This window comes from Rhizorhabdus argentea (genome assembly GCF_037861105.1).
In the GTDB taxonomy this organism is placed as follows: Bacteria; Pseudomonadota; Alphaproteobacteria; order Sphingomonadales; family Sphingomonadaceae; genus Rhizorhabdus; species Rhizorhabdus argentea.
Genome location: NZ_JBANFK010000027.1, coordinates 1 through 47,036 on the forward strand (window position 1 = coordinate 1; position 47,036 = coordinate 47,036).

At 61.5% G+C, this 47,036-nt stretch carries 41 protein-coding genes and 1 tRNA gene; 24 read left to right on the forward strand and 18 right to left on the reverse strand.

Features of this window, described 5'->3' with window-relative positions; all coding sequences use genetic code 11:
* Positions 1 to 562 precede the first annotated feature (562 nt).
* Together AAC645_RS17965 and AAC645_RS17970 are read left to right on the forward strand one after the other, a co-directional pair.
* Entirely contained in the window at positions 563 to 823 is a 261-nt protein-coding gene (locus AAC645_RS17965; protein WP_340317957.1) for a hypothetical protein, read from the forward strand.
* A 17-nt stretch (positions 824 to 840) separates the two neighbouring features.
* Positions 841 to 2,154 (forward strand): L,D-transpeptidase scaffold domain-containing protein, encoded by a 1,314-nt coding sequence (locus tag AAC645_RS17970; protein ID WP_340317958.1) that lies wholly within the window; start codon positions 841 to 843, stop codon positions 2,152 to 2,154.
* Between the two features lie 38 nt (positions 2,155 to 2,192).
* Here AAC645_RS17970 and mutL read toward each other — a convergent pair whose 3' ends face one another.
* Positions 2,193 to 3,962, reverse strand: coding sequence for a DNA mismatch repair endonuclease MutL (gene mutL / locus AAC645_RS17975; RefSeq protein WP_340317959.1), 1,770 nt, complete (start codon positions 3,960 to 3,962; stop codon positions 2,193 to 2,195).
* Between the two features lie 127 nt (positions 3,963 to 4,089).
* Between mutL and AAC645_RS17980 the strand changes: the two genes are divergently transcribed.
* The 7 genes from AAC645_RS17980 to AAC645_RS18010 all read left to right on the forward strand — a co-directional run bounded on the left by AAC645_RS17980 (position 4,090) and on the right by AAC645_RS18010 (position 11,217).
* Complete coding sequence (locus AAC645_RS17980) at positions 4,090 to 5,130, forward strand: rod shape-determining protein (protein WP_340317960.1); 1,041 nt, start codon at positions 4,090 to 4,092, stop codon at positions 5,128 to 5,130.
* Positions 5,131 to 5,146: 16 nt separating this feature from the next.
* Positions 5,147 to 6,022, forward strand: a complete 876-nt coding sequence (gene mreC / locus AAC645_RS17985; protein WP_340317961.1) for a rod shape-determining protein MreC — start codon at positions 5,147 to 5,149, stop codon at positions 6,020 to 6,022.
* The gene (locus AAC645_RS17990) at positions 6,019 to 6,531 is read left to right on the forward strand and encodes a rod shape-determining protein MreD (protein WP_340317962.1); all 513 of its coding nucleotides are present in this window, start codon (positions 6,019 to 6,021) and stop codon (positions 6,529 to 6,531) included. The genes mreC and AAC645_RS17990 overlap by 4 nt, the downstream gene beginning before the upstream one ends.
* Positions 6,528 to 8,537, forward strand: a complete 2,010-nt coding sequence (gene mrdA, locus AAC645_RS17995; RefSeq protein ID WP_340317963.1) for a penicillin-binding protein 2 — start codon at positions 6,528 to 6,530, stop codon at positions 8,535 to 8,537. The genes AAC645_RS17990 and mrdA overlap by 4 nt, the downstream gene beginning before the upstream one ends.
* Positions 8,534 to 9,634 carry a rod shape-determining protein RodA gene (rodA, locus tag AAC645_RS18000; protein WP_340317964.1) on the forward strand — a complete coding sequence of 367 codons (1,101 nt, stop codon included), beginning with the start codon at positions 8,534 to 8,536 and terminating at the stop codon, positions 9,632 to 9,634. The genes mrdA and rodA overlap by 4 nt, the downstream gene beginning before the upstream one ends.
* Before the next feature lie 122 nt (positions 9,635 to 9,756).
* Positions 9,757 to 9,832, forward strand: a tRNA-Lys gene (locus tag AAC645_RS18005).
* A gap of 470 nt (positions 9,833 to 10,302) precedes the next feature.
* Positions 10,303 to 11,217, forward strand: coding sequence for a TIGR03620 family F420-dependent LLM class oxidoreductase (locus AAC645_RS18010; RefSeq protein ID WP_340317965.1), 915 nt, complete (start codon positions 10,303 to 10,305; stop codon positions 11,215 to 11,217).
* Positions 11,218 to 11,486: 269 nt separating this feature from the next.
* Here AAC645_RS18010 and AAC645_RS18015 read toward each other — a convergent pair whose 3' ends face one another.
* The 11 genes from AAC645_RS18015 to AAC645_RS18065 form a co-directional block, all read right to left on the reverse strand.
* Positions 11,487 to 12,806 carry an MFS transporter gene (locus AAC645_RS18015; RefSeq protein WP_340317966.1) on the reverse strand — a complete coding sequence of 440 codons (1,320 nt, stop codon included), beginning with the start codon at positions 12,804 to 12,806 and terminating at the stop codon, positions 11,487 to 11,489.
* A gap of 118 nt (positions 12,807 to 12,924) precedes the next feature.
* Positions 12,925 to 15,240, reverse strand: coding sequence for a TonB-dependent receptor (locus AAC645_RS18020; protein ID WP_340317967.1), 2,316 nt, complete (start codon positions 15,238 to 15,240; stop codon positions 12,925 to 12,927).
* A gap of 142 nt (positions 15,241 to 15,382) precedes the next feature.
* Positions 15,383 to 16,258: a kinase gene (locus AAC645_RS18025; RefSeq protein ID WP_422785856.1), complete on the reverse strand. Its 876-nt coding sequence runs from the start codon at positions 16,256 to 16,258 to the stop codon at positions 15,383 to 15,385.
* Positions 16,248 to 17,243, reverse strand: a complete 996-nt coding sequence (locus AAC645_RS18030; protein ID WP_340317968.1) for a 2-hydroxyacid dehydrogenase — start codon at positions 17,241 to 17,243, stop codon at positions 16,248 to 16,250. The genes AAC645_RS18025 and AAC645_RS18030 overlap by 11 nt, the downstream gene beginning before the upstream one ends.
* Before the next feature lie 8 nt (positions 17,244 to 17,251).
* Positions 17,252 to 18,109, reverse strand: a complete 858-nt coding sequence (locus tag AAC645_RS18035; RefSeq protein ID WP_340317969.1) for a TauD/TfdA dioxygenase family protein — start codon at positions 18,107 to 18,109, stop codon at positions 17,252 to 17,254.
* A gap of 64 nt (positions 18,110 to 18,173) precedes the next feature.
* On the reverse strand, positions 18,174 to 18,974 hold the full coding sequence (locus tag AAC645_RS18040) for an HpcH/HpaI aldolase family protein (protein ID WP_340317970.1): 801 nt from the start codon (positions 18,972 to 18,974) through the stop codon (positions 18,174 to 18,176).
* Positions 18,975 to 19,057: 83 nt separating this feature from the next.
* Positions 19,058 to 19,975, reverse strand: coding sequence for a LysR family transcriptional regulator (locus tag AAC645_RS18045; RefSeq protein ID WP_340317971.1), 918 nt, complete (start codon positions 19,973 to 19,975; stop codon positions 19,058 to 19,060).
* A 111-nt stretch (positions 19,976 to 20,086) separates the two neighbouring features.
* Entirely contained in the window at positions 20,087 to 21,148 is a 1,062-nt protein-coding gene (locus tag AAC645_RS18050) for an LLM class flavin-dependent oxidoreductase (protein WP_340317972.1), read from the reverse strand.
* A 120-nt stretch (positions 21,149 to 21,268) separates the two neighbouring features.
* Positions 21,269 to 21,808, reverse strand: a complete 540-nt coding sequence (locus tag AAC645_RS18055) for a nuclear transport factor 2 family protein (protein ID WP_340317973.1) — start codon at positions 21,806 to 21,808, stop codon at positions 21,269 to 21,271.
* A gap of 177 nt (positions 21,809 to 21,985) precedes the next feature.
* Positions 21,986 to 22,948, reverse strand: a complete 963-nt coding sequence (locus AAC645_RS18060) for an NAD-dependent epimerase/dehydratase family protein (RefSeq protein WP_340317974.1) — start codon at positions 22,946 to 22,948, stop codon at positions 21,986 to 21,988.
* Positions 22,949 to 23,089: 141 nt separating this feature from the next.
* Positions 23,090 to 24,484, reverse strand: coding sequence for an aromatic ring-hydroxylating oxygenase subunit alpha (locus AAC645_RS18065; RefSeq protein ID WP_340317975.1), 1,395 nt, complete (start codon positions 24,482 to 24,484; stop codon positions 23,090 to 23,092).
* 281 nt (positions 24,485 to 24,765) lie between these two features.
* Here AAC645_RS18065 and AAC645_RS18070 point away from each other — a divergent pair, with 281 nt between their 5' ends.
* From AAC645_RS18070 to AAC645_RS18090, 5 genes are all read left to right on the forward strand, one after another.
* Complete coding sequence (locus AAC645_RS18070) at positions 24,766 to 25,794, forward strand: thiamine pyrophosphate-dependent dehydrogenase E1 component subunit alpha (protein ID WP_340317976.1); 1,029 nt, start codon at positions 24,766 to 24,768, stop codon at positions 25,792 to 25,794.
* On the forward strand, positions 25,791 to 26,771 hold the full coding sequence (locus AAC645_RS18075) for an alpha-ketoacid dehydrogenase subunit beta (protein ID WP_340317977.1): 981 nt from the start codon (positions 25,791 to 25,793) through the stop codon (positions 26,769 to 26,771). The genes AAC645_RS18070 and AAC645_RS18075 overlap by 4 nt, the downstream gene beginning before the upstream one ends.
* 15 nt (positions 26,772 to 26,786) lie before the next feature.
* Entirely contained in the window at positions 26,787 to 27,011 is a 225-nt protein-coding gene (locus tag AAC645_RS18080; RefSeq protein ID WP_340317978.1) for a lipoyl domain-containing protein, read from the forward strand.
* An 11-nt stretch (positions 27,012 to 27,022) separates the two neighbouring features.
* The gene (locus AAC645_RS18085) at positions 27,023 to 27,760 is read left to right on the forward strand and encodes an SDR family NAD(P)-dependent oxidoreductase (RefSeq protein WP_340317979.1); all 738 of its coding nucleotides are present in this window, start codon (positions 27,023 to 27,025) and stop codon (positions 27,758 to 27,760) included.
* Between the two features lie 167 nt (positions 27,761 to 27,927).
* On the forward strand, positions 27,928 to 28,254 hold the full coding sequence (locus AAC645_RS18090; protein WP_340317980.1) for a Rieske (2Fe-2S) protein: 327 nt from the start codon (positions 27,928 to 27,930) through the stop codon (positions 28,252 to 28,254).
* On the opposite strand, the gene AAC645_RS18095 is transcribed toward AAC645_RS18090, so the two are convergent.
* The 3 genes from AAC645_RS18095 to AAC645_RS18105 are packed head-to-tail and all read right to left on the reverse strand — an operon-like array spanning position 28,241 to position 31,429.
* Positions 28,241 to 29,035 carry an enoyl-CoA hydratase/isomerase family protein gene (locus AAC645_RS18095; RefSeq protein WP_340317981.1) on the reverse strand — a complete coding sequence of 265 codons (795 nt, stop codon included), beginning with the start codon at positions 29,033 to 29,035 and terminating at the stop codon, positions 28,241 to 28,243. The genes AAC645_RS18090 and AAC645_RS18095 overlap by 14 nt on opposite strands.
* On the reverse strand, positions 29,022 to 30,170 hold the full coding sequence (locus AAC645_RS18100; RefSeq protein ID WP_340317982.1) for an acyl-CoA dehydrogenase family protein: 1,149 nt from the start codon (positions 30,168 to 30,170) through the stop codon (positions 29,022 to 29,024). Before AAC645_RS18100 ends, AAC645_RS18095 begins: the two co-directional genes overlap by 14 nt.
* A complete protein-coding gene (locus tag AAC645_RS18105) occupies positions 30,167 to 31,429 on the reverse strand; it encodes an acyl-CoA dehydrogenase family protein (RefSeq protein WP_340317983.1) in 1,263 nt (420 codons plus the stop codon). The genes AAC645_RS18100 and AAC645_RS18105 overlap by 4 nt, the downstream gene beginning before the upstream one ends.
* A 121-nt stretch (positions 31,430 to 31,550) precedes the next feature.
* Between AAC645_RS18105 and AAC645_RS18110 the strand changes: the two genes are divergently transcribed.
* The 5 genes from AAC645_RS18110 (at position 31,551) to AAC645_RS18130 (ending at position 36,400) form a co-directional block, all read left to right on the forward strand.
* Positions 31,551 to 32,345 (forward strand): acetoacetate decarboxylase family protein, encoded by a 795-nt coding sequence (locus AAC645_RS18110; protein WP_340317984.1) that lies wholly within the window; start codon positions 31,551 to 31,553, stop codon positions 32,343 to 32,345.
* Between the two features lie 89 nt (positions 32,346 to 32,434).
* On the forward strand, positions 32,435 to 34,063 hold the full coding sequence (locus tag AAC645_RS18115; RefSeq protein ID WP_340317985.1) for a methylmalonyl-CoA mutase family protein: 1,629 nt from the start codon (positions 32,435 to 32,437) through the stop codon (positions 34,061 to 34,063).
* A 1-nt stretch (position 34,064) separates the two neighbouring features.
* A complete protein-coding gene (locus AAC645_RS18120; RefSeq protein ID WP_340317986.1) occupies positions 34,065 to 34,529 on the forward strand; it encodes a cobalamin B12-binding domain-containing protein in 465 nt (154 codons plus the stop codon).
* Complete coding sequence (locus AAC645_RS18125; protein WP_340317987.1) at positions 34,522 to 36,168, forward strand: AMP-binding protein; 1,647 nt, start codon at positions 34,522 to 34,524, stop codon at positions 36,166 to 36,168. Before AAC645_RS18120 ends, AAC645_RS18125 begins: the two co-directional genes overlap by 8 nt.
* A 94-nt stretch (positions 36,169 to 36,262) precedes the next feature.
* Positions 36,263 to 36,400 (forward strand): hypothetical protein, encoded by a 138-nt coding sequence (locus AAC645_RS18130; protein WP_340317988.1) that lies wholly within the window; start codon positions 36,263 to 36,265, stop codon positions 36,398 to 36,400.
* 57 nt (positions 36,401 to 36,457) lie between these two features.
* Here the strand turns inward: AAC645_RS18130 and AAC645_RS18135 are convergent, their stop codons facing one another.
* From AAC645_RS18135 to AAC645_RS18145, 3 genes are all read right to left on the reverse strand, one after another.
* Entirely contained in the window at positions 36,458 to 36,790 is a 333-nt protein-coding gene (locus AAC645_RS18135) for a DUF4286 family protein (protein WP_340317989.1), read from the reverse strand.
* 72 nt (positions 36,791 to 36,862) lie between these two features.
* Positions 36,863 to 37,798, reverse strand: coding sequence for a TauD/TfdA dioxygenase family protein (locus tag AAC645_RS18140; RefSeq protein ID WP_340317990.1), 936 nt, complete (start codon positions 37,796 to 37,798; stop codon positions 36,863 to 36,865).
* A 183-nt stretch (positions 37,799 to 37,981) separates the two neighbouring features.
* Positions 37,982 to 38,665: a TetR/AcrR family transcriptional regulator gene (locus tag AAC645_RS18145; RefSeq protein WP_340317991.1), complete on the reverse strand. Its 684-nt coding sequence runs from the start codon at positions 38,663 to 38,665 to the stop codon at positions 37,982 to 37,984.
* 706 nt (positions 38,666 to 39,371) lie between these two features.
* Here AAC645_RS18145 and AAC645_RS18150 point away from each other — a divergent pair.
* The 5 genes from AAC645_RS18150 to AAC645_RS18170 all read left to right on the forward strand — a co-directional run bounded on the left by AAC645_RS18150 (position 39,372) and on the right by AAC645_RS18170 (position 46,750).
* Entirely contained in the window at positions 39,372 to 40,790 is a 1,419-nt protein-coding gene (locus tag AAC645_RS18150) for an FAD-dependent oxidoreductase (protein WP_340317992.1), read from the forward strand.
* A 13-nt stretch (positions 40,791 to 40,803) separates the two neighbouring features.
* Positions 40,804 to 43,221 (forward strand): 5-amino-6-(D-ribitylamino)uracil--L-tyrosine 4-hydroxyphenyl transferase CofH, encoded by a 2,418-nt coding sequence (gene cofH / locus AAC645_RS18155; protein WP_340317993.1) that lies wholly within the window; start codon positions 40,804 to 40,806, stop codon positions 43,219 to 43,221.
* A complete protein-coding gene (npdG, locus tag AAC645_RS18160; protein WP_340317994.1) occupies positions 43,211 to 43,876 on the forward strand; it encodes an NADPH-dependent F420 reductase in 666 nt (221 codons plus the stop codon). The genes cofH and npdG overlap by 11 nt, the downstream gene beginning before the upstream one ends.
* 428 nt (positions 43,877 to 44,304) lie before the next feature.
* Positions 44,305 to 45,306: an LLM class flavin-dependent oxidoreductase gene (locus AAC645_RS18165; protein WP_340317995.1), complete on the forward strand. Its 1,002-nt coding sequence runs from the start codon at positions 44,305 to 44,307 to the stop codon at positions 45,304 to 45,306.
* A 382-nt stretch (positions 45,307 to 45,688) separates the two neighbouring features.
* Positions 45,689 to 46,750 (forward strand): TauD/TfdA dioxygenase family protein, encoded by a 1,062-nt coding sequence (locus AAC645_RS18170; protein ID WP_340317996.1) that lies wholly within the window; start codon positions 45,689 to 45,691, stop codon positions 46,748 to 46,750.
* The last annotated feature ends 286 nt before the right edge of the window (positions 46,751 to 47,036 follow it).

Here is a 47,036-nt window from a genome sequence, read left to right on the forward strand (position 1 = left end):
TCGGTAAGCAACTCCCATGCGTCTTCTGCGGATGCTGGAATGACGGCATCATGCGCCGCCGTCATTCGGATCCAATTCTGCATCTTATCCTCCTACCGGATCTCTGTGATACAAATGCCCCTCGACAGTGACGAGCCCCGGCAAGGCCCAATGTCCGGCCGCCGCCATCCGCCGATCCGATTGCACGACATCAGAACCTGACCGTACCCTGCATTGCGACTTCGCGACCACGAGCGACGCTGCACCTTGGTACGCCGCGCTCGCATTCAAGTCATGGCAGGCCGATGTGTCTGAATAGAAATCGCAGCCCGCAAAAAAGGCGCGGACGGTCACCCCGGCGATATGAGCAGGTCGCGTCATCGCCGCCCTATATCCCCCTGCCCGCTGCTTGTGAATTCACGGAGACATAATCCTGCCGATCAGCCTGTGATCGCCACCGTTCACCGAACTTGCAAGCCGCTGTTCATCTTCCAGCTAAGCGCCGCCCGGCTATTCCATTGGCATGCCTGTCGCGGCGTGACCAACGCCGAACGGCAGACATCCAACGCTTGGGAGGATGCATATGCGCATTCATATTATCGCATTGGCCATGGCAGGCGCGCTCGCACTCACTGCCTGCGCCAGCACCAAAGAACCGGAGGTAGCAGCCGCCGCGCCGCCACCGCCACCGCCCGGCGCCGTAACCGGCAGTGTCGCCGCTGACCGCGATGGCGACGGTATCGTCGATGGCTATTATTCGGCTGACGGGATCTACCATCCTAACTTCGTACCCGCACCACCGCCACCGCCGCCCGCGCCGACGCGTCGCGGAGAACGCGGCTGATCGCCAGCCGCCGGGGGATGTTCGGTCCGAGCGTCCCCCGCCTCATCGCAATCGCGCTCGGCTTCAGTTGCAGCCTTCCGGCGCCGGCCACCGCGCCGACGGCGCGATCGGCTGCAACGTCGACCAAGGCGCGGCAGGTTGCCGCCGCGATCCGCGATCGGGCGGCCGGCCGGATCAAACGCTTCTACGCGAGCCGAGGCTTTTGGCCATTATGGGCCTCCAGCGGCACTATCGGCCCGGAGGCGGATTTGCTGCTCGAATATCTCGAAACCGCCGATCGTGACGGGTTGAAGCCCTCTTCCTATGACGCTGCCGGGCTGCGCACCCTGATCGAAAAGGCGCGCGGCGGCGATCCACAGGCAGGTGCACGCGCCGAACTCGCGCTCTCCGAAGCGTTCGCCCGCTATGTGGCGGACGTCCGCCGCGTTCGTCGCGTGAAGATCACCTATCTGGACGATGAGCTGAAGCCAAGGACGCTGGCTGCGGATACCGTGCTTCGCGCCGCCGGACTGCAGTCCTCGCTCAAGGCGTATGTCGGGACGATGGGATGGATGAGCCCCCACTATCTGCGCTTCCGCAACCTGCTCGCCAGGGCGATGGCGACGGGCAACTCCGCGGAAGCGATCCGCCGAATCCGCCTCAATCTCGATCGCGCGCGGCTTCTGCCCGGTCCGTGGACCCGGCATGTCGTCGTCGATGCCGCCTCTGCGCGACTCTGGTACTATGAAAAGGGCAAACCGCAGGGGATGATGCGGGTCGTCGTCGGAACGGCCGAGACCCCTACCCCGATGCTCGCGGGCATGGTCCGTTACGCGGTGCTCAATCCCTATTGGAACGTGCCGGTCGATCTCGCGCGCAAGCGGATCGCGCCGAAAATCCTGGCGGGAGCGTCGCCAGCTTCGATGCGCATCGAAGCCTTGTCTGACTGGAGCGCGTCGGCGCACAGGCTCGATCCGGCGGAGGTCGATTGGGATGCGGTAGCATCGGGCCGAAGGGCTGTCCGGCTGCGCCAATTGCCTGGCGGCAATAATGCTATGGGGCATATGAAGTTTATATTTCCCAATGACTTGGGGATATATCTTCACGATACGCCTGATCGCCGTCTCCTGACAAAAACCGATCGTCATTTCAGCAACGGCTGTATCCGGCTCGAAAATGCACCGGCACTGGGGAGATGGTTGTTTGGCCGCCCGATGGTCGCCGCCTCAAGGAAACCCGAGCAGGCAGCCGCCCTTCCCGCGCCGGTGCCGGTCTATCTGACCTACTTCACGGCCACGCCTACCGAGCGCGGCGTCGGATTCTTCAACGACGTTTACGGGCGGGATCATTAGCGGCAGCAGGGCTGCATAGGCGTCGCGCGCCAGCCGTCTCATCTCCGCCCGAACAGCTTTTCAATGTCACCATGACTCAGCTTGATCCAGGTCGGCCGCCCATGGTTGCACTGGCCGGAATGCGGCGTAACCTCCATCTCGCGGAGCAGCGCGTTCATCTCGGCGACGGATAGGATGCGGCCCGCGCGGACCGAGCCATGGCAGGCCATCGTGGCCGCGACATGATCGAGCCGCTCCTTTAGCGACAATGCCTGGTCATAAGCCGCAATTTCGTCGGCGAGATCGACCACCAGGCCGCGGGCATCGCCCTGGCCAAGCAGCGCCGGCGTTGCTCGGACGAGCATCGCCTTGGGACCGAAGCGCTCGAGTTCGAGGCCCATCTCGGCGAGTTCCTCGATCCGCGCCTCGAGCCGGTCGCAGCCGGATTCGTCGAGTTCGACCACCTCGGGCAGAAGCAGCGCCTGGCGCGATACGCCACCGTCGGCCATCGCCCGGCGCATCCGTTCGAGCACCAGCCGTTCGTGCGCGGCATGCTGATCGACGATCACCAGCCCGTCCTCGGCCTCGGCGACGATATAGGTCGCCGCCACCTGGCCGCGCGCCACCCCCATCGGATAAGCTTTGTGCTGGGGCGGCAGCCCGAAGGCGGTTTCTGCGCGCGCCATGGGCGGCGGGGCATAGTCGACGGCGCGATCCCAGACGCTGCCCTGCCCGCTGGCCGCCGCCGCAGCCGGGAAGGCGAAGCCGTTGGGGATGGGAGACGGCGAACCGCCGCCCATCTGCCAGTTGCCGAGCGCGCCCGCCGAAGGCCGCTGAACGCTGCGATGGCCGGCGGCATCGAGCGCCGCGCGCAACCCGCCGACGATCATGCCGCGGATCAGGCCGGGATCGCGGAAGCGCACCTCGGTCTTGGCGGGGTGGACATTGACATCGACCTGATCGCCGGGAAGATCGACGAACAGCGCCACCACTGGATGCCGATCGCGCGCGAGCATGTCCTGGTAGGCCGCCCGCACCGCACCGATCAGTAGCCGGTCCTTCACCGGTCGGCCGTTGACGAACAGGAACTGGTGGTCGGCGACGCCGCGGTGAAAGGTAGGCAGGCCGGCCACCCCGGTGAGCGACACCGCCTCGCGCCGGTAATCGACCGCGACGCTGTTCTCCGCCAGGTCACGGTCGGTGAGCGCCGCGACGCGATCGACCCGCTCCTCCTCCGCCGATACCAGGATGGCCCGCCGACCGGCATGATCGAGCGAGAAGCCGATATCAGGCCGCGCCATCGCCAGCCGTTTGACGACATCGACGCACGCGGCATATTCGGCCCGTGCCGACCGCAGGAATTTGCGCCGTGCCGGCACCTTGGCGAACAGGTCCGACACGCGGATTCGCGTCCCCGGCGGCAGTGCGGCAGGTCCCTCGCCCACGAGCACGCCATGGTCTATCCGTCGTGCCCAACCATCGGCGCCACGCACCCGGCTTTCGATCGTCAGGTCGGCGACACTGCCGATCGAGGGTAGCGCCTCTCCGCGGAAGCCCAGGGTCGTCACAGCTTCGATGGCATCATCGGGTAATTTGGACGTGGCATGCCTCTCGAGCGCAAGCGCGATCTCCGCGGGAGCCATGCCGCAGCCATTGTCGGTCACTTCGATCGAAGAAAGTCCGCCTTCCGAGAGGCTTATCGATATTCTCGTCGACCCTGCATCGATTGCGTTCTCGACAAGTTCCTTCAGCGCGCTGGCGGGTCTTTCGACCACTTCACCGGCAGCTATGCGATTCACCAGATGCTCTGGCAGGCGGCGTATTGACATAGGACAAGCTCTAGCCCAAGCGGCGCCCTTCCGCATCCCCAGATAGTGGCCAGATCCCAGTCGTCGATCAGGCGATGCGAGCGACAAGCATATCGGCCTGGAACGGGCTTAGGAAACGGACAAAAACATGTTCTTCCAGCGTTATTTCAAGTTCATGTCGCACGATATGGCGATCGATCTCGGCACTGCGAATACCGTCGTCTACGTCCGGGGCCGCGGCATCGTTCTGAACGAGCCATCGGTGGTTGCGATCGAAACGCTCAATGGCGTGAAGCGCGTGCGCGCGGTGGGCGACGATGCCAAGCTGATGATGGGCAAGACGCCCGGTTCGATCGAAGCAATCCGCCCTCTGCGCGACGGTGTCATCGCCGACATCGACGTCGCCGAGCAGATGATCAAGCACTTCATCCAGAAGGTGCATGGCCCGCGCCGCTTCCCGCGCTGGCCGGAGATCGTGATCTGCGTGCCTTCGGGCTCGACCTCGGTCGAACGCCGCGCGATCCGCGATGCCGCGTCGAACGCCGGCGCATCGCAGGTCTGGCTTATCGAGGAACCGATGGCCGCCGCGATCGGCGCGGGCATGCCGGTGACCGAGCCGATCGGCTCGATGGTCGTCGACATCGGCGGCGGTACCACCGAAGTCGCGGTGCTCTCGCTGCGCGGCCTGGCCTATACGACGTCGGTCCGCGTCGGCGGCGACAAGATGGACGAGGCGATCGGCTCCTATGTTCGTCGCAATCACAACCTGCTGATCGGCGAAGCCACCGCCGAGCGGATCAAGCAGGAAGTCGGCGTCGCCAAGATGCCGGCCGATGGCAAGGGTGCGACGATCCACATCAAGGGACGCGACCTGGTCAACGGTGTTCCCAAGGAAATCACCATCACCCAGGCGCAAATCGCCGAAGCGTTGACCGAACCGGTCTCGGCGATCGTGGAAGGCGTGCGGATCGCACTAGAGAACACTCAGCCCGAACTCGCGGCAGACATCGTCGACCAGGGCATAGTCCTGACCGGCGGCGGCGCGCTGCTCACGGGCATCGACGAGGTGCTGCGCGAGGCAACCGGGCTACCCGTCTCGATAGCCGACGATCCGCTTACCTGCGTGGCGCTCGGCACCGGACGCGCGCTGGAAGACCCGATCTTCCGCGGCGTGCTCCAAACTGCCTAAGCGGTCCTGATCGGCAATGGCGGCGCCGCGACATAGGCGTCGGGGCTTTTCCCGCCGGGTCCAATATGGCCTGTTCGCGGGCTATGTAATCGCGACCATCGGCCTGATCGTCGCGCTGGCGCTGCTAATGGTGGCGCGGTTCGATCCCCGCGCCTTTTCCACGGTGCGCGGCATCGCGATCGATGGCGGCGCACTGTTCACCGGCGTCGGCCGCGCGGCGATCCGCGGCCTGTACGACGCGGGGGACGAGATCGACGCTTATATCGATGCCGGCGGGCAGAACCGCGCGTTGAAACGCGAGCTCGCCGCCGAACGCCGGGCGATTATCGCTGCCAAGGCGATCGTGGCGGAAAATGCGCGCCTCAAGCGGCTGGCGCTGCTCACCGAGCATCTGCCCAGCCCGATGCTGGCGGCGCGCCTGATCGGATCGACGCCGAGCGGCCAGCGCCGGTTTGCGACGCTCGCCGCCGGCCGCGGCGAAGGCGTACGGCCAGGCATGGCTGTGCGCGCACCCGAGGGCCTTGTCGGCCGCGTTTTCGAAACGGGTCTCTTCGCCTCGCGCGTGCTGCTGCTTACCGATGGCGAAACCGCCGTTCCCGTTCGCATGACGAGAAACAACATCGCCGCGCTGGCAACGGGCCAGGGCGACGGCACCATGGAGATCCGCAGCCTCATCGCCGGCGGCAGGCCGTTCCGGCGCGGCGACCTCGCGGTGACGTCCGGAACAGGTGGAGTCTATGCGCCGAATGTGCCGGTTGCCGTAGTCGTCGAAGTCCATAGCGATCGCGCCATCGCCCGTCCGCTGGCCGATCCGGCGCGCGCCGATTTCGCGGTCGTCTATCCAATCTTCCAGGCGCCGGTCATGGAACCGCCGGCACAGCCGAAGCCATGAACTCCGCACGCGAGAACGTCTATGTGGTGAAGCCGCCGTTCCGGACGATCGCCGTACCGGTCGGATCGATCCTGCTCGGCTCGGCGATGGGGCTGCTGCCGGTGATCGCAACAGAGCCGTTCCTGCCGCCTTTCGGCCTCATGATGCTGCTCGCATGGCGCCTGCTCCGCCAGGAGATGTGGGCGGCGTGGGCAGGTCTGCCGCTGGGCCTCGCCGACGATCTGATCAGCGGCCATTATCTCGGTACGTCGATGATATTATGGACTATCGCGCTCCTGGTGCTCGACTGGGTCGACCACAATCTGGTCTGGCGCGACTGGTGGATGGAATGGCTGATAGCCGCGATCGGCATCGTCGCGATCGACATCGGCGCCTGGGCGGTTTCGCAGCCGCTCGATAGCCACACACCGATTACGACAGTTATACCGCAGCTAGTCGGCGCGATCCTGCTGTTCCCGGCCATCCTGCGCCTGACGGCGACGCTCGATCGATGGCGGCTCAGGCGATGAAGCGGGTTCGCATCATCAACGAGCAGAGCCAGACCTTCTCCTTCACCCGTCGGGCTTTCGTGCTGGGAGGAGCCCAGGCGACCGTCGGTGGCTTGCTCGCCGCTCGCATGGCCTGGCTCTCGGTCGCGCAGAACGAGCGCTATACCACGCTCTCGGAAAGCAATCGGGTCCAGCTGACGCTGGTGCCGCCTCGGCGTGGCTGGATCATCGACCGGGCCGGCAAGCCGATCGCGATCAATCGCACTACTTTCCGCGTCGACATCATTCCCGATCAGCTGAAGCATTCCAAGGCGGTGCTCGGCCAGCTCCAGCAGCTGCTTGCCTTGAGCGCCGACGATCTCGATCGTATCCGCGCCGATCTCGCCAAGGCGCGGGGCTATCAGCCGGTGGCGGTCGCCGAAAACATTGATTACGAGCGCTTCGCCGCGGTCAGCGTGCGTCAGTCCTCCCTGCCCGGCGTTGCGCCCGCCAGCGGCTATGGGCGCTATTATCCCGCGGGGTCGGCGGTCGCGCATCTGGTCGGCTATGTCGGCCCGGCCTCGGCTGCCGATTACGACAAGACTCATGATCCGCTATTGATTACGCCAGGGTTCAAGATCGGCAAGGAAGGTCTTGAAAGAACTATGGAAAAATGGCTCCAAGGCAAGCCTGGCGCCAAGCGGAGCGAGGTCACCGCGCATGGCAAGGTGGTCCGCGAGCTGACCACCCGGCCCGAAGTGGTAGGCAACGCCCTCCAGCTGACGATCGATGCCGGGCTACAGCGTTACGCGGCGAGCCGGCTCGGCCCCGAAAGCGCGTCCGCCGTCGTGATCGACACACATACCGGCGGCATCCTGGCGATGGCGTCCATGCCCGCCTATGACCCGAACAGCTTTTCCGACGGGATCAGCCACGCCGAGTGGGGCCAACTCTCCAACGACGACCACCTCCCGCTGACCAACAAGGTGATGCAGGGGCTCTATCCGCCCGGATCCACGGTCAAGCCGATGGTCGCGCTCGCCCTGCTCGAAGCCGGCGTCGATCCCAACCAGGCCGTGGTCTGCACCGGACGCTACCGGTTGGGCAGCAGCTATTTCCACTGCTGGCGCCATGGCGGCCACGGCAGCGTCGACATGCATCGTGCGATCGCATCGAGCTGCGACATCTATTTCTACACGATGTCGCGGCTGATCGGGATCGACCGGATCGCGGCGATGGCGCGCCAACTCGGCCTGGGCGAGGAATATGATCTGCCGATGCCGTCGCAGCGCTATGGCACGGTTCCGGATACCGAATGGAAAGCGCGGCGCTACAAGGGCGCGCGCTGGACGACCGCCGACACGCTCAATGCAACGATCGGTCAGGGCTATATGCTCGCCAATCCCCTCCAACTCGCGGTGATGGCAGCGCGGATCGCAAGCGGTGCGGCGCTCGTGCCGCGGATGATCGTCAACAAACGCTATGGCCCGCAGGGCGGCGCGCTCGACGTGTCGCCAGAGCATCTCGATCTGGTCCGCCAGGCGATGAGCGACGTGATCAACAGCGGCATGGGCACCGGCGGGTCCGGGCGCCTGAATCTGCCCGGCGGCGAGCTGATGGGCGGAAAGACCGGCACCGCGCAGGTCCGGCGCATCTCGATGGCGATGCGCCGGGCGGGGCTGACCGGCACCGAAGGGATGCCGTGGAAATATCGCGACCACGGGCTGTTCGTCGGATTCGCGCCGGTTCAGGCACCGCGTTATGCCGTGTCGGTAGTCATTGAGCATGGCCTGCATGGCGCGGCCGGCGCGCCGATCGCACGCGACCTGATCACCTATCTCTACGATCCGAAGCGCGCCGAGGACCGGCTCGCTACGCTCGAGGAGAGCTGGGGCGGGACGATCGAGGCGCGCATGGCCAGGAAGGCGGATGCCTGGGCGCATCGCAATGATCCGTCGGTGGACCAGGCTTCGCCGGTCGGCGACCCCGCCCGCGTATCGCCTCCCCCGCCTACCAGTGCGGAAGACCAGGAGCGCGACCCCGAATGAGCCGGGATTCGATCGTCCCCGCGCCGCTTCAGCACATACCCTGGAGGGTGCTCTCGCTGATCGTCGCCATCGGTTGTTTCGGTCTTGTCGTGCTTTATTCTGCGGCGGGCGGCAGCCTGACACCCTGGGCGATGTCGCAGGGCATCCGTTTCTGCATGTTCATCGGGCTTGCGGTGGTCATTTCATGGGCCGGCGAGGACCGGCTCAAACGCGCTGCGCTGCCGACCTATATGCTGCTGGTGACCCTGTTGCTGCTCGTCGAACTCTTCGGCTTCGTCGGCGGCGGCAGTCGGCGCTGGCTGGATCTGGGTTTCATCCGGCTGCAGCCTTCCGAACTGATGAAGCCGGTGATCGTGCTGGCGGTGGCGCGCTTCTACGATCTGTTGCCGGCTAGCGAGATCCGCGGCTGGAGCGCGGTCTGGCCCCCCGCGCTGCTGATCGGCGTTCCCGCCAGCCTCGTGCTTATCCAGCCGGATCTGGGTACTGCGCTGATGATCTGCGCAGGCGGGATCACCGTCGCCTTCCTCGCGGGATTGCCTATACGCTTGTTTGCGGGAGCGGGACTCACCTTGGCCGCGGCCTTTCCCATCGCACTGTCGATGATGCACGGTTACCAGCGTGACCGGATCGAGATCTTCCTGAACCCCGAAAGCGACCCGCTCGGCGCCGGCTACCACATCATCCAGTCGAAGATCGCGATCGGTTCCGGCGGCATCTTCGGCAAGGGGTTTCTCGGCGGCACCCAGAGCCACCTCGATTACCTGCCCGAGCGCCACACCGACTTCGTTTTCGCAACGATGGCCGAGGAATGGGGTCTTGTCGGCGGCGTGTTCCTGATCCTGGCATTCATGCTGGTCATCCGCTGGGGGATGCGCGTCGCCGGCCGCGCGCGTTCGCGCTTCGCCCGACTGACCGCGGCCGGGCTGGCCACGACGATCTTCTTCTATGTCGCGATCAACCTGATGATGGTGATGGGGCTCGCGCCGGTGGTGGGCATCCCGCTGCCGCTGGTGTCGTTCGGCGGATCGGCGATGATGACGGTGTTGATCTGCCTCGGGATGCTGATGGCGATAGACCGCTCATCCCGCCCCGCATGACCCGACAGCAGGAAATCGCGCCACTGCAAAATTATCGCGCCTAGGCGGTTTACATCGCGCCCGACCCGATGCTAAGGGCGCGCCTCCACGACGGGAAGCCAACACCCGACAGTCGGATATGTGGACGCATAGCTCAGTTGGTAGAGCAGCTGACTCTTAATCAGCGGGTCCTTGGTTCGAGCCCAAGTGCGTCCACCAATCCTTTCAACATTCATATTCCATGGACCGTGCGGACGCTCCGGCTAGGTGCGCCCAGTGTAGGACGAGCCTGCTTGGTTCCAGAGAGAGATTTCTGGAATGGGATAGGCTGCGGCCTAGGACAGCGCCGACGCGAGGTCCGGCAATCGGTCGCAATCCTCCGCCGCTCCGGCAGGGGTCTTCCCGTCGGCACCCGGCTGGCTGCGGAAATTGGATTGAGGACGACCCGGGATGCGCCGGCCTTGGCGAATGCTTCGACCCGTTCCTTGATCGCCGCCGCGTCGTCCCAGGCAACGATGGCATCGACCAGGCGGTCGCTCCCGCCGCTGCTCCAATCCGAAGCTTCGAAGCCGCACTGCTGGGGCACCGAGCCGCGTAGTAGAACAAAGAGACTATAGGCAATGTGATTTGGCAGTTAGGGAGGCGTCTAGCGAAGTGCTGGCGCAACGCATTGAACAGGAGAAGACAGCATGAATTTGGGGAAAATAGGTATTTGGGCATCCCTCGACGGCCCCATCGGTTTTTTCGAGAACGAAGGATCGGCCGCTCTCGGTCGAGCTACTGCGCGGCGCCTCGCCAAATTCGCGCATCGCGTGGACGCACTGGGCTACTCCGCCCTCTGGATGCCCGACGCATTTGGCCGCGATATCTTTATCACCTCCTCATTGTTGCTGGCGAACACGCAAAAGCTGATCCTCGCCACGGGCATATCGTCGATCTATTCACGCGATGCGGTAGCCTCCGCCATGGCCGCCAACGCGCTGAACGAGATGTCGGACGGCCGCTTCATCCTGGGACTCGGCGTATCGCACCCCCAGGTAGTCGAAGGGGTGCGGGGGCATGATTACTCAAAGCCCATAGCCGCCATGCGCTCCTATCTGGAAGGCATCGCGAAGGCACCCTATTACGCCGCACCGCCGGCGGAAAAGACACCCATCGTGCTGGCCGCGCTGCGGGGCAAGATGCTGGAACTGTCACGCGATGCTGCCGATGGAGCGCATAGTTTCAACGTGAACCCGGATCATACCGCGCGAGCGCGGGAAATCCTCGGTCCCGGCAAACTGCTCTGCGTGGAACAGAAGTTGATCCTAGAAACCGATCCGCAGAAGGCGCGCAGCATAGCCCGAGCGGAACTGAAATTGTATTTCGGGCTGGACAACTACCTGAACTCATGGCGGGCGATGGGGTTCACCGATGAAGAGTTTGCCAATGGCGGCTCCGACCACCTCGTCGATTCCATAGTCGCATGGGGCGACGAAGCGGCGCTCAGGAAACGGATCCAGGACCACCTCGACGCCGGCGCGGATCATGTCTGCTTCAAGGCGGTGGGACCCGACAACTGCACCGATATGCGCATCATCGAGTTGCTTGCTCCGAACCGCTGAGGCCGCAGCGAACGATCCGTGGGGACGTCCGATGTCCCTGCGAGTTAACGGCTCATTCTGGAGCGGCTAATCGTCAATGACGATTTCCGCTCCAAATTCCCAATCGTCACGGCGTGATGGAAGGCATTCAAGTGCTTTCTATCACGTCCGCGGCGAAGGCGCGATGCCTGACCCATGGCTGGCGACTGGTACCACAGCCCAACCGGCGGACCTCGTGGTCGACGTGTTGGCGTGAGCGTCGGGGGATGCGGGGGGCGCGCGACCTGCGCCTATGCCTGGCGCTGGAATGCCGTCGCGCTTCTCGCAAAGCTCGCAAGACCTTTGCCTGCGATCACCGCCGAGATCGACGCGCACGTCACGCAGACGATCGCCACACTGATGCCCAGACCGTCGGCGCGATCGGGAAAGACCCGGTCAGAGAGGGCGCCAATGATCGTCGGCCCAACGGCAAGCGATACGAGCGCATTCCAGAGCGCGAACGCGGCCGAATTGGCGCCACGCATCCGGGCGGGCGTAATGATTTGCAGCGCCGCAACACAATTGCCGAAAAATGATCCGAGCGCCAATGACTGGATCACGAGCAATGCAAGCGACAGATAGAGATTATCAACCGCGGCGTAGCCGCTCGCTGCAGCGGCGATCAGGGAGATGAAGAACACCGTCCGAAGCGGCGCATCCATCCTGCCCTGACGCTGAAGATATTCCGAAAAGGCGACACCCAACGCGGTGCCGATCGTGCAGGTGCAGAGATATAATGTACCGAGCAGACTCCCGGCTGACTGAGGCGCGATTCCGTGCACACGACCGAGATGGGCTGCGTACCAGCTGAACCCGGCGAAATAGGCAATGCCCAGCAGTCCAGAGCACATGAAGATCGGTAGGAAGCTTCTCCAGTTGCGGAGGAGGAAGCGAACCACTTCCAAAAAAGGTGCCGCATCTTTTAGATCGCTGCCGTTCCTGGGGGGCTCCTTGACGAGCAAAAGCAGCAGGACCGTGAAGAACCCGGGGATGCTGACCAGCAGGAACGCCGCCTGCCATGTAGGCAGGCCGATCGCGAGCGATGGCATTGCGCCGATCATCCTCATGACCGCGCTGCCCGACAGGAAGGCGGCGCCGATTCCCAATGTTCCTGCCATGGTGTATATCGAAAGGGCCCGAACAATGCGGTCGCGGGGAAACGCATCGATGATCATCGAGTAAGCGGCCGGAGATAGAAATGCCTCTCCCAATCCTACCACCATGCGCGCCGCGAAAAGCAGGCCAAAACTGCCGGCGAGCCCGCATAGCGCGGTTCCCACACTCCAGATCAGGATCCCGGCTACAAGAACAAGGCGGCGGCTGTATCGATCGACCAGCCAGCCCACCGGCAAGGTCGCCAGACAGAAAGCCAGCGCGAAGGCCAAGCCTTGAAGGAGCGAAATCTCGACATCGTTGATCTTGAGCTCGGCCTTGATCGTATCGATCAGCAGGGCGATGATCTGTCGATCCAGAAAGGCGACGATATACGCAACGACCAGCACAGCAAGAAGCGCCGAAGCTTGCCGCCTGGAATAAGATGGCACACCATCATGCTCATTGCGCGTGCTCAAATGCCGAGCTTCCCTAGATGCCAAGGCCCACCCATGCCGCCGCCCCAGCTTGGTCCGGGAATGGCGTTCTTTTGTCCTGGATCACTGCCGAAGCCCGGCTCCGGCAGTGATCCAGCCATCATCGCGAACCGAATTTGACGCTGGCTTGCAGCACAACCTCCCGGCCTCTGTTCACCGCGCCGATCAGATCGGACACAGTGCCTGTCGGCCGTCCGGCGACGGTTCCGGTCCCGCTTGCCTCCGACGTCCGAATGAAGAAATACTCATTTGTAAGGTTCTTGCCGAGCAGAGCAAGCTCCCAGCCTTGCCCTTCTTGGATCAGGCGAACACCAGCGTCGACTTGCCAGTAGGACGGTTGCAAACTGCCGGGGATATTGCGGCTTTCGGTAAAGAAGTTATCGGAATATGCGGCGTCGCCGGATATCGCCAGCTTGAGCGCCTGCGACAGGGGCATCTCGTAATTGGCTCCGAAGTTGACCACCCAGTCGGGGGCACGCACGACCTGCTGACCCTTGAGGTCCTGGAGCGTGAACGCGCCGCTGGCATTCTGGACCAGGTTGCATCCCTGCGCCGGGGTCTGTCCGCGATAGCACAATGCGGTGAACTTGTTGTAGCGTGACCGATTGTAAGCGAGCGCGCTGTGCAGCGACAGTCCCTCGGCCGGAGTCTTCCAGCTGAAATCGGCTTCAAGCCCTTCCGATGTCGATTTGCCGGCGTTTACCGTCTGAAGGGAAACCACACCTTGCGGGTCGGTGAAGCCTATCGACACCTGCAGGCCGGTGGTGACATAGCGATAGGCCGCGAGATTGAAGCGCAGGCTGTTGTCGAAGAGAAGTGCTTTCAATCCGCCTTCGAAGCCCTTCGTTTTTTGCTGATTATAGGAGCGGTCGAGCGCGGCAGTCGGCGCCGCGCTGAAACCGCCGGAAAGGAAGCCCTGACGGTAGCCGCCGTACAAGGTGAAGTTACGGGTTGGTCGCCACGTCAAGGTCGCTTCCGGCGAGATGTTGTGGAACGAACGCTCGCTCGGCGTCACCCGCACAGGAACATCGAAGATGCCTGGGTCGCGCCGGCCGAACACCTTCGCAGATTTGTGCTCGTGCGAATAACGCGCACCGCCGGCAAGCTCGAGCGTCTGAAGAATGTTCCAAGTGCCTTGAGCGAAGACCGAGTAGGACTCGCCTTTGACGAAGGTATCCTGCCCAATAGATGATACAGCTCCCACAAAGACATCACTAAAGGCATCTCCCTTTGTATTGGCGTAATAACCTCCCAGAGTGAAGTTTACCGGCATGTCGAAATCGGATTGGAGTCTTAGCTCCTGGCCGAAGTCACGAATATCGACGCCCGTGGCAACGATCAAGCCGTTCAGTGAAACCGTTTCGTGATAATCAAAGTTTACCTTGTAGAGACTCGTAATAGACGTCAGTGATAATTGATCTGTCGGTTTATAGCCCAGCTCAAGCGATGTAAGGATCTGATGCTGGAGGAAATCATTCTTGCCGTTTCCGAACCGATATTGGCGACTGGTTGCCACGGTGCCGGTATCCAGGTTATAAATCCTGTCATCGGGAGTGCAATCTGCCTCCGGGATGTTGAATTGGTTCACCGAACCCAGGGCGCAGAATACGAGTTGAGCATTCTGCAGGACGCCTTCATTACGAGTGCGACCGTAGTTGAATTTGAAGCGCGCATCGAATTCCGGGGTCGGCTCCCATTTGAGAGTGATCCGCCCGCCATATTCGCGATCGTAAGGCAGGTGGCCGCGAGACCGAAGTGGGTTGGACTTTGGAACCGTGTTGCGCTGGTCGCCGCCCACGCGCGAGCCGTAAAATGCTCCGCGAATGCCGAGGTTGCCGGTGATCGGGCCAGCCACGAAGCCACTGACCTTGGCTTCCCGGGCGTTAAACCCGTAGCTCGCACGAAGGCCGGCGGCGAGATCCTCGGTGGGATCGGCCGTACGGATGGAAATGATGCCACCGGGGCTGTTTTTTCCGTAGAAGAGCGCCTGGGGGCCTTTCAGGACCTCGATCTGCTGGATGTCCAGTTCGCTCATCCGTCGGACGGACACGCGCTGAACCGGCGCGCCATCGATCACGAACGATACCGCCTGCTCGACAAGGCCGCTAGTGTCTCCAGAGCCGATTCCGCGCAGCGTAATCGTCCCGCCCTGGATGCCGCCATTGCTCTCGCCGATCTGGAGCTGGGGGACGACCTTGCCCAGATCGTCAAGCTTGGTGATGCCTCTGCGGGCCAGCTCAGCTCCGCCGACAGCGGAAATCGCCAAGGGCACAGCGAGTGACGTTTCGTCGCGCTTACGCGCCGTAACGATGATGTCATCCGTCGGCGCTTCCGCCACGCCAGTCTGAGCATGGGCCGGAATGGCGATGGCGGCGAGCGTGATTATGCTACAATGTGCGAGTAATGACCGGTTCATCTACATCCCCTATCGCTGATTCAAATGTTAGTATTAGTTAATAATAATAAGGCACTGCTGAGCTATGCAACGACCTTGTATTAATAAGTTTATCGGTACATCTGATGGTTTAACTTGAACCATATTAAATAATATGGATCGGTCATACTGGATGGGCACCGCCCTTACCTTGCTCGCAGCGGACCCTACCCTTTTCTTGGATGATGTTAAGCGGGCGCCGATCTTCGCCGAGCATCGCCACGAGATCGGCCCGCGCGGGCATCTCCACGAGGATGTGCCGCGTCAACCGCTCGTAGTGCTGGACGAAGCGGGACACGTCTGCGTCCGACATCACTCCCTTTGCATCGACAGCTGCGCTGGCTCGGAGATCCCGCTCCTGTTCGATGCGCCAGTCCCGGACGATTGCGAAGCTCGGCGCAGCAAGCAGCAGCAGCAGGTCGATACGCGCGAACAGCTTCTGATACGCACCGGCCAGGGCCTCGTTGACGAAGCGGCGCCAGATGCCGTCCGGATCCTCGTCGCGCTCGAGCGCATTGACAGGTTGTGCGAGTGCCGCTGGCGGTTCCGGCCGTGCGCCGACGCACCAGCCCTCGAAGATGAGCACGTCGGTATTGGCGGCCGCCCTGCCCCAGCACGCTTTCGCAGCGCGATCGTCCGCGGCCTTGTCGAAGCGGGGAAGCGCGACGGCTCGGCCACGATCGAGACTCTCGAACAGGCTCAAGCCAAGGTCGATGTCGTGCGTGCCCGGCACACCCCTGGTGCGGAGCAGCGGGTGCACCTGCCGGGCGAGAACCTCGCGCTCCGCTCTGGTCCTGTAAAGATCATCGATCGAGAGTATCGCTGTGGAAATGCCATCATCTTCACAACCGCTTGCCAGACGGGCGGCCAGCGTGGACTTGCCGCTGCCCTGCGCCCCGCACAGGCCGATCACCAATGGCCGTCGCACGCCATCGCGCGCCAGCGTCTGGCTGATCGCCGCCAGTGCGGCATCCAGCACGCGGCGGGGCTCAGGCGACACGATTGGGTGGCTCGCGGCCAGCAAAGAAAGCTTCGAGATTGGCGGCCGCCTGCATGCCCATCGCCGTTCGCGTCTCGACGGTCGCGCTGCCCAGATGGGGCAGCAGCACCACATTCTCGAGCATCGCCAGTTCCGGGTGGATCGCGGGCTCGCGCTCGAACACGTCGAGCGCGGCGGCGGCCAGCCGGTTCGACCGGAGTGCGGCGGCGAGCGCCGCTTCGTCGACAATAGAACCTCGTGCGGTGTTGATCAGGATAGCACTCGGCTTCATGCGCGCGAGCAGGCGTTCATCGACCAGGTGGAAGGTCTCGCTGCCGCCAGGCACATGGAGCGAGAGGATATCCGCTTCTTCCGCCAGCACCTCGAGCGAAGGGGCGCGGCTTGCCGCGAGCGCCGCCTCGGTTTCGACGGGTGCCGGCCGGCGGCTATGATAGCGGATGCGCATCCCGAACGCGGCTGCGCGCGCGGCGGTGGCCTGCGCGATCCTGCCGAATCCCACCAGACCGAGCGTCTTGCCGGACACGCCCTGCCCCATCATGTGGGTCGGCCGCCACCCGGCCCACCGTCCTGCGCGCAGTTCCCGCTCGCCCTCGCCGGCGCGGCGCGCGGCCATCAGGATCAGCATCACGGCAAGATCGGCGGTGGCCTCGCTCAACGCATCGGGCGTATTGGTTACGATGATGCCCGCCCGCTCTGCCGCAGCCAGATCGATATGTTCGAAGCCGGCGCCGAAATTGGCGAGCAGACGCACCGTTGCGCCCGGCGTGGCGATCAGCTCGGCATCAAAGCGGTCGGTGATCGTCGGGCAGATCGCATCATAGCGTGTCATCGCATCGCGGAGCCCGTTCCGCGACAGGGGCGCGTCCTGTTCGTTCAGCTGCACGTCGAACTGCGCCCGTAGATGCTGCTCCACAGCGGAAGGCAGCCGCCGCGTCACGAGCAGTTGCGGCCGCCTTTTCGCGGGACCATGGGAGACGAAGTCCACGACCGGTCTCAACCCGGCTCACTGCCGAGGCGGGAGATAACCGCCGCCAGGCCGTCGGGGCCGAGATGCGCATATTGTTGCTTGAACGTAAGCGAGCCGAGCGTCTGGCGTTGAAGCGTCCTGGGGACGTTGGAATTAAGCGCGCCGCGGGCATGCTGGCAGGCCAGATTGTCCCACAGCACGACGTCTCCCATATGCCAGATATGCTCGTACACCGTCTCGGGCCGGGTGATGTGGTCGCACAGCGCGCGAATGAGCGCCCGCCCCTCCTGCTCGGCCAGATCGCCGATCATCCGCGTCGATTCCTCCATCACGTAGAGGCACAACTCGCCCATCCGCGGATGGGGGCGCGCAACGCGATGCGACCAGTGCGGCAACGTCGTATCCACGCCATAGCGATTGTCCTGCGGTCCATGGACGAACATCTGGACGGCGCGCATGTCCTGCGCTCGGTCCTTGAGATCTCCAGGTAGCGTTCGCCAGGCATCCATGATGTCGACGAATTGGGTGGACGTCTTGCCGCTATCGACCTCGATCGCGTGAAGCATTATGCCGTCGATCGGGAACTCGCAATATGCCAGATCCGAGTGAAACTTGATCTCGAGACCGCCCAGATAGCCGTCCTTGCGTACATTAGAGATGTAATGGACACCTTCTTCCATCGGGAAAACATGTCCGAACATCCCAGCCGCCTCTCTTTGCTCGGCGAGTGACATATTTTGATTACGGAATACGAGGAGGTGATTCTCCTCGTACAGCCTGCGCAGTGCATATGCGGTGTCTTCGGGAAGCCGCTGCGACAGATCGATGTCGTGAACTTCGACGCCGAAGGGCGCGAGCTTCTTCCAGTTCAAATGATAGGACATAAACTTTACTGCCTTGGAGGATGATGCTGGCGGACCCCGCACATGGCCAGGTTGGCTCGATCGATTATGCCATAGCCGCTTGTTGACGACTCTCGCCGCGAGAGGCGACAAAGGCGCGATGCTTCTTCGCGGCCTCTGCCGCAGTGGCACGCAGCATCATCAAGTCCATGACGCCGGCGTAGATATCGGCATCTTCGAAGCCGAAGGCCCCCACCGACACGACATATTTCCCGCGCGCCCGCGCCGCATCCTTCACCTTGTGCCAAGCCGGCATCAATTTCTCGGGCTCCCTGACGAGGTTGACGCCCATGTCGTTGGAAAGATCGCCAGGCCCGAAGAAGACGAACTCGATGCCCGGCACATCGAGGATCTCTTCGATATTCTCGACGCCGCGGACCGTCTCGATCAGCGGGAATATGACGACGTTCTCATCGGACTGGCACTGATGCTCCGCCCAGTCATCGAGCCCGCAATAGCCCGCGGCGTGACAGCCGTTGCACATGCCGCGGAATCCTTTGGGAGCGTAAAGGCTGGCTGAAACGGCCGTGCGGGCGTGTGCAGCGTTTTCCACCTTCGGAACGATGACGCCGTGGGCGCCAAGATCGAGCGAGGCCTGAATCAGGGTCGGTGAATTTTCAAGCACCCGCACGAGCGGGATCACTCCACCGGCCTCCGCCGCACGAATATGCCCCAGTGCGCTGGCATTGTCGTGGGGGCCGTGCTCGCAATCGATGATGACGAAGTCATATCCTGCCGCTGCAAAGACCTCCGTGGTCGCTGCATCTACCGATGTCAGGTAAACCCCCAGCGGTATGTGCCCCAGCTTGATGAGCTCGACGAACCTTGCTCGTGCTTTGACAGGCATTTCTGCTCTCCTAAAATAATCATATACGATCAGCAGCATGAACGGTGCGACAGACTGTACACGAGTACTGCAACTGTCTATCGTTATCCGGAGTTAACGACTTCCATCATGGTATCAGCATATTCAGCCGACACCTCGATCGCGCGCTTCGCCTTCGACGAAAGGCCATCCTTCAAAGATATTACCACCACGTCGGCGTGCTCTCCCGCGGTTATTGCCAGCGGGAGGGATGTTACCCCTTTTTGTCGGTGCGTGTGGGCGAGCAGGCGGTTGGCGATGATGATGATATCGGTCTGCACAGCCAACTCGACCAAGAGGTTGTAATCATCGACTTCTACGCTTGGAAGCTGCAGTCCGTAATAGTCGAAGGAAAAAGGAGCGACACTGTCCCGCAAGAAAGAACCGGAAGCGGTAGGGTATTTTGCCAGGTTCTGGGGCGTAGCGCCTTCAGCAAGAATTGGGTGTCCATCTCTGACGATCAAACCAAATGATCCAGGAGTTACGCGATGCACCTCGAAGTCGTTGGCGGCATATAGATATTCGAGCCTGCTTATCGCACAGATGCAGAAATCCAGCATACCCTGCTGAAGTTCGAGCTGAAGCGCCCGACTAGACGCGACATTGACCTCGATTTGCGTTCCCTCCGCGATCAGCTTGGGTAGCAGCCGCGGCAGCAGGGTCGCGGCAATCAGGGGGCCGACACCCATGCGCACCGGGGCCGTCCCGCCGCTGGGAACTCTACGAAGCTGGTCGTTCGCGAGGTGCGCGCGTCGGACGATATCCTCTGCGATCTTCAGAAAAGCGGCGCCGTCCTTCGTCAGCTTCGTTCCGAGCTTGGCGCGTTCAAACAGGCGCGTATCGTAGAGGGATTCGAGCGCCTGAATGCTTCGTGATATAGCAGACTGCGATACTCCCAGCGCTTCAGCGGCGGCGCTGAAGCTTCCTTCCCGCGCTACGGCAATGGCGTGGCCGAGGCCAGCAAGATCCACTTTTGCGTCCACGAGTCATGCGTAGACCGCAATTATGTGGTAGTCAATTGCATTTCTAGCATAGTTTAGAAATTCCCCCGTCATGATCGCGATGGCACGACTTGTGGCACCAAGCCTCCCCCCTCATACACCTGCCTCCGCGGGTGAGAATGCCGGGATCACCTCTCGTCCGAACAGCTCGATCATTTCGCGCAGCCGGTCATAGGGAGCGCCGTGCGCTGCGCGACCGAAGTCGCAAATTATATATTCGCAGCCTGTTTTGCGCTGGATGTCGCGGATCTGGTCGATACACTCGCCGGGGGTTCCGGCGACAAACAGATCATCCGGGAAGTCGTTCAGGCGCATCGATTTGCCGGATCTCAGGACCTCCTCGAACTCCTTGTTCTCGAACACCACGTTGTGATGAACATAGGTCTGGAACGCCTTGAGGATATCCGGAAACCACTCGTCTTCGACCTGCTGGCGCGTCTTGCCGACGCCGACCTTGCGCACGATCGCGACCGTGCCCTTGTTGCCATGCTCGGCGGCCTCGCGCTTGAACCGTGCGATCTTGGGAGTGAGCGAGGTGATCGTCTCCGTGTTGACCGCGACCCAGCCGTCGGCGATCCGTGCGGCGCGGCTGATCGCCTTCTCAACGTCGGCTCCTATCCAGATCGGCGGACCGCCCTCCTGCGTGATCGGAGGAGTGATGACGACGCCCGGCACTTTGAGATATTTACCGTCGAAATGCACAGGGCCGCCGCGCCAGGCCCGACGCAGTATCTCGACGCCCTCTTCCAGCCGCCCGACGCGTTCCTTGAAGTTGAGCCCTACGCTTTCATATTCATAGGGCCGGTAACCGAGGGCGACTGTCAGAATGAGCCGCCCGCCGGAGATTTCGTCCACCGTAGCGACCTGCTCGGCGAAATCGATCACAGGATGCGTCGCGATCAGCGTTATGTTGGTGCAGAGCTTGAGCGTCTTGGTCTTCGCGGCGAGCGCAGCGAGCACCATTAGCGGTGCCGAAGCGTCGATCACTTCAGGACTGAAGCGGTGCTGGCCGATGGTGCCGAAGTCATAGCCCAGTTCCTCAGCGAGCTGGCAGATTTCGTACGTCCGCTCGTATCGGATGCGCGTGCCGCCCTCATAATTCTCAGTCGACCGCGGGAATGCCGTCAGCGTGGGTATCGAAAAGCCAAATCGCATTGCTGCCTCCATTAATGCTGTCGCGCGCCCATGTCAGAAAGGAGCGGTCCGTAGAGTTTGGGTGCCGTCCGGGCGCTCATTCGAGATCTGGCGATCGAAGCTGATCTCCGCCAGCCACCGTCACACGATCAAGCCGAGAGCTTTCCGCAGCAGCTGTGACGGGTCGTTCATATCACGAGTGGGCTGAGTCCAGTCCTTGGTCGGGATAGGCGGCGGGCCCGAGAAAGTGGTCGCCGTCACCGGCAATACGGTTCGTTTCGCAATGCGCCACGCTCCCTCGCGTCGTGTGAAATGATCGACAAAGCGGTTAGCGATGAGCATCGACTTCTCTTCATCTTCCGGCGTCTTGCCTGCATCCAACCATGTGAGTGCGTAAGACTCGCACATCGCCTCATCCTGGCTGGAAAATTCGATGAAGACATTGCCGATCAGGTGGAACGAGAATGGTACAGCCTTATGGCGCTCGAAGATGCCCTTCAGGAGACCATCGACATCGCCTTTGTAGTAGCCGTGGTCATCGAAGGCATCGGGATGGAAGGCATCGCGGGCCGTGGCGTAATCCAGCCGGTCGACACCACGGCAATATTGATAGACCCGGTGCTGGATCTCGAGGCGATCGGCCGCTCTTTCAAGCGAGAATTGACTGGAAACATCCGCCATGCATCACTCTCCATCGGTGGTTTTTTAAACGAACAACTGGAAGAGCTGCTTCTTCAAAGTGCAGCTCCTGTTTTGGGGCGGAAACGCCAGGTTCCCCGCCGCCATTCTAAGATCAATTGTACTTTATGCATCGGCAGCGTTTGCGCAAGCCGCAACGTCGACAATTCGGAGAGACATTCAGGATTGCACCGATTGAACGGCGCGATGCCCATCGCGACGGTAATAGTCGACCATTTCCGCTATGCCGTCGCGCACACTATAATCCGGCGAGAAACCAAGTTCACGGACCGCGCGGCTGCCGTCGACATTCGGCGGAAAGGCAGAACCTGGGGGCGGAGTATAGTCCCGCGTTATGTCGGCATCCGGAACGACATCCCGGATGAGGTCGATAACCTCCTCTTCCGAGAACGCCTTCTCGGTAGGCGTGTTGAACAACCAGTGCTCCGATGGCGGTGAAAGAGTCGCCTCCACGCAGAGCTTACCCTGATCCTTGTTGTAGATCATCTGCATGCCGGTCTTTGCCCAGGACGGGAAGATCGACGGCTTGCCGAGCGCGGCGTTATAGATCACCCGATTATAATTGGCGCCCCAGCTACCTGTGAGCTTGCCGAGGCCGAAGGCGAACGCTGCCCGGACGCACCTTACATCCAGGCCGCGCCCGCGATAAATAGCGCTGATCAGCTCGCCGTAATATTTGCTGGCTCCGTACGTCGTGGTCGACGCGATCCGATAACTTTCATCGACCGGCCTGCCGTCGTAATCGGGCAGTGTCCCGACCGCGGCGATCGAACTCGTCCAGCAAACCTGGCGCACCCCGTGTTGGATGGCCAGGTCAAAGATATTCGCGGTGCCGCGGCAATTCACGTCCATTGCCTTGATCGGAGACGTGACCGACTCCGGCCCGAGATAGGCGGCCAGATGAAGGATGCTGTCGATCCTCCCATTCCGGATGACATCGGACAGATGCTCGACGTCGAGAATGTCACCAGCGACGATTTTCGCTTCCGGCGCCACCTCCATCAACATGGGCGCTGCGGTCTCACGATCTAGAACGGTCACCTGATGCCCCCGCCGAATAAATTCGGCTACCGCATACATACCGATATTGCCGCTGCCGCCGGTGACGAGAACATGGCCCATAGCATCATCCTAGAAATTGCGAGCGCGCCGATCCCCATCGCTGCAATGGTTCGCCAGAGATGAACCGCAGATCACCGGCTGGTCCGCGCACCGACACTCGGCTGCGCGGCTCTCGCAAATGTTCAACCGGCAGTCGTCAGCTCAGCGTTCGAGATAGCGGTCCAGCTCGGCCAGATAGTGCCGAATGCGGCTCTCCTGTTCGCTAAGGATGTAACCCTTGAATGCGCGGGACTCCATCCCGCGCTGCACGCCCGGCACCAATAGCGCATCCTGCTCGAGCACATAGCCCGTGTCGGCTGGATCGGTCACGCGACGCGTGGGCGGACGGACAGTGCCGTCCCAGCCTGCCTCGCCGACTGTGCCCTGGCCCAAGCTGGCGAGTTCGAGCGGGCGGAACTCCGGGTGCTTCGCCGGTGGTATCAGAGTGATCGAACGCCAGATACACTTCATCGGATCGGTGGGGTGCGGGCGAAAGATCTGGAAGTAATTGACGTCGGAGTAGGTGTTCGTCGTCACGTTGGGGAAGATGAAATAGTTGAGATCGTCAACCATTTGATCGTCGCTAAGGTTGTCGCAGTGGGTCCACCCAGCCTTCTTGGCAAGGCGGCGCTTCACCTCGATCATCGCCTTCTTATACTCATAACCCTTCAGATGGCTCCACTCCTCGGGATCACCTTCCCACTGGCGAACCATCGCCTTCTGCACCTCGTTGACGCTCTCCGTGTCGGACAGCTTGTCGGGTGAGTTGCCGAACGGCAAGATCATCCGGCTGACACCCCGGGGATACAGGTCATATTGGCAGAAATAGGTTTCCATCGCCTCGCCCAGCTCCGGATGGATCTGGTCTGCGTGGTAAAACTCTACGAACGCATCGAGGGTGGTCTTCCAGTTAGCGTCATACACATATTCGATGTCATCGAAGACGCGATAGTTCTGGAGTTGATAAGGATCGAGGTGCGACGGCAAAACGCTCAGGAAGTCGAGCAAGGGCTCGGCATTGTCATCCATGTTGATGAACACCGTGCCAGCCCAGATATCGCAGCGAACCTCGGTGAGGCCTGTCGCGCAGGCGAGGGCTTCCGGACGAAAGGTCTCCGGCTCCTTCACTTCGCGCAGTCCGCCATCCTTGGCGAACTTCCAGCCATGGAAAGCGCAGCTGAACGTGTCGCCTACCGTGCCGAAATCGTTTCTGACGATCTGGTTGCCGCGGTGAGGGCAGACATTGTAAAAAGCGCGAACCTTGCCGTCATCGCCACGGACGATAAGGAAGCTCTCCTTGCCCAGATCATATTTGAACCAATCCCCCGGATTGGGGATATCCGATTCTATGCCGGCCAGATTCCAGACCTTGGTCCACAGCTTTTCCCACTCGAGCGCAGATTCCGCCGGGTCGGTGTAGCGCCGGGGATCGATACGATCGGTGCCGTTGTCGACATATGGAGCCTTCGCCAGAATCGAGTCGGCCGGTACGCTCTCATAGGAGCGAATGCCTTCCCGGTAATCAAAGGGCTGCCTAAGCGGGCCTGTGCTTGTCACGAAACCTTCTCCCGAAAGGCGGGTAGCTCGAGCGCCCCCGGCCATGATAGCGTGGAGCATATCGCGACGCGTCCAGCCGATCAACATCAAAAACTAACTTCTGTTTGAAAAGCGGCGTACGGGACATGGTCCGACGGGATGGCGGCGCCCGCGCTAAGGTTTGGACTTGCCTTTAACCGAAGTTTCCGCTTGCTATAAAAATAACCCTTCTTAGAATAATTGTCGTTTAGCCAGGCGGGTGTCGTGTAAACCTGGAGCGGATGGAGTGAGGCTTGAACATTATGGCGGAACAAGCGCCGGGACGCGAGACGCTCCTGGAAATCTATCGCAGAGTATACCTCATCGCGCATAACGACGAGAGGATTCGCGCGAGCGCGAAGGCTGGGCGGATGAACCTGATCTACTACTCTCCGCGGGGCCAGGAAATCATTCCGGCGGCGCTGTCCGTAAGCCTGACGGACGACGACTATATCTGCACCATCTATCGCGGCATTCATGATCAACTCGCGAAAGGCGTACCCTCCAGGATCATCTGGGCGGAATATGCCGGCCGGGCCTCCGGAAGCTGCAAGGGCAAGGGCGGCCCGATGCACATCACCTACCCGGACAAGGGGGTGATGGTGACGACCGGGGTGGTTGGATCCTCCATGCCAATCGCGACGGGCCTGGCGTTGGCTTCGCAAGTCCGCGGTGAAAAACGGGTCACGATCGCCAATTTCGGCGACGGGGCGTCGAACATCGGTGCCTTCCATGAGTCGCTGAACCTGGCGGCCGTGTGGAAGCTGCCGGTGATCTTCCTCTGCCAGAACAATCGATATGCCGAGCACTCGGCTTTCGGCAAGTTTACAGGCGGCGGCAGTGTCGCAGGGCGCGCGGCGGCCTATGGCATGGCCGGTATATCGGTGGACGGTAACGATCCTGCTGCCATGTGGCGGGCGGGACGTGAGGCCGTCGAGCGGGCGCGCTCGGGCGAGGGCCCGACGTTGATCGAGGCTCATACCTTCCGATTCGAAGGCCATTTGCTCGGCGACGATTCTGCCTATATCCCCAAGGATGAGTTCCGCGACGCTCTGTCGGCCGACCCGGTGCCAGCCTTTCGCTCGAAGCTGTTGAGCGACGGAATGGCCAGCGAGGACGAGCTTGCCGCGATCGAGGCGGAAATCGCATCCGAGGTCGAGGAAGCCGAGGCGTTCGCGCTCGCGAGTCCCTGGCCCGAGCCCGCCGAACTCTTTCGCGACGTATGTGCGGAAGAGAGCCAGCCCAAGGTGAGCCTTCACCAAAAATTCGATGTTCAGGTGGACCGGGCATGAAAAAAATAAATTCGATCCAGGCGCTGAATCTCGCCCTGCGTGACGCTCTTGCCGAAGATGAGAATGTCATCGTCATCGGCGAAGATCTTGCCGATCCGGAGGGCGGCGGTGTGCTCGGCGTGACAAAGGGTCTCTCGACCGAATTCGGCGACGCGCGCGTGCGTTCAACTCCTATCTCGGAGCAGGCCATCATCGGTGCAGGCATCGGCGCAGCGCTCGCGGGAATGCGCCCCGTGACCGAGATCATGCTGATGAACTTCACCACCGTGGCGATGGACATGATCACCAATCATGCGGCGAAGCTGCGCTATATGTCTGGCGGTCAGACCAATGTTCCGATGGTGATCCGCACGATGACGGGCGCGGGCGTCGGCAACGGCGGGCAACATTCCGATTACCTTGAGGCCTGGTTTGCGCATACTCCCGGTATCAAGGTTGTTACATACTCGTCTCCCGCCGAGGCTTACGGCCTGTTGCTTTCTGCGATCTTCGACGAGGATCCGGTTCTCTTCATCGAGAATCTCGCGACCTATTTCGTCGCCGGTGAGGCACCGGAGCGTGGCAAGCTGATCCCGCTAGGCCGCGCGAATGTGACTCGCGAAGGCCATGATGTGACCGTCATCAGCTACGGCTTCATGGTCAACCAGGTGGCGGCAGCCGCCGAGCAGCTGGGCGCCGAAGGTATATCGGTCGAGGTGGTCGATCTTCGTACGATCGCTCCCTATGACGCCGCAACCGTGCTGGCGTCCGTGCGCAAGACCGGCCGTGCGGTGGTCGTACACGAGGCCGTAAGGAACTTCGGGGTTGGTGCGGAAATTGCCGCGGAAATCGCCGAACAGCTTCACGGCAGCCTGAAGGCGCCGGTGCGGCGCGTCGGCGGATCATTCAATGCCGTGCCCTTTTCCAAACCGCTCGAAACCGCGCACGTGCCGGATGTCGCGAAGATCGTCGACGCCATCCGTTCGACGCTGCCTTGATCGGAGGCGCCATCCATGCAGATTCTGCTTCCCAAACTGGGCTTTTCGATGAGCGAGGGAATCCTCAGCGAATGGCTGGTCGCCGATGGCGGTGACGTGAAGGAGGGCGAGCCCCTCTACGCGCTGGAAAGCGACAAATCGACACAGGAAGTCGATGCGCCCGCCAGCGGCACCCTCAAGATCTTGGCCGAGACCGGGGAAACCTACCCGGTGGGATATGTGCTGGGCGAGATCCTTTGAGCCTAGCCACGATGCTCGACGTCGAGGGTAAGCGGGCTTTCGTTACGGGAGCCTCCAGCGGTTTAGGCGCACATTTCGCACGCACACTGGCGGCGGCCGGGGCGCGAGTGGTGGTGGGTGCCCGGCGTAAGCAGGCGTTGGATGCGCTCGTCGCTAGCATCGGCGAAAACGCGCGCGCGGTTCAACTCGACGTGACCGACAACGCTTCCATCCGGTCGGCGCTCGACGAAGCGGGCGATATCGATATCCTCGTCAATAATGCCGGCGTGACCAACACCAAACCGGTGCTGGACCAGACGGAGCAGGATTGGTCATCGATTGTTGACACCAATCTCTCCGGCGCCTTCTTCATGGCCTGTGAGGTGGCACGGCGCGCGCGCGACAAAGGCGCGGGCGCCTCGATCATCAACATCGCCTCGATACTTGGTTTACGGCAGGGGGGTCAGGTAACTCCCTACGCGGTGTCCAAGGCAGGGATAATCCAGCTGACGAAGCAGCTCGCGCTCGAACTCGCGCGGTACGACGTCCGCGTCAATGCGATCGCGCCCGGCTACCTGGCTACCGAGCTCAACGACAGCTTCTTCCAATCCGCTGCCGGCGAGGCGCTGATCAAGCGGATCCCGCAACGGCGGCTGGGACAAATGTCGGATCTCGATGCGCCGTTGCTGCTGCTGGCATCCGATGCTTCGCGGTACATGACCGGTTCGGTCATCACCGTTGATGGCGGCCATCTGTTAAGCACCCTTTAGTCTGTCCGTGTTTCGTTGTGGACAGGAAAGCAAGGGCGCGGCCGCCTGCGGGGATTGCCAAGACAAGGCCTGAATGCGATGAGCGAGCGTCTTTCGCTGTTCTAGCGCGTCAGGATCATCCCCATCAGCCGACGGTCCATGATGCAACCCAAGAGGTGCCCAGGAAGGTGACGACGACCTACGTGCAGGTCTGCAAACTGTCAGATCTCAAGGAGGGTGAATTTCGGCTCTTCACCGTGGCGTCGCGGGAAGTCCTCCTGATGCTTGTTCGGAAGACCGTCTATTGCGTCGCCAACCGGTGCTCACATATGGCAAAGCCTCTCGATGGCGGGAGGCTGCTCGGCTACCATTTGATCTGTCCGTTCCACTCTGCACAATTCGACGTCAGGACGGGCAAGTCCGGCGGTTTTCCCGCATCTCGATCTATTCAGACCTTTCCCGTGCATATGCACCACGGTGATGTGATGATCGGCATCGACGTCAAACACCCTTGAACACCGGCCGCCGCTTTTCCTTAAAAGCCGCAACGGCCTCTCGGTGGTCGGCCGTCATGTTTGAGAGCGCCTCATAGGCCATGCCCGCGTCCAGCGTTGCCGTCGCGATCTGCTTGAGCGAGACGTTCACGGTCATCTTGGTCCAGCGGATCGCAAGGGTAGCGCCGCGGGCAAGCTTTTCGGCAAACGCATCCACCCGCTCGTCCAGCTCGTTCGGCGCCACGCAGTGATTGATCAGGCCGATATCTGCAGCGCGCTGCGCCGCAAGAAGGTCCCCGGTGAACAGGAATTCCTTGGCTCGGGCAAAACCTATCAGATACGGCCAGATCGCGGCGCCACCGTCGCCTGCCACATATCCGGCACGGACGTGAGGATCACCGATTTTCGCCGTGTCCGCTGCGAAGCTTATGTCGCAAAAGAGCGCGATCGTCGCACCGAGGCCAACCGCGTCGCCATTGATCTTGGCGATTATCGGCTTTGGGCAGTCGAGGAGCGAGAAGACCACCTGTTTCGCGCTGGTGATGTCGAAACGTTCGGGGTGATCGATATTTTCCTGCATGAACGCGAAGTCCGCGCCGGCGCTGAACGCCCGGCCCTCGCCCGAAAGCACGAGCACATCGCTGTCGGGATCTCGCGTGATGAAGTATAAAAGATCGCAGAGCTCGCGCTCCATGGTCCGGCTGAACGCGTTGAGGACATCCGGGCGATTGAAGGACGCATAGGCGATACGCCCCTGCCGTCTGAACGAAATCTGTTCGAACTGCGGATCAGCGGTCATCATTCAGCCTTACTGCAATCGATTGTTCATAACGAGACATATGGAAGCCCGTATCTCCATACATCTTCTCGAAGAGGAGGATGTTTCGGTGATAATGGCCGACCTGATACTCCTCGGTCACCCCGATTCCGCCATGCAACTGGATGCTTTGCGCGCCGATGTACCGCGCGGCCTCGGCGATGACGACCTTGGCTGCCGAAACCAGCATCTGTCGTTCTATGGGGCATCCGCCGTCGAAGGCGCGCACGGCGAACTCCAGCGCCGCGGTCGCATCCTGGAACTGGACGAACATCTCGGCAATACGGTGCTGGAGCGCCTGGAAGCGCGAGAGCGGCCCGCCGAACTGCTCACGAGTTTTCAGATATTCGCTGGTCTGATCGAGCGTCGCGCGCAGGATGCCTACGATCTTGGCCGAATGCGCAATGATGGCCTTGTCAACCGCCTCTCCGAAAGCGGCCTCCACCTTTGGCCCGGAACCCAGAAGGCTCGCCTGATCGACCTCGACGTCGGCGAATATGAGGTCCGCGGCCGTTGATCCGTCGATGAGTCCGTAGGAATCAAGCGAGAGGCCAGCCGCGCCGGCTTCGACCAGAAAAAGCGCCAATGCGTGGCTTCCCGCCATGCGGGTCAGCACCAGCAAGGTGTCGGCATCAGGGGCATTCCAGCAGGCCAGGCTGGCGCCGGACAGGCTGAACCCCTGCCCCTTTGGTGACGCTATGACACTCTCCGGAGCATTAGGAGCGAACTCCTCATGTGCGACCGCGAAGACGACCTCGCCGATCGCCGCCTTTTCCAGCAGGTCACGCCCGACCTCGGGTGCGACGCGCTCGATCAGTGTAGTCGCAAGTACCGAGGAGGATATTAGCGGCTCGCGAAGCATCGCAGGGCCGAGTCCTCGCATCAGCACGGCAATATCCCCGGCTGAGCCCCCGAGGCCGCCGAACTCCTCGCCGGTCGCGAGCGCGAGCCAGCCCAGTTCGGCGAGTTGATGCCACAGGGAGCGATCGAACGGCTCCGCTCGGGACTCGATGGCGGCAATGGCGTGGCGCGAGGTGTAATCGCGAACGAACCGTTCTGCGGAATCCAATAGCAGGCCCTGCTCGTCGGACGGCTTGAAGGAAAGGCTCTCCGTAATCACAGGCCAAATCCTCGTTTCGCAATGATATTCTTCTGGATTTCCTCGGAGCCGCCATAGATCGACGCTCCGCACAGCAACAGTGCGTTGGACGTTTTCCCTACCACGATATTGGGCCACAACGGCGCGCGGGTCTCATCGTGCGCCAGGATATCCTCTTCATCGAACATGCGGAGGGCCCGGATGCCGATGATGTCCATCTGAAGTTCGGAGATGCGCTGTTGCAGCCGGGCTCCGCGGACCTTCAGGCTGGATGCGACGGCGGTTTCCTCGGAGACACCGTCCCCCCCACATAGTTCGCGAAGAACGGAGAACTCCAGCGCCAGCGCATCCATTTCCGCCCGTGCGAGGCGCGTGCGAACCGCGTCAAGGTTGAACGCACGGGCGGCCCGCGATTGCAGGAGGTGCCGTGCCTTGGCTAGTTCGCGCTTGGACCAATAGATCTCCGCGCTGGTGGTTCGTTCGTTACCCAAAAGGAAGTTTGCATAGTCCCATCCTCGCCCCGCCTCGCCGACAAGGTTCTGCTCGGGCACGCGCACGTCTTCGAGGAAGATTTCGTTGACGTGCTGGCGACCGTCGATAGTCCGGATCGGCCGGATGGTAACGCCAGGACTGCGCAGATCGATCAGGATGAATGAAAGCCCGCGGCCACGCGTCTGGGTCGGGTCCGTTCTCACCAGGAAGAAGCCCCAATCCGCAACATGACCGTCGGTGGTCCACATCTTCTGGCCATTAACCACGAATTCGCCATCGATCAGCTCGGCGCGCGTCCTCAGAGAGGTCAGGTCCGAACCGGCATTAGGCTCGGAAAAGCCCTGCGCCCAGGTCTCTTCACCCGCCAATATTCGCGGAAGGAAACGTTCTTTCTGCCAGTCGCTTCCGAACGTGTAGATCACCGGGCCAACCAGGTAGCGCCCCATGAATGGAACGCGAGGCGCGTCTGCAGCGAAGCACTCTTGTTCGAAAATGTGAATCTGCAACGCCGACCAGCCACATCCACCATACTCAACCGGCCAATGCGGCATCGACCAGCCCCGCTGGTGCAGCGTTTTATTCCAGCTGACTTTGTCGTCCCAGTTCTCGAAGAACGAGATGCGCCGCGTCCGTTCCGCTATCGCCGGATCGAGGTTTTCGCGGATAAAACTCCGAACCTCCGAGCGGAAATCCTCCAGTTCGGGCCCAAACAGCTGCGACCCGCTTCGGTCGGGCGATGTCGTGGACTGGGGGGCGGCAGGCTGCAGCCCCTGCCCGAGCGTTGTCATGTGGACCATGCGATATTTCTACACTTGACCCTGCCCTCACTGTCAAGGTAATTCTAATAGGCGTTATGATACATTGTGCGGCTTGAGACCCATAGCCAAGGGTCCGAGGAGGAGATCAACTATGGCCTTTTGGCCGCTAGAAGGCCGTCGCTACGACATGCCAGCCTTGTTCGGTCCGTCTTCGGTTCCGGATAAAACAGTGATCGAGGATGCGCATGCCATCGTTCTGAGCGCCCCGATTTCTCGGGATGCCGCGGAAACGCTCCTGCCCAACCAGTTCCGCTCTCCGGATGCGCCGGTTCTTTCCCTTGCCTATGTACAGTATAACGACGTCGATTATTTGGGCGGTCGCGGTTACAATGAAATTGTCGTCACCGTCAGTGCCATCCATGAAGGAAATGATGGCACCATCGCCGCTGCCTATGCGCCCGTGCTGTGGGTGAATAAGGCCGGCGCGCTGATCGCCGGTCGCGAGTTCATGGGGCTGCCGAAGCTGCTCGGAAACATTCCCGACAGCGTCGAGGTCGAAGGGGGTTACAGGTTCAGCTGCTTCGAGGAGGATGCCTTGTTGCTCCAGGGTGAGGCGACGGACCTGGCACCGCTTGCCGCTCCGGCGTTGGATCGCGTCAACGCCCGCGCCGGCGAGGTGCGCACGTTCGGGTGGAAATATATTCCCGGTCCGAACGGCAGTTGCGATGTGGACTATCCGCTCGTGAACGTGATGCGCTGGAATTACCGTACAGCCGCGACGGGACGCGGCGCGCTGACGTTCGCGAAGCCGAGCGGAAGCGATGCCCCCTTCTCCGAAGCGGCAATTGCAACGCTGCGCGGTGTTCCGCTGCAGGGCGAAATTCGCGCCTTCTACGGTCGAGGGGAAGCCACGATCGACCGGCAAGCCACCAGAAGGATCGCCTGAAGCATGGGGCGGAGTACAGATGGGCTTAAGGATGCCCTTCGCCACCGCACCGGCCGTGAAGCTTCTCAAAATTCCGAAGGAAGAGACCTATGCTACACGACAAACTGACGACGATAGGTCTCTCCAGGACCAAAACCTGGGGGAATATCGAAACCAAATCCCACTATTCTCCCGAGGACGTCCCGGATCGCGAGGACATCACAGCCGCCCCCGGCACCTATCCTTTCACGCGAGGCGCGTTCCCGGAGATGTATCGGTCACGCATGTGGAGCATGCGTGAGATCGTTGGTTATGGTTCGCCGGAAGATACAAGGGTGGGCTTGGAACGTGCGATCGAGAACGGTGCTTCAGGCCTGAACGTGGTCGATGACGTGCCGACCAAATGGGCTGTCGACCCGGACCATCCGCTGTTCCGCAATGATGTCGGTATCGAAGGCGTGTCGCTGCCGACGCTGCGGGATTGCGAACGACTCATGGAAGGTATCGATCTCTCCAAGATCGATCTCGCATGGCACTCGATCTCCCTGGTCTATCCTCTCACCGTCGCGGTTCACAAGAAGCGCGGTCAGCCACTGGATCAGCTGCTCGGCTCGCACATGCCGGATTATTTCCACCAGGTGATCTCAGGCTGGGGCGCGAAGCTCGTTCCGCCGAACATGGCCCTGCGGATGAGCGCCGGCTGCCTGGAATATTCGGCAGCCAACACGCCGCGCTGGGCGCTCGGCCTGCCCCAGGCCTACGACATCCGCGAGCGTGGCGTATCTCCGGCGGGCGAGATCGCAGTGGGAATGGCGATCGTCAACACCTGCCTGGAAGACATCGCCAAACGGGGCACTTCGGTCGATCAGATCGCGCCCCGTATGGCGTGGGTATCGACCTCCGACGTGGACTTCTTCGAGGAAGTCGCCAAATTTCGCGCGCTGCGGCGGATCTGGGCGCGCACGATGAAAGAGCGTTTCGGCGCCACCGATGAGCGCAGCATGAGACTGCGGATTGCCTGCCACACGGCAGGCAAATCGCTGGTCTACCAGCAGCCGCTCAACAACATCACGCGGGGCGCACTTCAGACGTTCGCCGCGATTTGCGGCGGCGTGCAGTCGGTCGAAACCTGCACCTATGACGAGCCGATTTGCATTCCAACCAAAGAAGCCAAGGAACTCGCGCTTCGCACCCAGCAGATCCTGGCGCACGAGATCGGTGCCGCCCGGGTGGCCGACCCCCTTGGCGGCAGCTATTATGTGGAGGCGCTCACCGACGCGGTCGAGAAGGAGGCCTTGACGCTGCTTGCGGAGATCGAGAAGCGTGGCTTGGTCGAAGCGATCGAGAGCGGTTGGCTCGAGGGCGAGATGGATCGCTTCAACGTGCAGTACGACCGCGAGCTTCAGCACAAGGAGCGGCTGGTTGTCGGGCTCAATGCCTTCACGCAGGCCGATGAGAAGCCATTTGCCCGGTTCGAGCCGATGAAGGCCTCTATTCAGAATCATGTCGAACGGTTCGTCAAATTCCGGGCGCAGCGAGACATGTCGAAGGTCAACGAAGCAATGGCGCATCTGCACCGCGTGACGCGGGACGGTGGCAACCCTTACCCGGTGATGATCGACGCCTTCATTGCGGATGCAACCATCTCCGAAGTGTGGGGGACGCTGCGCCAAGGGTTCGGACATGCCTATGACGCGTTCGGCGTCTACACCTCACCTTTCGGCCTTTCGGAGACCTGACATGGCGGTGATCCTCAATCGCAAGCTCGGGCGCGTCGGCCTTGGGATGCTGGGCCTGGACGTTCACACCAAGGGCATCAGGACCTTGGCGAGCCGGCTTGATGAATATGGTGCGGATGTGGCTTTCCTCGGTGAGCACTTGACCGTGGAATATCTCGTTGCACAGGCGAAGCAGCGTGATGTCGATTTGATCGGCATAAGCTTTTCCTCCGGTGCGTATGTCGACCATTGTCGAGATGTAGTGAAGGAAATGCGCTCACAGGGCGTGGATGTGCCGCTGATGATCGGCGGCCTCGTTCATAAGGACGACCATCCAGCGTTGAACGAACTCGGGATCGAGGGAATCTTCGGGCCCGGGAGCGATATCGAGGACATCGTCGCCTTTATCGAGAAGGTCACCAGGGAACGGGTCACTCGGCGCGACGCCTGCGAGACGGACGGGCATCAAGAGAAAATCGATGGTTGAACAGTCCACTATGCCCAGTTCGAAGTTCTTCGCCAATCCGCAGGCCGAGGTGTCTGAGATTACTGTTGGAGATCTGCTGCGCGAATGCGCGAAGACTGTCCCGCACCGCGTGGCGCTCAAGGAGAGCCCCGACCCGATCAGCGGGGTCCAGCGTGGCTGGACCTATGCGGAGATCCTGGACGGCGCGGAACGCACCGCGCGCGGCCTGCTCACAAAGTTCCGGCCGGGCGATCATGTGGCAATCTGGGCCCACAATGTTCCTGAATGGTGGTTCGTGGAATTTGGCGCCGCGCTTGCCGGAATCGTGCTGGTGACGATCAACCCTGCGAGCAGGCAGCAGGAGGTCGCCTATATTCTGGAGAATTCCAACGCCGTTGGGATCATCACCGTGCGCTATTGCCGAGGATCCGACCATCTCGCGATGTTGGCCGATATCCGGACTTCGCTGCCCGCGCTGCGAGATATCCTGATCCTGGACGATTGGGCCGACTTCATGAATGCCGCGCCGGAGGGAACCCCGCTGCCGCAGGTCCACCCGGCGGATCCGATCATGATCCAGTACACTTCAGGTACGACGGGCAAGCCCAAGGGCGCTCGCATGCGTCATCGCGGTGTTGTGAACAGCTCCAAATTTGCCACCGAATGTTTCGAACCCGGCGACGGCGCCGTGTGGCTGAATTGCGTGCCCATGTTCCACACCGGCGGGTCGGTCCACTCCTCGCTGGGCGCTTTATGGAGCCACGGGACGATGATCCTGCCGCCGCACTTCGATCCGGGCGTGATGCTGCAGATGATCGAGCAGGAACGGGTGACTCTTACGACGACTGTGCCGACCATGGCAATTGCGCTCCTCGAGCATCCGAGCCTGCAAGACCTCGACCTGAGCAGCTTGAAGGTACTGGCCTGCGGTGGAGCGCCCGTGGCACCGGAACTCGTCGAGCGGATCGAGCGCGAGTTCGGCTGCGATTTTGTCATGCTGTTTGGCCAGACCGAAATGAGCGGCATGATCTGCCAGACGAAGCGTGGCGACAGCGTCGAGCATGTGACGCAGACCGTCGGCGCCCCCCTCGGCCCGACCGAGGTCAAGATCGTCGACCCCCAATCGGGGGAGACCTTGCCGGTCGACAGGATCGGCGAGATTTGCTTGCGCAGCTCCGGTGTACTGCAGGATTACTATGGCAATGCCCAGGCCACTGCGGAAGCGATCGATCCAGATGGCTGGTTCCACACCGGCGATCTCGGCACGGTTCGCACCGACCGGTACCTCACCATCACCGGGCGCTCGAAGGACATGCTGATCCGCGGCGGCGAAAACATCTACCCGCGCGAGATCGAGGATGAATTGCTCGCCCATCCCGCAATATCCAACGTGGCCGTTTTCGGCGTTCCCGACGCCCATTGGGGCGAGCAGATCGCTGTTGCGGTGAAGCTGAAGGGCGGCCACTCCGCCGACGAACAGGAACTCCGTATGTTCCTCCAGAGTCGGATCGCAAAGTTCAAGATGCCGAAAAATTGGTGGTTCGTGGATGACTTCCCAACGACCACGTCGGGCAAGGTTCAAAAGTTCGAGTTGAAGAACCGCTTCCTGGCACTCGCTCATGAAACCGATCTTTCTCCCACCAGCGGGAGCGCCGGCTAGAGGTGGCAGGAGCGAGGGTCCAGACCCATTATACGACCTCATAGATAATGGGTCTGGATCTGCTAATCGCGATGCATGGAAAGAGCCGCAACCGATGCGCGCCGCGGTCCGAGACGCTCATCATGGCGCGCTGCGAAGCCTGCGCCCCCGCCACCTATCGGAGACGATCGATCGGGTTGGCACCTATGGCGAAGCTGGCGCCGACCTGATCCTCATGCGCCTTCTCTGCTGATGCCTGGCGCTGCAATGGCCGGCCGCACCTCCAAGATGCGGCTTCAGCCGTCCGCGATCAAGAAGCGGTTGCGCCCTCAATCGCCTCAAACACCCCAGACAAGAGGTCCGTAGTATCGAGCGCCGGCGATATCGGCATCGCACCAGTGAGGCCCCGCTCGAACAGCGCCTTGATCGCCTCCTCAACATTGGCGCTCTCGATCTCATAGATCGCCAGATATCTATACGGACAGTTATCTTTAGGCGTGGGAACGATCTTGAAGCGCTGTGCACTGACAAATCCCGGCGTCTGCACTACGTCTTGTATATGACGATTGCTGTACCAGTCGTTATAGTCCTGCTCCTGGCCCTCAACCGGATTTGACAGGGCTATGAATTTGAAGCTGGTCATGCCGTTTACCTCTCAATGTCCATTCCACGGAACCGGAAGACCGGTCCAAGCCATCACTGTCGCTGCTCCGTCCTAAAATTGGCGTTCATGAGCTTCCAGGAAACGACCCGATTTTACGCCACCTTCCAGTGTCGTACGGAAGGCCTTGCGCGGCATCCCCACGGGCCATCCAAATGCCTGGTGCAGTGTCCGTCGGTTGTCCCAGAGCACCATGTCGCCTTTTTGCCACTGGTGCACGTAGCGGAACTCCGGCTTCAGTACATGCTCCACCAACGCCCGCAGCAAAGCCTCACTCTCCTCGCGCGGCATGCCAAAGATCGCATCGACATTCGAGGGACTGATGGACAACGACTTGCGACCCGACTCCGGGTGCGTCACCACAAGCGGATGCACCACCGGCGGAAAGTCCGGCATCGACAGGTTCTCGCCCGCCCATTCTTCAGCTGTGGGTCGTCGAAATGAGCGCTCATGCTGAACGAAGCGCATTCCGTCCGGTTTGGCGTTGTGGACATACATCACTACGTCCTTGCCCTCCGCCTGCTCGCGGAGCGCCTTGGGCAGTGCATCATAGGCTTTCGCCGTGTCGATCCAGCCGGTCTGCCCTCCCACCTCGGCGGGCGTGTCCATAAACAGGATCGCGCCCTTGCAGATGTCCGGCGTGTAGCAGGTGTCCTGGTGCCATGGGATGAATCCGCCGACGAGCTGACCATCGATCATATAGTAGCCGCCAGATTCCTTGATTTCGACCAGCTCCTCCTGCCCCGGCACGCGGACCTTTGGAATCGGATGAACCTCGAGCGGTCCGAATACCCGGCTCAGCTCCAGATGCTGCTCCCTGGTAGCCCCCGTGCCCCGGAACAGTATGATTCCATGTTCCAGCCACAGCGTGTACAGTTCTTCGCGCAGTGCGGGATCGTTCAACCGCCCCAGATCGAGTCCAACGATTTGGATACCCACGCTCTCCAGAGGCACAACCTCAAGCTCCGATGCTGGCCGTCCTTCCGTCATCACATCTCTCCATCACCGCCCAAACCGAATAGATCGGCCCAGCGTCCTCATCCAAGAATGCGTTGCAGAATAGTCACCCAGGACGTAAATGCAATGGTTCTTAGAATTAATACCGCCGACATTCACGCCCAACCCGAGGAGACAGCGGCGGGACCAAGAGCCTAGGTCGGCGGGACGGACGGATCAGTCGGATTCCCGCCGATTGGCCGGCGCGACACCATCGAACAAAATGTCTATCACCGCGTCCGCAATGTCATCCGGATCCATTTCGCCTCGTGGCGAGTACCAATCGAGCGCGTAGATCGAGCTGCCGACCAGCACGAGCCGCAATATGGTTTTCTGCACGTCCGAGCGGATCTCGCCAGCATTGGCGGCTTCGGCGATCAGCGTGCGCCAGAAATCCCCATAGTCGCGCGGCTTTTTTAGGTGACGAGCACGTACGGAAGTAGGGACTTGATCGATGATCCTCCAATAGGCGACGATAAAATCGTCGCGTAGCAGCATCTGGTTCAGGTGTGCACGAAACGCCGCCTTGATCTTGGCTCGATGTGAGGAGCCATCGGGCAAGGCCGCAACCGCCTCGGCAACCACCTCCGCAACACGCGTCGTGCCTTGGTTGAGAACCTCCTCGACCAGCTCTTCCTTCGATGCAAAATGATAATACATGCTGCCAGCGAAGGTCCCGGCCTTCTTCCCGATCTCGCTCAGCGTTGCGCGAGCATAGCCCTTGCTCTTGAAGACCTTGGCCGCAGCTTCGAGGATTGCGCGTTGCTTCAGGTCTGACTTCTTCCGACGCCCGCGCTTGGCTGGAACAACCTGCTCAGCCTCCTCAACCGACTCCAGGTCTGCGCACACAGCCGCGTCCACCACAGCCTCCGATACAGGAGCTGGAGCAGCCTTGATCGGAGCCGTTCGCCGATTTCTCCTTGTGCCGGTTGCCGGAACGTCCTTCGGATCGTCCACCGCATTCTTAGATTCTGACATTCCCACCGCCCTTAAGAAAATAGTCTCGCCACCTTAGCTCGTTCGTCGTGGATTTCTAACAATTATTGGAGGAATTGCCTCTTACAACCGTGCCTCGCAGCAAGGAACAGGCCGGAGAGCTGGTGCGGGAGCTTGATGCGACAATCGGGAGATGCCGTAAACGCCATGACGGGTTTGAAGCCAAAATTTAAAACTAATCCCTGTTAGAAAGATACACATTGAAACTCCTCGACTAGCGGAGCATGAAAGCCGTGACGGCTGGAACTTCGTATTGTAGGGGCAGGAGAGGTCGAAATGTCGAGCGAAGTCGAGCTTGAGCCTGGGCCTTTGTTTCTTGACGGGTTCCAACGCCAAATCTCTTATGGTGCTCTCGTGCAATATAGGTTCTAGATCATAGGCAAGCATCCGGAAGACTCGAGTTGGTTGTGTGCAGATCGCACCGGCTTGGCGAGGCTGCTACGCGGCTGTACTGGAATATGAGTGAGTGGTGAATCGGGAGATCTGGCCAAGCGTATGATATTGTAATCGGCGTCGGCTTGCCGGCGGCGGTTCCTGCGCGTGGACATTAAAAAATAGGAACTATTAGGATATGGACACTGATGTAATTGTCGTGGGCGGCGGCGGTGCGGGCCTTTCTGCAGCTTATCATGCCGCGCAGTCCGGCGCTTCGGTCATGCTCGTTGAGGCGGCCAAGGCACTTGGAGGCGCGACCGCCCTGTCGAGCGGCGTCGTCTATGCGGCAGGCACCAGCGTGCAGCGGGCGGCGGGCATCGAAGACTCGGCCGATGCCATGTTCCAATATATGATGACGCTCAACCAATGGTCGATCAGGCCAGCGCTTGCGCGAATCATGGCCGAAGGCGGCGCGTCGATGATCGATTGGTTGATCGAGCTCGGCAACGATTTCGCGCCGGAGCACATTGTGGAGTCAGGGGTCGGCGGATGCCCGCGCGGCCACCAGACACTGGGAGCCGGCTTCGGGATCGTCCAATCGCTGATCAATGCTGCCGGCGCGCAAGGCGTTGAAGTGGCGCTTGGATCCCGTATATCGAGCCTGATCGTGGAGGATGGCTGCGTAAGAGGTATCCGCTCGGAGGGCGTGGACCTGCGCGCTCCGACCGTGATCCTGACCACGGGAGGCTTCGGCAACAGCCCGCAGATGATCGAGCGCCTGTGGCCGACAGCAGCGGCTCATGGCGACAGAGTTTATTCCCTTTACAAGGACGTCCCCTTCAACTTGGGCGACGGAATAGTGCTCGGCGAGAGCGCAGGTGCTCGCGTGACCGGGATCGACAACGGACTTCTTATTCCCAGTTCGAACCTCATGCAGGATGTGGAATCCTTCCTGCCTGACTGGGCAATGATCGTGAACCGGAACGGCCGTCGCTTCGTCGCCGAGGATGCCTCTTATGCCGTTTCGGGATATCTGATCAACGAGCAGCCGGAGATGCGGTGTTTTGCAATTTTCGACGAGGCGGCAATGCTGGAGGCATGCGCCGAGGACATCGTTGTTAAGCATTACATCAACGATCCGGGGCCGGATAGCTGGCGCGTCAGCGTGTTGCGCAAGCATGTGGCGTCCGGACGCATCAAGACCGCCGACACCATCGAGGAGCTTGCCCGGCGGGCGGACATAAAGCCCGTCGCCCTGGCAGCCACCATCGAGCAATATAACCGCTACGCCGATGCGGGCGAGGATCCCGATTTCCTCAAGCAGACCGAGCGCTTCTATCCGATCCGAACCGGTCCATTCTACGCGGTCGAGATCCGGGCATCGACTATCGTCTCCTGCCATGCCGGCCTCGAGATCGACACCGAAGGCCATGTCCTCGACATAAACGGACTGGTTATCCCCGGCTTGTACGCCGCCGGCGAGGTTCTCGGTTGCACGATGGGACGCAGGTATATCGGCGGCGGAATGGGCGTGGCCAATGCGCTCACCTTCGGTCGCCTGGCGGGCAAAAGCGCAGCGCGCGAAGTTCATGCACTGAAGCAGATGTGTGCATAGCAAGGGAATGACGATGCGCTTGCCCCCCCCCACCCCAATCGCGGATCTGCTCTCCGGCCCACTCGACCGGCTGATGGAGGAAGCCGTGCGCCTGCGCGACGAGGGGCATGGCCGCATCCAGAGCTGGTCGCCCAAAGTGTTCATTCCGCTGACCCAGCTGTGCCGCAACCTGTGCCATTACTGTACCTTTTCCCAGCCGCCCAAAGCGGGCGAAGCTGCGTACCTCACACGCGACCAGGTGTTGGCGATCGCGCGGGCAGGCAAGGCAGCCGGCTGTACCGAGGCGCTGTTCACGCTGGGTGATAAGCCCGAGCTCCGGTTCGCGGTGGCTCGGGATGAACTCGCCCAGCTGGGCCATGAAACCACCCTGTCCTACCTCGTCGATGCCTGCAGGGCAGTTCGCGACGAGACGGGCCTCCTGCCCCACGTCAATGCCGGGGTAATGAATCGGGAGGAGATGGCTGCGCTCCGCACCGTCTCGGCGTCGCAGGGATTGATGCTGGAATCCGTGTCTGACCGGCTCTGCCAGAAAGGCGGGCCGCATTACCGTTCGCCCGATAAATCTCCGGCCGTGCGGCTGGAGACGATCCGGCTGGCGGGCGAACTGGCCATTCCGTTCACGACCGGAATCCTGATCGGCATTGGGGAGACGCGCGACGAGCGGGTCGAGGCCCTGATAGCCATCCGTGACCTGCATGCGCGCTATGGCCACATCCAGGAGGTCATCGTCCAGAACTTCCGGGCCAAGGCCCGCACGGTGATGGCGGACGCGGCCGAACCGGACATGGACGAATTGTTGTGGACGATCGCGGCCGCCCGGCTTCTGCTCGGGCCGACGATGAACATCCAGGCGCCACCCAATCTGTCGTCCGACGAGTTCCCGAAATTGCTGGCGGCGGGGATCAACGATTGGGGCGGCGTGTCGCCGGTGACGCCGGACCACGTCAACCCCGAGGCTCCGTGGCCCGAGGTTGAGCATTTGCGGAACGCGACCGCGCAGGCAGGTCGTATTCTCGTCGCCCGCCTGCCAGCCTATCCACAATGGGGATCGCGCGGCCTGGCCCGCTGGCAGGATCCATCTATGGCGCGGCATATCCTCGCATCCGCCGATACGTCGGGCTTCGCGCGCGCCGATTCCTGGTCACCGGGGCGTTCCTTGCCGAAACGCCAGCCCGAGATCGTCAGCCTCTCCAGCGTCGACGGGCGCATCGCAGCGATCGTCGCACGCTCCATGGCGGGCGAGGGTATCGGCGAAGACGACATCGTTGCGTTGTTCCAGGCGCGAGATGCCGACTTCGCACATATCTGCCGATCGGCGGACACGCTGCGATCGCAGGTGAATGGCGACACGATCACCTATGTCGTCAACCGCAACATCAACTATACCAACATCTGCACCTACAAATGCGGTTTCTGCGCCTTTGCGAAGGGCAGCACGTCAGAGGCATTGCGCGGCAAGCCCTATGACCTCGATATGGAGGAGGTGGTGCGCCGGGCCGGCGAAGCCTGGGACCGGGGTGCAACCGAAGTTTGCATGCAAGGTGGCATCCATCCGCACTATACCGGCGACACCTACGTCGAGCTGGCCCGCGCGGTGCGCGCGGCGGTGCCGGGGATGCATATCCACGCATTTTCGCCGCTGGAGGTGACACAGGGGGCGGCGACGCTCGGGGTTTCCATCGACACATTCCTGCGCCGCCTCAAGGAGGCCGGGCTGAACACGCTCCCGGGCACCGCTGCTGAAATCCTGGACGACGCTGTCCGCGCACAGATCTGCCCCGATAAGCTCGACACCCAAGCCTGGCTCGACGTGATGGAAACCGCGCATCGTGTGGGCTTCCGCACGACCGCGACGATCATGTTCGGTCATGTCGAGGAGGAACGCCATTGGGCGCGCCACCTGCTCCGCATCCGAGAGTTGCAGGCGCGCACGCAGGGGTTCACCGAGTTTGTGCCCCTGCCCTTCGTTCACATGGAGGCCCCGATGGGCGTGCGCGGGCAAACCCGCGCAGGACCGACCTTTCGGGAGGTCGTGCTGATGCACGCGGTGGCCCGCCTCGCACTGCATCCGCTTATCGCCAACATTCAGACGAGTTGGGTCAAGCTCGGTTCTGTAGGTATATCGGCCTGCCTGAACGCCGGTGCCAATGATCTCGGCGGCACATTGATGAACGAGAGCATTTCGCGGGCGGCAGGGACGCAGCATGGACAGGAGATGCCGCCGGTCGCCATGGAAGACCTGATCCGCTCGATCGGTCGCACGCCGCGCCAGCGCAACACCATCTATGGCGCCGTAAAGGACGACATCCACCGGCGAGGCCTGACAGCCGGCCCCTTGGCGCCGGTTGCGCTAACGCCGCCCCGCAAGGTGCGCGGCCCCGGCCAAATCCAGACGGACAAGACAATGGAGATATCTGTACATGCCGAATGAACGCGCGAGCACTATCGCTGTATTGGGTGGGACCGGCAATGAAGGCGGCGGCCTCGCCCTGCGGTGGGCGCATAAGGGCCATAAGGTCATCATCGGCGGACGATCGGCGCAACGCGCCGCCGAAGCCGCGGAAGCGATGAACGCAACTCTGAAGACCAACAATGTCAGCGGCGCCGACAACGCCACAGCCGCAGCCCAGGCCGACATAGTCTTGCTGGCGGTTCCTTATGCCGCGCAACGCTCGACTGTCGAGGATGTCCGGGCGGGTCTCGCCGGCAAGATCCTGATCGACGTGACAGTCCCGCTGGTCCCGCCCAAGGTGAGCCGCGTGCAATTGCCGAACGGAGGTTCTGCCGTCGAGGCGATCCAGGCGCTTCTCGGCACCGACGTGAAGGTAGTTTCGGCGTTCCAGAACATCTCCGCCCATCATTTGACCAACCTCGACGAAGAGGTCGACTGTGATGTTCTCGTCTGCTCCGACGATAACGAGGCGGCCGAACTGGTGATCGAACTTGCCCAGGAGATCGGGCTGAAGGCCTGGAACGCCGGCGTGCTGGCCAACTCGGTTGTCGCGGAAGGACTGACATCAGTCCTCATTGCCCTCAACCGGCGCTATAAGGTGCCGGGCAGTGGCATTCGGATCACGGGCGTCTGAGAGAGTATCCAGGTCAGGCGAAATCATCGCCTGATGGCTCAGAAATCGGCAAATCAAAAGGCGCAGGACGCGATCGGATTCAATCTGGAAACCGGATCGCGCCCGGCCGCTCGAACCACCCTGACCCGACAGCTTCCTTTTAGAATCGGAAGAGCGACCGACACCCGGCGTTCGGCCGGCTTTTCAGCCGACCGGGAGCTGGGCGACGTGCGTTGCGCCAGCATCGCTCCCGAGGGTGATTGACGGCACCGGGGACTTACCCTACTGTTTAAAACATTCATTAGAATAAGTACCGATATACGCTGCCCGCAGGGCCACGCGGATAACGGGCGCGAGCGCGCGGACTTGCCTGGCAGGACACGAGCTCGCCTTGATCCGCGCCAATATCATTGGAGTCGGCGATAGCGGGCGCCGGGCCACGGAGGGTGATGATGCTTGAGATATGGTTGCGTTACGACTTGAGAAGCCCCGCCTTCGCTACAGCATCTGTCGATCTGGCCTCGGCGGCGATCGAGCAGGTGGCATGGGCCGACAAGAAAGGCTTTCACACGATCCAGCTGCCCGAACATCACTGCAGCGATGACAACTACAATCCTTCGCCCCTCATCCTCGGCGCCGCGATGGCAAGCCGCACGTCGACGATGAGAATACATCCGTGCGCGATAATCCTGCCGCTACACGACCCGGTTCGTATCGCCGAGGATTGCGTGGTGGTGGACATCGTCAGCAATGGACGCCTCGATGTGACGATCGGCCTTGGCTATGTCCCGGCCGAGTTCGAGATGTTCGGCGTTCCGCTGTCGGAACGCGGCCGGCTCACTGACAGCAAGCTGGAAGTACTGCAGCGCGCATTCGCCGGCGAAACCTTCGAATATGAGGGCCGCAAGATCCGCGTGACGCCCAGCCCCGTCCAGGAGGGTGGTCCGCCGCTGTTCATCGGTGGCAGTGTCAAGGCGACCGCGAAGCGCGCCGCCCGATATGGGCACGGTTATTTTCCGATGATCTATACGGAAGAGGCCGCTGCGGACTATCGCGACGCCTGCGTCGAGCTCGGCAAGACGCCCGGCCGGGTTATCAATGCCAGAGGGCCGCGCCTGGTCCATGTCTCCGAAGATCCGGACGCCGCCTGGGCGAAGATCGCCCCTCATGCGATGTACGAAACCAATGCCTATGCCGCCTATGCCGAGAAGCTGGGCCAAGTGACTCAATTCGAACGCGCCGAAACCCCCGAGCAGCTCCGCGCGTCCGGCACCTATCTGGTCGTCACGCCGGACGAGTGCCTCGCCATTGCGCGTGAGCAGCGCGATTTGGGTCGGATCTTGATAATTCCGCCGCTGGTTGGCGGGCTCGATCCAGAGGTCTCCTGGGAAAGCATCGAACTGATCGGAACCAAGGTAATCCCTGAATTGATCAAAGATGATGCAGCCTGATCATCGGCACTGCTGCGCCAGCCTGAGGACCATCGCTCATCTTGTCTGCAGCAGGTTGCCTGATCTTTGGGCCTGGGTTGTGACACGTAGCGGCCGGCCTGTGAGATATCGGGATCATCGACCTAGTTGGGATCCGGCGCCCGCCCTCGAAAGTTGAGCGGCTTCCGGCTAGCATTGGCCCGGTCAATGCGCGATCTCAGTCTTCGCGGACGCGACCGCCTCCGCTCTTCCCGCAACATCTCGACCACGCACCCCCATCCTCCCAGGCGAGGAATCTGTTATAAACTTCGTTAGATCATGCAAGCGTCGACGACAGGGCGCTGCCATCCTGACCGGAAAATCCTTTTACCAATGCAGCCTCGATCCGGCTACTCGGGAGCAGATGCCGGCCACGCTGGCGGCGGATAGACAAGTCGAGACTTGCTCATTTTTACAAAAAAATATTAGATATAATCAGAGGAGAGAAGCCGTGGAGTACACGCTACCCGCCCCGACATCGGGCCTTTTCGACGTCTCGCCAATCCGCGAGAATATGCCATTCGGTGCAGTCGTGACAGGATTGTCGGCTGCGAGCCTTGCGGATAAATCCGTTCACCAGGACCTTCGCGCGCTCTGGCACGCCGCCGGCGTCGTCGTTTTCAAGGGCCTCACCGGCAAGGAGACCCACCTCACCCTGAGTCGGATTTTCGGCGAACTGATGGCCCATCCGATCAAGGAGGTTGAAACCGAAGAGAGGATGCTGATCAACATCCCGTACGAGCCCGACAAGGGATTGATCGTCGATGTCGGCGGCGAGCGGCGCGGCTTGGCGCAAGCCTGGCATTCCGATCTGATCTATGCGCCCAAGGTCAATCGGGGCGGCATCCTTCGCCCTCTCCAATTGCCTACCCGCTGGGGAGAAACCGGCTTTATCGATCAGATCTGGGCTTATGATACGCTTCCGCAGTCGCTCAAGGAGCGGATCGAGAATCTGCACGTCGTCTATCAATATAATGTCGATCCAGCGCAGCAGAAGTTCGGAGTGGTCGACAAGATGCGCTTCGTCCGCATGACCCCGCTTCATGCAGGTATCCAGGCACGGCTCGATGAATTTCCGGAAGTCATCCATCCGCTTGTATTCACTCAACAGGAAAGCGGCCGGAAGGTTTTGAACCTATCCCCTTGGTTCTCAACAGGAATTTATGAGATGCCCGGCGCAGAGGGAGACGCGCTGCTCGAGCAGGTCGCGAGACACATCGTCGATGGCGGGCATGAGTATATCCATCACTGGGAAATGGACGAGATGGTTCTGTTCGACAACTGGCGCATGCTTCACAGCGGCCTCGGCTCGCCGATCGACGAGACGAGGATCATGCAGCGCACCAATATCGCTGGCGACTACGGCCTTGGCCGCCTGAAGCCGGAAGATCAGCGTCGGACCGAAAGCACCTATGCAATCCTTTGAGACGGGGTCACACCGCGGATAATGTCATGATGCCGGTCGTTGCGCTTGAGGTGGCAGCATCGAGCTCGCCGACGTTGTCCACCAGGGCCGACCGGAACCGCTTCCTCCCGCGGCTCCAACAACCAGAACAGTTTTCATGATGCAGGGGCCTTCTTGGCAGCAGACGACGTTGGCCGAATGTTGTCGCCGATCAGAAAGGTCAGGTCGCTCAGGCTGTTCCAATCCGCATTGACGTCGCGCTCACCGCCGACAGGCTCGCCCTCCGCCGCGCGGATCGGATTGATGA

Coding starts and splice junctions, on each gene's coding strand:
- AAC645_RS17965 (WP_340317957.1), top strand. CDS start 563: ATGCGCATTCATATTATCGCATTGGCCATGGCAGGCGCGCTCGCACTC.
- AAC645_RS17970 (WP_340317958.1), top strand. CDS start 841: ATGTTCGGTCCGAGCGTCCCCCGCCTCATCGCAATCGCGCTCGGCTTC.
- mutL (WP_340317959.1), bottom strand. CDS start 3,962: ATGTCAATACGCCGCCTGCCAGAGCATCTGGTGAATCGCATAGCTGCC.
- AAC645_RS17980 (WP_340317960.1), top strand. CDS start 4,090: ATGTTCTTCCAGCGTTATTTCAAGTTCATGTCGCACGATATGGCGATC.
- mreC (WP_340317961.1), top strand. CDS start 5,147: ATGGCGGCGCCGCGACATAGGCGTCGGGGCTTTTCCCGCCGGGTCCAA.
- AAC645_RS17990 (WP_340317962.1), top strand. CDS start 6,019: ATGAACTCCGCACGCGAGAACGTCTATGTGGTGAAGCCGCCGTTCCGG.
- mrdA (WP_340317963.1), top strand. CDS start 6,528: ATGAAGCGGGTTCGCATCATCAACGAGCAGAGCCAGACCTTCTCCTTC.
- rodA (WP_340317964.1), top strand. CDS start 8,534: ATGAGCCGGGATTCGATCGTCCCCGCGCCGCTTCAGCACATACCCTGG.
- AAC645_RS18010 (WP_340317965.1), top strand. CDS start 10,303: ATGAATTTGGGGAAAATAGGTATTTGGGCATCCCTCGACGGCCCCATC.
- AAC645_RS18020 (WP_340317967.1), bottom strand. CDS start 15,240: ATGAACCGGTCATTACTCGCACATTGTAGCATAATCACGCTCGCCGCC.
- AAC645_RS18035 (WP_340317969.1), bottom strand. CDS start 18,109: ATGTCCTATCATTTGAACTGGAAGAAGCTCGCGCCCTTCGGCGTCGAA.
- AAC645_RS18040 (WP_340317970.1), bottom strand. CDS start 18,974: ATGCCTGTCAAAGCACGAGCAAGGTTCGTCGAGCTCATCAAGCTGGGG.
- AAC645_RS18050 (WP_340317972.1), bottom strand. CDS start 21,148: ATGCGATTTGGCTTTTCGATACCCACGCTGACGGCATTCCCGCGGTCG.
- AAC645_RS18055 (WP_340317973.1), bottom strand. CDS start 21,808: ATGGCGGATGTTTCCAGTCAATTCTCGCTTGAAAGAGCGGCCGATCGC.
- AAC645_RS18060 (WP_340317974.1), bottom strand. CDS start 22,948: ATGGGCCATGTTCTCGTCACCGGCGGCAGCGGCAATATCGGTATGTAT.
- AAC645_RS18070 (WP_340317976.1), top strand. CDS start 24,766: ATGGCGGAACAAGCGCCGGGACGCGAGACGCTCCTGGAAATCTATCGC.
- AAC645_RS18075 (WP_340317977.1), top strand. CDS start 25,791: ATGAAAAAAATAAATTCGATCCAGGCGCTGAATCTCGCCCTGCGTGAC.
- AAC645_RS18080 (WP_340317978.1), top strand. CDS start 26,787: ATGCAGATTCTGCTTCCCAAACTGGGCTTTTCGATGAGCGAGGGAATC.
- AAC645_RS18085 (WP_340317979.1), top strand. CDS start 27,023: ATGCTCGACGTCGAGGGTAAGCGGGCTTTCGTTACGGGAGCCTCCAGC.
- AAC645_RS18095 (WP_340317981.1), bottom strand. CDS start 29,035: ATGATGACCGCTGATCCGCAGTTCGAACAGATTTCGTTCAGACGGCAG.
- AAC645_RS18105 (WP_340317983.1), bottom strand. CDS start 31,429: ATGACAACGCTCGGGCAGGGGCTGCAGCCTGCCGCCCCCCAGTCCACG.
- AAC645_RS18110 (WP_340317984.1), top strand. CDS start 31,551: ATGGCCTTTTGGCCGCTAGAAGGCCGTCGCTACGACATGCCAGCCTTG.
- AAC645_RS18115 (WP_340317985.1), top strand. CDS start 32,435: ATGCTACACGACAAACTGACGACGATAGGTCTCTCCAGGACCAAAACC.
- AAC645_RS18120 (WP_340317986.1), top strand. CDS start 34,065: ATGGCGGTGATCCTCAATCGCAAGCTCGGGCGCGTCGGCCTTGGGATG.
- AAC645_RS18125 (WP_340317987.1), top strand. CDS start 34,522: ATGGTTGAACAGTCCACTATGCCCAGTTCGAAGTTCTTCGCCAATCCG.
- AAC645_RS18130 (WP_340317988.1), top strand. CDS start 36,263: ATGCGCGCCGCGGTCCGAGACGCTCATCATGGCGCGCTGCGAAGCCTG.
- AAC645_RS18135 (WP_340317989.1), bottom strand. CDS start 36,790: ATGACCAGCTTCAAATTCATAGCCCTGTCAAATCCGGTTGAGGGCCAG.
- AAC645_RS18140 (WP_340317990.1), bottom strand. CDS start 37,798: ATGACGGAAGGACGGCCAGCATCGGAGCTTGAGGTTGTGCCTCTGGAG.
- AAC645_RS18150 (WP_340317992.1), top strand. CDS start 39,372: ATGGACACTGATGTAATTGTCGTGGGCGGCGGCGGTGCGGGCCTTTCT.
- cofH (WP_340317993.1), top strand. CDS start 40,804: ATGCGCTTGCCCCCCCCCACCCCAATCGCGGATCTGCTCTCCGGCCCA.
- npdG (WP_340317994.1), top strand. CDS start 43,211: ATGCCGAATGAACGCGCGAGCACTATCGCTGTATTGGGTGGGACCGGC.
- AAC645_RS18165 (WP_340317995.1), top strand. CDS start 44,305: ATGATGCTTGAGATATGGTTGCGTTACGACTTGAGAAGCCCCGCCTTC.
- AAC645_RS18170 (WP_340317996.1), top strand. CDS start 45,689: ATGCCGGCCACGCTGGCGGCGGATAGACAAGTCGAGACTTGCTCATTT.